Source organism: Mesorhizobium sp. CNPSo 4684, from assembly GCF_057784315.1.
In genome coordinates this window covers 1-54923 of the sequence record NZ_JBWLUX010000021.1, presented here as the reverse complement: position 1 = coordinate 54923, position 54923 = coordinate 1, and the positions used below count along the sequence as shown (strand labels likewise).

Below are 54923 nucleotides of genomic sequence, written 5' to 3'. Positions count from 1 at the left end.
AACGTGCCGGGGTCATGGTCACGTGATGCAAACCCTCGCTTGGAGAGTACGGTGAGCGGAGGAAGTTAATGCCGCGGGTGGTCATGGCTACTCTTTAGAATTCGGGCTTCGCGCATCACGGATGAGAGATCGTAGCCCAGCAACGATACAAGCGCTCGCACCTGTTCTTCAGAAATGCCGGTTTCACGCGCAACTTTACGCACGAACTCGACTTTCGGGTCCAAGGTTTTTTCTGTTTCTTCCTCAGCCATCAGGCACAATTCGGCGACAGCTTAAAGGTTTCAGGGAAGAACGTTTTCGCTGCCGATGGGCCGCTACAACATCATCGACCATAACACCACCAGTGCCATCACGACGCCGACGAAACAGAACGCGACCCAGACACTGGTCATCGATGCTTTCACTCAGATAAGCCGGCATCGTGGTGCACGATTGCGTCCGAGATAGCCTCGTGAACACTCCCGGTTTCTTCCTCAATTTCAACACTGGTGATGCCGATCGCTTTGGCGTCGGCGAATAGCTTTTCAGTGAGCTTGGCAACGGAGATGATGGCGCCGCGCAGGATCTCGGGGACGTTGGCCGAAATCCGCTTGTACAAAAAGTCGGTGCCGCGGGTGCTCATCAGAAGATAAGCTTAGCATCCCTTTGAAGAAGGCGCCGCCGGCAAGTGGCAAACTAGCCGCGCCCGCCTCCGGAACCATTCCCTGCCCGTTGCCGTTGGGTCAGTTGGAAGGGATTTCCAAATGGTTGAGGAAGCAGGCAAGCCGCCTGACCCTGCGAGGGGCATGGCGGTTCGGCGTCTGGTGAAAGAAACCGGAATCACGGAAGCCCGAGCCGCCGAACTTGTCAGTTTCCTTGGACCGCACAGTTGGGCCTCGCTCTTGCGCGAAGCGCGGATTCTCAAGAAGTCCTAGAGTCGCACAACCTTATCGAGATGCAGGCGAATGCGCTGGCCTTCAGCAAAGGCCAGTGCGTACCATTCTCGGTCAAATGAGCGGGTAAGTTCCTGGTCTTCCTCGACCACGTGGACGAACCATTCGCCGTAGGCCTCGACCACTTCAACGCAAGGTCGAACCTTGCCACTCCAGATCATGGTTACGCTGTCCATCGCAATTCTCCTCCAAGAGCAATGGGAAACGTCCATTTTTACAAGTCCGCCGAAATCGGGAATTCAATAAAAAATATGGTACGGAAACGGACGAACCAACGACGGCGAACTCAGTCTTCCCAAAAATCCAGCAGCTTCGCATGGCGCAGTTTCTCTTCGCCCCCTTCAGCGTCTTTACCCGACCAACAAGGCCGGGCTTCAGCCACTCGGCCTTGTCCTTCTTATGACCTTTCGGCACTGGCCCACCTACCTTGCCCTGCACGCGATCCCACAGCGCCTGCCGCTTGTCGGCCTTGAAGGCTACGAACGCGCCGCCTTTGTAATGGCCGCTCTCAGCCATGATCACTTGCGCCGCTTTGCCGCGCTCTCGTTGCACCCCAATGATGTCCATCTGCTTTTCCTCAAAGCATTTGATTTTGCGCCAGGCGGTCGTTTTGCCGCTTTGATAAGCACTGCCCTTGAGCTTCGAGACCATGCCTTCGAGCCCCGCCTTGTCGACCAGGTGATAGACAGCGTCACCAGTGCCGGGCATGGCTTCGCTGAATTGAATGCGTCCGCCGGTCGGAACCATTTTGTGAAGGATCTCGCGACGATCCTCTAACGCCATTCGGCGAAGATCGTGGCCGTTGAGAAACAGCAGGTCGAACGTGACTAGGTAGATGTTCGGTGGCGGCCGGCGCAGGCCGATGATGGCTTGCATTGCGTGGAAGTCGGAAAGGCCGGCCTCATTGATCATGATGGCTTCGCCTTCGAGGATGAAGCTGTCAGCGTCGATCGCCGCCGCCTCTTCCGCGAGATAACGATATCGGGTTGTCCAGTCGAAGCCGTTCTTGGTGTAGAAGCGGATGCCGTCTTCGTCCTTGATGACCTGCGTGCGATAGCCATCGAATTTGATCTCGTGGCTCCAACCGTCGCCTACCGGCGGTGCGTCGAACAGCTCAGGCTCCATCGGCTGGATGAACTTCAAACGCATGCGCACATACCACCACCGGCGATTCAATTAGTTTTAGCTAAAATAGTTCCAAATCGGAAATCGACGGCCGATTGCAACGAAACGGCAAGCGTGACGTTGCGGATATTGGGGAAAACGGAGGAGCATCATGCCGGAATGGCGTGGAAATGAGCTTGTCCCATCTTGAGCCACGACTGCCGACGATCCGTTGTCGGCGGTGGAAAAATCACTGGCCGACGAGTGTCACCCAGAGCACTTCAAGAGCACTGGTTTCGTGTGGTCAATGAGGAGGCGAGAAGCACGCAGGAATTCAGTCTTGCGAACGATGAAACCTAATGCGAGGCTCGGCTCTCACGAAGCCTGCGAGTCGATAATCCTATCGGCCGCCCTCGTCTGTACGAACGAGACGGGAGCGGCAAAGCCGTTGTTAAATCAAGACAAAATGCTTAATGGTTAGCGATGTCCGATTTGACGGCACCGCTAATCCGAAAGCTCGAGAGCCTAGGTCGTCTTTCATCAGATGATCGCGAGAGCGTCGAAGCGATGGCGCTTGTAAGTAAGCAGTTGAAGCCCGGTGAGCAGATTGCGCTAGAAGGGGACGAACCCAGCCGCTGTTGCTTGGTGGTTGAGGGGCTCCTGCGACGGTATAGCGTTTTGAGCAACGGCAACCTGCAAACGCTCTCAATCCATGTCCCCGGCGATATACCTGATCTCCAGGGGCTACATCTTAGAACCATGGATCACACACTCGCGTCGATCGGTAGAAGCAAGGTTGCCCTCATTGGACATCGCGACATCCTCGAGGTTCTCCGTAAATCACCTCGCCTGGCAAATCTATTTTGGCGGGAAAGTTTAGTGGACGCGGCGGTCGCGCGCGCCTGGGTCAAGGTATTGGGAGGGCAGGATGTGGTGGGTAGGTTAGCCCACCTCGCCTGTGAGCTTTACGTGCGCATGAAGGTCATGGGGCTGGTAAGAGAGAATTCCTATCCGTTACCGCTAACTCAAGTTCAGATCGGCGAGACTATCGGCGCGAGCGTAGTTCACGTAAATCGCATGTTGAAGAAACTGCGTTCGGACGGCCTTTTGGAGCACAAAGAAGGACGGCTGGTCATACTGAACTGGGACGCCTTAAGCGAGATGGCAGACTTCGACCCCGGGTACCTTAACCTGCGAGACCCGCTCTATTTGGATGTAACGCCAGCCGCGGGCGGTTAGCATCTCCGTTCGCTGCTCCCAGAAATCGTATAGCGAGGCAAGCGGCGGCCCGCGCCTCTCGTGAGGGGAGCGCGGGCTCGACTGTCTTAGGGGACCAGTTGGCAGCTGGAGGAGGAGTGCCGGCGCCCTCAACTAACTTCGCGGGCTTTTGTAGTTCCGTAGTAACAAAAAAAGCCCGCCGTCTCTGAACAAAACGGCGGGCTTCTCACCAGCACCAAAAAAGGGCGGCCGGTTTGCCCAGCGGGCAAGTGGGCTGAGGACGCACGGAGAGATCAGTGCAATAGTACAAGTTCGGATGTTTCGAGATGTTCCAGCAACTCACAAATTTGGATCGTACGTGCTTGGAAGGGGACGCTAGTTGAGCCTGGCGGAGCAACCTGATGTCTCCCGACCTCTACGGCGGCAACAAAAAGCCCGCCGACTTGGGCCAGCGGGCAATCGTCTGGAGTAGCCGGAATCAACCGGCGCGAGTTCAACGAACGTTGAAGATGTCGGTTGCAACCTCGCTCTCGTATGCCGCTGGGTGACGCCCTTCATAGGGGCGCCGCCTGGGTCGCCTTGTGGTTCGAATGCCGCCGCCTTCTTGCGCGAGCGCGTTGGCAGCGATTTCTTCCCATGGGAAACGGGCATCTTTTTTCCTTTCGACAGGGAAATATATTTAGGCCGCCGCGTTATGAGGGCGCGCGGACGGATGCGTGGGGGTTTAAGGTGAAGGTTTTCGACAGGCTCGAAGAGCTACTCGATGCGGGCGATCTGCAGTCCGCGTTAGCGGAGGCGCGCGCCCTCGCGGGTCAGATTGAACGGCGCTCAAACGTGGTTTCGGGTGCAATCGACGACTTTCTGATCGACCTGATGACCCTTACATTCGTCGCCGAAGCTTTTGGCAATCACCTCGCAGATGCAGCTCGCAACCTGGCTCGGCGAAGGCTCTCGAAAGTCCGGTTGCTTACCCTGAATTGACCACAACGCACGCAAAGTACGCGTCTGCGCCCGCCCAAAACCTACAGCCCGCCACCGGGAGGCAGCGCGGGCTGGTGGCAGCGGAGATCCGCATCTGCCCCTTTATTGTCCTTCCCCCGCCGAGCCGAGGACGTTTGGGCAACACACGCCCTTCCCTGCCCTACAATGTAGCGATTTCGCGCCTCAACCTCCCGAACACCGACTATCGGCAACCGACGCTCGCTGAAAGCGCCAGGAACGGCCCACTTGCCTGCGATCGGGATGACTGATGGGGCCGGTGCAGTCCTTAGTCGCCAGTGCTCGAGCGACCGCGATGGGCCGACTGCGGACTGTCCGGTGTTGGCCTTGAAGACCAGATGAGCTGCCATTCTGGTATCAACTCATCGATAGGCGGCGACGCCCTGAGCTAAACCAGTTCCACTTCGGTGATGTCCGCGATCATCGCATTGCCAACGCGACGTATTCAGACCGGCGGACCCGAATGCGAAGCCCGCGCTATTTTCCGCGCCAATTCAAGAAAGCCGAATAAATGCGGCGAGCGGTTGTCTCGTCGATAGTTGAGTGAAAGCTCGGTTCCCGGATTGTGGCCTTCATATTTCCGATAAACAATGCCGGGCCGTTGATTTTCGCTGACCGATGCTGGCACGATCGAGATGCCGACGCCAACTGAAACAAGGCTCATCGCCGTAAGATAGTCCTGGGCCATGACCTGCAAGGCAGGAACAAAGCCGTCAACCTTGCATACGTCGAGCACATAGTCCGCGTAACTTGGCCGTGGGCGCCGCGGAAAGAGGACGAAAGTAGCATTCTTGAAATCTGCGAGATGGAATGGTTGCTCACGATTGGCATAGCTGTCGGGAAGCGCCAGCACGAGCGGTTCCTTCATGAGCGTTTCGGATTTGACCTCCGCGTCTTCGATCGACGGGCGCGCCACCGCAATGTCGATTTCCCGCTGGATCAGGGCTCGTCGCAATTCCGCATTGTTCATGGCCGAAAGCGCCAGTTCGATATCCGGATGCGCGGCGCGGAAAGCCCTGATGATTTTGGGCAGAACACCGAAGGTTGCCGTTCCGACGAACGCGATCCGCAGGCGTCCCGCCACACCCTGCCCGATCCGCATCACCTCACGTTCAGTCTGGTCGACGCGTTCGAGGATTTCCCTTGCCCGCTCCAGCAGCAATTCGCCCGCCTGGGTGAGCCGTATCTGGCTGCGGCTGCGGTCGAACAGGGCCGCGCCGATCTCCCTTTCGAACTGGGCGATCTGTCGGCTTAATGGAGGCTGAGCAATCCCGAGGCGCGCCGAGGCGCGCCCGAAATGAAGTTCTTCGGCCACTGCCAGGAAATAGCTCAGCCGTTTGAAGTCCATCGCCGTCCGTCAGGCATCCATCAGCCGCGCAGGCACCCGCGTGACCCTTTCCAATGCCTCCTTGAAATAGACCCTGAAGGCAGTGGGGTTCTCGCTCATCGGAAAATGACCAAGATCCTTCATGATCGCAAGACTGGAACCCTTGATCGCAGCTGCCGTGCGTTGCGCGTCTTCAGGAGTGCAGGTCATGTCGTACTCGCCGCACATGATATGGACGGGCGTGCGCCGTGTGTCGATGGACCCGAGCCGGCCGACGAGGCTGTCATCGGACGTGTAAAAGCTGAGGTCTCCCCGAAAAACGCCTGGGCCGGACTGCATGAACATCCACAGTGTGGTCCAACGCTCTGCGTCAGGCGCGTGCGGCGCGATGTTGGCCGACACCAGGGCGGCGCCCATTTCGCCGCCATGCGCATCGGGCCGGTGAAACCAATCGATGTCATACCATGCCGGCTGGAAATCGGACGCCTCGATCGCGATGAAACCCGAAAAGGATTCAGGATGGAGGGCTGCCAGTTGCAGCGCAATCCTCCCACCCATCGAACATCCGGCCAGCAAAGGCTTTTCCAGCCCTGCCGCACGGCAGAATGCCAGCACCGTCTCCATGTAGGTCTCGGTCGAGAGCAGATACTCCTCGGTCTCGAACCCCTCCGGCGGCAGCGACTTTCCGTGCCAGGGCATGTCGAAGGCGATGAACCGGTGGGATCTGGTGAACGCCTCGTCGTTCAGGATGGACCGCCACTGCCGCGTGTCGGCGCCCGCCGTGTGAAGGCACACGACCGGACGGCCCTGGCCGGCTTCCTCGAAGTAGATGCGCTGCTGGGCATTTCCAACCGTCACATTGACATAGCGGCCCACGATCGGCTCGATCGAAGATTTCATGAGAAACCCTCCTTGCGTCCCAACGCCATGAATTCCTTGAAGTACCGCAAGTTCTTGACCAGCGTCAGGATATCGCCGTCGATGCTGCCGTTTCCGTATTTCACCAGGCCGAAAATGTCATGGAAACCCGGCTTAGGCAGAGGTTGCCAGAATTCGTGCAATGCATCGCCCTTCGCGCGCAGCGCGAACCGCCAAGGAAGCTTCTTGCTCGGGCCTTCCTTGATCTCGACAACCCTTCCCTTCTCGAAGGTCAAGTAGAATTCGTCCTGGTCGACCTCGATCAGGATGGTTTCGTTGAAGAGGCGGCCAAGCCGCAGCAAATGGGGTCTCCGCTCGAGGGCGGCCGCCATGTCGTCGAGTCGCTGGCGTAAGTTTCGAACGCGCGGCATGGTCGGTCTCATATCTTACGCGCCATCATGCGCACCTTGTCCTCGTCCAGCGTCACACCGAGCCCCGGCCCGGCCGGCACGCGTATTTCGAACTCCTCGAACACCAGCGGCGTAGCGACGAGATCCTCGACGAGTATTCGCGGGCCGAAATGTTCGCTTCCCCATTCGAGGCGAGGCAGTGTCGAGAAGACGGCCATGTGGGCCGCGGCGCCGATGCTGCTCTCCAGCAGGCAACCGCCGTAGAGCTCGATTCCGAACGCCTGGGCAATGCCGGCGGCCCGCTTGAGCTCCAGGAGGCCGCCGCTCTTGACCAGCTTCAGCGAATAGACGCTGCCGCAGGCCTGCGTAGCCACGCTGGCCAGCTCCGAATTGGTGAACGCAGCCTCATCGATAAGAAGCGGAATGTGCGTGCGAGCCGCGACGCGCGCCATCGCTTCGCGTTGGCTTGCTTGAATGGGCTGCTCGATCAACGCGACATTGAGTTCCTCAAGCGCAGGAAAAAGCCGGATGCAAAGCGCCTCGGTCCACGCCTGATTAACATCGACGATCAGCTTCACGTCGTCACCCAGGCCGGCACGAAGATGTTGCAAGCGCACGATGTCGGCCTCAGGCGAGTTGAAGCCGAGCTTAATCTTGAAATCCTTGTGGTGGCGCAGCCGGAGCTTTTCCCTCGCCTCCTCGAGTTCCTGCCCGGCATCGCCCGACGCAAGCGCCCAGATGACACCCATCCGATCCCTGACCTGTCCGCCAAGCAGGGCACTGACGGGCAGGCCGAGCGTATGGCCGACGGCGTCGAAGAGCGCCGACTCCACCGCTGCTTTTGCCGCGAAATTGCGCGTTGCGGCCTTGGACATGCGCACGGCATTGGCTTCGAAGAGCATGGCGTTCTGACCGACGAGCACAGGTTCGAGGTAGTTCGCTATGGCGGCCCAGATGGATTCCACGCTTTCTTCGGCCCAACGCGGTCCTCCGAGCGTGGAGGCCTCACCAATCCCGGTAACGCCGTTTTCAAGCTGGACGCGTACGAGGACGAACCCTTGGTGCGCTATCTCGGTATTCGAAAGCTTGTGGCGACGGACCGTCGGCGCCTCGATGATGGTCGCGGCAATCGATCTGATCCGCGTGTCGCGCCCAAGCTCGATGGGAGCTGCGCGGGATGCAATGTTTTCGGTGACGGTGATCGACATACCGATTGCCCTCGGGAGAACCCGCCTGGGCAAGCACCAGACGGGTCGATTGCTGACTGTTATTCGGCCGCGACGGCGATTTCGGCAGCCTTTGGCTTGAGCTTGAAGTCGAATTCCATGACCAGGTCCGTGTCCGATCCGGCAGGCGCTTTGTGCAACTTGCCGATCAGGCTTTCCTTGACGGCGAAGACCGCATCGTTGTCGAGGTACTTCGTGTCGGCGTCGTAGATCTGCGAGACCAGGCTTTGATAACCCTCCTTCTGGATCATGAAGTGGATATGCCCCGGCCGCCACGGATGGTGGCCCATATAGTTCAGCAACTCGCCGGCCGCCCCATCGTAGGGAATTGGATACGGCGCCGGGCGGATACCAACGAATTCGTACCGGCCCTCTTCATCGGTGAGGAAACGGCCCCGCAAATTATAGTCGGGCTGGTCCGGATCCTGCTGTTCGTAGAGACCGTTCGGCGCGTCTTCCCACACATCGATGATGACGCCCGGAATGGGCTGCCCCGACGTGTCGCTGATTGCGCCGCTGACGCGCACGCTCTGACAGCCTTCGAAGCTCTTCTGGACGATCGAGGCGCCTTTCGGCAGCACCGGCGGATTCTCCCGATAGAACGGCCCAAGCACGGTCGACTCGCTTTCGCCGTCCGTGACGGTGTGGTCGAGCATGTCGACGAGGACCTCTATTCCGAGGATGTCGGAAAGCAGGATGAATTCGTTGCGGGCGTCATCCGAGATGTGGCCGGCGCGAACCAGGAATTGGCAGGCCTGGATCAGTTCGGCATGCGTCACCTTGGTTTCGATGCAAAACGCATGGATGTGCCGGATCAGGCTCTCGAGAATCTGGCGATTGCGCGCCGGGATGTCCGAAGACAAGGCTGCGATCACAACGTCCGAGATGTTTTGCTGGGTCACATTGCGCATATTTTCCTCCTTGAATGGTAGCGTAGGATTGTTTTTGGGGTCACCACATGAGTTCAGTTTCGATCTGCGGCATGCTTGCAGGGGCCTTGCGGGTGTCTTCGAGCGCGCCGAACTTGCCTTTGAAGAACAGCAGCGGATCGGCATTGCTGTCCCAGTTGAGCGCCCGGACGTGGCCGACGAAGATCGTGTGATCGCCGGCAAGGATCTCGTCGCGAACTTCCGCGGAAAAGGTGGCGAGCGCGCCGCGGACCACCGGCAACCCGTCGAGTGAATCGAAGAGACCGTGAAGCTCGGGATTGGGCTTTCCTGCAAAATGCCAGGCGATCTTGTCCTTGCCAGACGCCAGAACACTGACCGCAAATCGGCCCGAGGCCTGTATCTTTCCAAGCATGCGCGCCTTCTCGGCGATCGAGATCGCAATCAGCGGCGGGTCGAGCGAGATCGACATGAATGCATTGGCGGTCATCCCGTGGTCATGTCCATCCCAATGGGTGGTGAGGACGTTGACCCCCGTGGCGAAAAGCGCGCATGCGTCGCGGAACATCCGTTGCTCAAGCTGTGACATATGATCCTCCGCTTGCATGAACAGCCCGCGCATATGACCGGCCGGACCAGCCTTCGAGTATCTCGGCCTCGATGGAGCGTCCCGCGGCCCTCAGGGCGCGGATACGCGAGCTCGACACGATCTCTCCGGCCTCGCAACGCACGGCCGGAAGGATGCGGGTGTCGAAGTGGCAAGCGAGGAGCAGCGGATCGCCGCTCTTGCAGGAACCGAACCGGAAGTCTGCTCCGATCCAGATGACCCGCGGCGTCAGCGCGCCGATCTCGCCGACGAAGTCACCTGCCGTGCGGGCCCGATACGCCGCGTCGAAGCGAGCGACGATGATGTGGTCCGGTCCCAGCAGGCTGATCCTCGCCACCTTGTCCTCGATCGACGTCAGCGGCCGGACGCCGCACAGCAGCGCCTTGGGAGGAGGGTCGAACGTGTAGACCACTGACGCGACACCGAGCTTGCGGGCCGTGACGACCGCTGTTCCGATCAGTTCCTGATGCCCGCGATGCACGCCGTCGAACGACCCGATCGTCAGGACGCTGGCGGAAAGCCTGAGCACGTTCTCACGATGGACGGACGTCTCGATTTGTCTGGGGTGAACCATGGTCTCCTCCCATGTTCGCGACCGGGGGCGCCATCCTCTCGGCGCCGTCGACGTACGAAATCTAACGCTAGGCGGAGGCGCCAGCGATACCCGATCCGGTATCGCATGATACCTATCATTAGCACTTCATCGGCGCGTAGCCTCCGGCCTCGAAAGGGAAGAGGAACCCTTTTCTAAGCCCGACGCCGGCTAGCGAATGCCTGGTCCGGCCCAATGGAGGAGTACAGGATATGCATAATCTGGCTACCAAGCCGGTGCTTGATACCCAAGCACCAGGAACCGATGCCTACACCGGTTCCGAATTCCTGGAGAGCATCCAGGACGGCCGTGAAATCTATATTTATGGCGAGCGCGTCAAGAATGTCACCCAACATCCGGCGTTCCGCAACTCGGCCCGGATGGTTGCGCGCTGGTACGACCGCTTCCACGAAAAGAAGAACGAGATCGGCGTGTTGACGGACACCGGCTCAGGGAAGCTGACGCACCCCTTTTTCCTCGGCTCCAAGACCACCGAGGATCTGGTCAGGTCGCGCGATGCGATCGCCGAATTGCAGAAGGTTTCCTACGGTTGGATGGGACGTTCGCCCGACTACAAGGCTTCTTTCCTTGGCACGCTCGGCGCCAATTCGGCCTTCTACGGAGACTATGCCGGGAACGCCCGCAACTGGTATGCCCGCACCCAGGAACGTCTCGACTACTGGAACCACGCTATCGTCAACCCTCCGATCGACCGGGACCGTCCGATCGAGGAAGTCCGCGACGTGTTCATGCATGTGGACAAGGAAACAGACAAGGGGGTGGTGGTGTCGGGCGCGAAAGTCGTCGCGACCGGCTCGGCGCTGACCCACTACAATTTCATCGCCCATTACGGTATCCCGATCAAGGACAAGTCCTTCGCGCTGATCTTCACCGCGCCAATGGACTCGCCCGGCATTAAGCTGATCGCCCGCTCGTCCTACGAGTTCAACGCGGCGGCAACCGGATCGCCCTTCGACTACCCGCTCTCCAGCCGTCTGGACGAGAACGACTCGATCCTGGTCTTCGACAAGGTTTTGGTTCCGTGGGAGAACATCTTCATCTATGGCGACGTCGACAAGATCAACCAGTTCTTCCCGGCATCCGGCTTCGTCCCGCGCTTCACCCTGCATGGCCTGACGCGCCTGTCGGTGAAACTGGACTTCATCGCCGGATTGTTTTCGATGGCTGTCGAGGCGACGGGATCAAAGGACTTCCGCGGCGTCCAGGCAGGCGTCGGCGAAGTCATCGCATGGCGCAACACCTTCCATGCGCTCGGCGACGCGATGGTCAAATCGCCGGTTCCGTGGGACGGTACCGACGGCTACAACCTCCCCAACCTCAATGCCGGCCTTGCCTACCGCGTTCTGGCACCGATGGCTTACCCCAGGATTAAGGAGCTCATCGAACGGCACGTCGCCAGCGGCCTGATCTACCTGCCGTCGAGTTCGGCCGATTTCGAGAGCGAGGCGATCCGGCCCTATCTCGACCGCTTCGTGCGCGGTTCGAACGGCTATGCAGCGCTCGATCGCGTCAAACTGCTGAAACTGCTTTGGGATGCCATCGGAACCGAATTCGGCGGACGCCACGAACTGTATGAACGAAACTATGCGGGCAACTACGAGAACCTGAGGATCGAAACCCTGAACGCCGCCACCGCCACCGGAGATCTGGCCTTGATGCAATCGATCGTGAAGGACTGCATGAGCGAATATGATCTTTCCGGCTGGACGAGTTCAGACCTCATCAATCCGGACGACATCAGCCTCGTCGGCAGAGGCACCGTTCAGGCCGCATAGAATGGTGGTACCGTTCCCTTGTGGAGGAGCGGTCCCAACCCCTCCTCTCCGAGGCCGTATAACAAGGCTGCGAGACCGGAGGAAAAATGCCTGCCCTGGACCTGCAGCGCCGGGGCGAGCTGGCCTAACGCAACTCCACTTCCACCACGCCCGGCACCTTGGCCAAGCTCAAGGCACACCTGCGCGCAAAGGCCATTAGAACCATCGCCTGATTGATCGGATGTCCGCTTTTCGGATGCGGCCGTAGTTGGCTCAATGACCGATATGAGGCGCAAAGCGGTCATCATCGCCTGAGCTCTTCCACGGCAGCACCGGGTCACGACGAGAAGTCTGCGGTGATGGCGCATTCTCCGCAGGTGCCGATCCGATGGGCCGGGGGGTGTGCAACAAGCTGTTGCACACTTCTGGTAACTATTGCGCCGTGTCTGACCGGAACTACCTCACTCCAGAAGAAGTCATCGCTCGCTACCGCCGCTCTGGCGCAAAGCTTTGTACATGCAGCGCGTAGTGGCCGTCGTCCAAATCGATACCCGCGGCAAAGGCGCATAGGTCAATGCGCTTCGCAAGATCAGCCGAAGTATGCTTAGAGCTGAAGCACGTTCCCCGTCCTTAGCGCGGCCTGCAACTCGTCATAGATCGCGGTGCGAGCGGGTTTGTTCTGATCAAGGGCTATGGGCGTATTTTGGAACTGTACGATGCGCCATCCAGCGTTGGTCGCTCTGGTCACCACAGTTTGCCTCGCGATGGTCTCTGATTTTATGTCCTTTTTACCAGGAGGAAGCATTCCAGCATCGGCGCGAAGAAGGCTGTTATCCCGGTACACATGTTCGGACCGAAGGATAGCGATGTAGGCTGCCGTTGGATGATCTTTAAAGATTGAAGCCAAATGTCCCTCAATCTCTGCCCTGCCTTCCACCGTACTGCCATCGAAGCCGATCATCACTGCGTCCTCGTCGAAGCACGCGGACATGGCCTTTGGGTCGCGATTGTTCCAGGCTGTGAGAAGCTTGACGTAGAGATCTGTCGTTGCGCTCATGTCGACCTCAGGCTCGCACCATGCACCATGCATTCGTCATCACGCGACGCATTTTTGCGCCCAGTCGAGGTGACGTTCACTAGCAATGCACCAGCACTTCCGATGTTCCAGTTACCGGCTGCGGGCAGGAACGCTCCCCAGCGAGAGACGACGAATTGCGGTTGGCTGTCACGAGGGCGGAGGCCGAAGGTGTCGATCTCCCCTTGACGGGATCCTTTGATGGGTGCTCACAAATTTGTGCCATCGTCGTAAGCGCTGGGAACGCGATCTTGCTGCAGGGATTTTGGGCGTTAACGGCCAGGCAGCTTTCAGGATGACTGGCAAGAAAGCCGACCGTGGCGTCCATCGTAGTGCGGACCGCTTTGCGCCAAAACGTTGTCCAGCGCGGGGAGGAGATTTAATCAACCCGCTTGACCGTGCGGCCTGCACCCCCCGATGACAGCCCTTGGGCCGCACCGGTCGGCTATTACCTTCTGTTGGGGTAGCGGTCGCTTCGTGGCGCAGAGTGATCTCGCCGCGCTTTTTGACCAGATCAAGCCGCGCCCTTTCTGCAGCGAGGAGTCACACCTTTGCGTCGCGACCTTCGTCGCTCAGCTCTACGAACCTAAGCGTCACCTTAGGAAGATTTTCGCGCAGCCAATCAGCCATCGCCTCTTCCTCGTTGAGGTTGAGCTGGAGGAGATCCAGTGCCTTGTTAAATTGCCCCGCTTCCCCGACTGTCAGGAGCGAGTTGTAGGCGGCTATTTCATAATTCTCGAACGCGAAGTTAGCTAGGCTGTTCTTGATGATTTCGTCGCCGGTAACGGCATGCCCTATGGCTACAACGCTGCCCATCAACGAAAGAGCGGTGTCCTTTATGGTCGAGCTGTCTTCGTCCATAGCGTCGAGGAGTTCGTCAAGGCGTGCAAGCTGCCCCTCGGTTTCCCGGATATGTTGTTCCAGGCGAGCCGCCACTTCGGGATAGTTCTCGATGCGGCTCAGTTGCGGTTTCATGATCGCAAGCGCCTGATTTTCCATTGCATGCGCATTGCGCAGGCCCGTTATGAATATGTCCCGTCTTACGTCTTGGCTCATAGATGTCCTCCTGTTCTAGAGTTGGATTTGCTTCACATTTTGATCGAAGCGCACGTCGAGGCCGCTTTGAACCGCGCGTTCGGCGATCATCTGCGACAACTCCGTGTCGGGGATCGGAAATCTGGTCACTTGGCGGATGGCTGCGATTGCCAGACTGATCGACACGAAATCATGTCTCCGATGCCTGACCTCGAGGTACTGCTCAACGAGCATGTCTATTCGTCTGGCTGCGATCCTATCCGCTTCAAACATTTTCTCCTCCCGAGATGCGAGCACCACTCTGCTCTGGTCCCGCAACTTCGATTGTAGGGTTTCGTTCCTGCGCTCGGACTGTCTATTTCACCTTGAGAAGGACGAGTGCCCAGGCCCAGTCTTCGACAAGGCGGTGCCGGCCGAGTGGCGCAAGGATTTGTTCGATCTCCGGGGCCACCCCTACTGGTATGGCTGGTGCTGACCAAGCGGCTGCAAAACATCATCGCCTTGTCGATCGCCGCCGGCGGGGCTCCGCCGAATGCCGCACTCGGCACCACCTGCGAGGATCGAAAGCGGTGGGACTTGACCGTTCCCGAACTCGCCGTGGCGAAATACGAGCTCCGCCCGCTTTTCACGGTCGAACACATCGGGCAGTTAGGCCGGGGCGACCTTAGCGTTGCAATTATCCGCCATCCTCTCGGAGATCCTGCACCGACGCATGGCGCAGCTTCGGCTCGCCGCGCAGATGGCGGACGCGGCCGGGTGATGCCGGGCTTAACTCACTCGACATTGCCGTCGGCGACCGCCGAGGGCACGCCGGCGGGCTGCTCGGCACGATCGCGCTCTCTATGCGCTGCCACAACCGTTCCTTGATGGCGCGCGTCGCGGCGATGACTACCTTGCCGACGTATTTTCCTTCCTTGGCGAACAGCCCCTCGCTCTGCTTACCGACCTCCCGCTTGACGCCGATCAGGTCGAGACGGTCCACATCCCAGCATTTGGTTTTCACCCAGGCATTGGATTCGCCGCTGCGATAAGGGCTGTTGCGTCGCTTCGATACCATGCCTTCGAGGTTCATCTTGTCGACAGCGGCGTAGAAGTCGGCGCCTCCGCCCTCGATTGCTGGCTGTACTGGATGATGCCGGTGGCGGGTTTGACCAGATCCCAAAGGATGGCCTTGCGCTCGATCGCCGGCAGCGGACGCAGGTCGCGGCCATCCTCATGCAGGATGTCGAAGGCAACGAAGGCGAGCAGTTCGGCGTTCCATGTCATGCGCGAATGCATCTGGTGGAAGTTCGGCCGGCCGTCGGCCTCGGGCGCGATCATCTCGCCGATGAGTTGGACGCGAAAGCCGTCAAATTTGATTTCGTGCAGCCAGTCGTCGCTAACAGGCGGCTCCAGCACCAGGCGCGGTTCCTGCGGCTTGATGAACTTCAGGCGTTCACCTTCGCTTCGCATGCAAGCACACTCCCACCCGCCGCCACTAAATAAGCTTAAGCTAAAATAGTTCCAAACGGAAAATCGGCTTTTTGGTGCAACAAACATGTCAACTGGACGTTGCGGGTGATCGCAGGAGGAATCGATATGGCTGACGACAAAAGCAAGCGGGATTCTCGCGATCGGGACCGTGTTTCAGCCGACGACGACTATGAGGTCCAGTATTTCGCCCAAAAGGCAGGGATCACGCCTCAACAAGTCAAGGATCTGATCGCCAAGCATGGGAACAGCCGCGCGACGCTGGAGCGGGAAGCCAAGGCGCTGCGGACATCATGACGAGGCTATTCGATCTCGGCAGACCATTAATCGGGCACCGACATGAAGGGCCACCTGCAAGCGAGCTCGAGCATTTCATCCCTTGCCCTTTTTGCGGTCAACAGATCGACATGCGCGATTTTCGCCAGGTCGCCTATCATGCCGACCCGGATCACCAGCCGCTTGAATTGGACGCTTAGGAACGCACAGTGCCGAAATACCAAGTCGAGGAAATGTCCGGTGATACCGTGACGGCCACCCACATCGTCAACGCCACAACGCCAATCAGAGCGGCGCGGGAAGCGACGGAACGCAACGTCACTCTGCGCACCGACGAACCCATTTGGATCAGGGTCACCGACGAAACACGCCGCCACATCTTCGAGTACAGCTTCAGCCTGTAGGTTGCGGCGGCTCGCCGACGGCTCAAGCTGAGTTTCTTGAGGTCTTTGCCGCGTTTCAATCTGCGTTTGCTAAGGGTCGGTATTTCAACAACTACGTCTGTAACCACTACGCATTCCGGCTCGCGCAAGAATGAGAGGAAGCCCGCCTTTTGATGGCGCAAGCGACGGGCTTCCCTTCAGAGATGCTCGGTGAGGGGAAACCAAGCACATCTAAACTTCGATCAATGATGCAAGTTCCAAAGCGGACGAAAAAGAATATGGCCACCCGATGAAACCCCTGTGGGACACTACGGGGTACGAAGTTGGGTTTAAGGGAAAAGCCCGCCGTCTGGATAAAACGGCGGGCTTCTCGCCAGCCCAAAAAGACCCGCCGGTGAGCCCCGGCGGGCAAGTGGGCAGGGGACGCACTGAGAAATCAGTGCGAGAATAAAATTTCGAAGGTTTCGAGATGTTCCAGGCTTTTGACGATTTCTATCGCGCTCGATCAACAACGTCCGGTGAGAGATAAATGATCAGCGATTGGAACGTCCAGCCTTTTGACATCGATCAGCGGCCCAGAGGTTGCCTTGAAAGCGCGACCAGCTCAGCTTCTTCAACGACGCCGGCCATGTAGTTGGCGATGATCCGCGAGGCCAGTCTGCTCTGAGAATCGGCTGATTGCTCAGGGGTTTTCATCTGCGCGAAAACTCGCCCCAGCAAGTCCAATTCGTCCGGATCAAAAATGCCGGCATCCACGGCTTTTCGTCTGATCGCTCCGAAATCTGCAGGGAAATGGGTTCGTCTCGGCGGCCCCTTTTTCATAGCCTAAAATCGGTTCCGGAACATTTTAGCTCCAATGCATGTTTCAATGGTTATGAAGATCGAAGCCGACGAATGCCGGGCAGCGCTGACGCTCATCCGGCGTGCTGCCGAGCGAGGAAGCGGTGAACGGTCTCTATGGGCCGGGGCTCATGAACGAGGCGGAAGCACTGGCGGCTGCCATCGTCGCAACGATCGACCAAATGCAATTGCGCGTGATGGTGAAACCGCCGTCCTCGAGTACCAAATAGAGGCCGACATAGGGAAGCGCGCCAGCGCGCGTTAGCCTTGTCCGCGGCCTTACGCCCGCGCGTCCTGGCGTCCGCCTGTGGCCATCACCTGTGAACTACAGTGCACATAATTGACCGTCTCAGCTTTTACCGCAATCGGTAGGCGCCAAAGCGACGGCTTGATTCCGAACTAGCCGCCTGGTGCTCGCTGCCGAAGCGGCTGAAAGGCTGCTGGCGAGGCTTCGTGCGTCGGGTGTCGGCGAGTGACATCGTCGACCTCGGCATTAGGCGCAAAACGTGCGCTGAATTCATTTTGAGGCCTGCGACGACACTGCGGATGCATCAGGGTCATCGACTCGGGCCGCCGGTGACAACCATCCGAATTCCTAACCCAATAATGAAGCAGCCAGCTGCGCATTTCTGCCAAAACATCAATGACGGGTGTCGCATTATCCATCCGCCAATGGCTCCCGAACTGATGGCGTAGGCCCCGAGGACAAAGGCGCCGGTCATCTTCTGGGTCACCCCCAGGAGCAGCATTTGCAAAGTCACAGAGCCCGCCGCGGGATCCACAAACTGCGGAAGAAAGGCCACCATAAATGTGATTGGCCAGGGATTGGCGAGATTGGCAATCATCCCTTCGCGTGCCGCAGCTAACGGATCGGCAGCGTCCTGCTTTGGAGGACTGGAATTCGACGGGGATGCGAAGACAAGTTTCAGCCCGAGCCAGATGAGATAGCCTGCTCCGCCCCACTGGAGCGTGAACGCGAATGGCGAGAATCGGAACAACGACGATATGCCGAAAGCGAGGAGTGGGAGCTGGATCAAACCCGCCCCAACGGTCATCCCGACCACCGTAAAAATAGCCACACGCCGCCCTTGGCCCATGCCCCTCGCCATCACCAGCATACTGTCCGGGCCTGGCGGCAACTGCATCGCCACGGCCGTTCCGACGAAAGCCATCCTCATCGTTGGGTTCAAGGAAGCAGCCTTCCAGTGTCCATGTCGTCCCTCGACAGGCCTTTATTGCAAAACACCCTCTTAGGCCTACGGATCGTAGGACAAGCCGCAATCCGAATTGGCTTGCCTGCTGCCACAACGCGTAAATTGCGATGTTCACGCCACAAGCGCAAAGTATGGTCTCCGATCCTTGCTGACCGGGGAGGCCCGGCGTGCAAATCCTGTGTCATCAAGATAAGCGGGTCGGCGTGCATAAGTTCCTGGCCTGGAACCATTGCCTGAGTTGCTGGAGGGATGATGGCATAGGCCTGGAAGGGTCGCGATGTTGGTCCTTACTTTTCAGCTTGAAAATGATGTTCGCTACAAACCCACCATCGTCCTGGTTCACGGCGCCTTCGCCGACTCTTCGAGTTGGAACGGTGTCGTTGAGATTCTTGAAAAGGACGGCTTTACCGTCGTGACTGCAGCCAATCCGCTGCGAGGCGTCAGAAGCGACGGAGACGATATCGCCGGCGTGCTTTCCTCGATAAAAGCCCGGTCGTTCTCGTCGGCCATTCCTATGGCGGGTCGGTGATCAGCGCGCTGCCGATGGTCATGCCAATGTGAAGGCGTTGGTCTATGTCCCCGCATTTGCGCCGGAGGCGGGTGAAACCACTGCGCAACTTGCAGGAAAGTTTCCAGGCAGCACGCTGGGTCCGACATCATGCTGCCGGCGGGTGATCGCCTTTCGCAACTCTCGACGCTGAGTTCGCCAGCTGCCTTGGCCAGGTCACGATACTTCGACGTCCAGTCCAGTCCGCGCCGGGTGAAGATCCGCCCGCCCTCGTCGTCGATGATTATCTGTGATCGGTAGCCGTCGAACTTGACCTCATGAATCCACCCGTTGCCCTCGGGAGGCTTCTATCGCTTTATGGAAACAAACCGAAACGCCTGGAGACCGCAAATACCCCCGCGGGGGGAAAGTCTCGACCTGGCTGGCATGTGCCGCGTACCGGCTCCCGGTCCAAAGCGCGCAAAAAACCAGATTAACATTCTGCGATGGCCAATGCGGTTTGTGCGGTCGCGAAATCGAACGGCTGCAGGCCTCGACTACCGCCCCGTCATAGCGAGGCAAGGAACGATTTCGCCCGCCATGAGTTGGAAACGTATGTTGAACACCGCAAAATCCCAGGGACTGACGTCGGAACTCGCCGCCATGGAGCGCATCCGTCAGACCGAGCTCGCCATTAAACGGACGGAAGAAATGGTTGCCGCGAACATTATGGCGCGCAGCAAGATACGAACCGCCGTCGAGGCCGCAGCGCGATTGGCGAATCGCAGGGGTTGAAGCAGACCGGAGTTTCATTCGCGAGATCCTGGCCGCAGTGGCTTCGGGCAACCAGCGACCGGCTAGGGTGTTGCGGTTAGATGGTCGACTATCTGAAATCGGTAATCAGGGAACTCATGCCGGCCTGGCTCATGCGGAAGTCGGTCGAGGTCGCCGTGCGCCAGGTTGAGCAGCCACCCCTTCGCGATCTGATCGGCGCGGCGCCGCCTAATCGATACCGTGGTCCCGTAAGGTCGGAATCCCAACGATAGGCTCACCGACCCGCAGATGCAGCGCTATCATTCGTCGCGGCCTTCCGGCCAGCGGCGCCAATATTCCCGCTCATAGGCGCTGGCCACCAAGTCGACCGTGTTCGATCGCACCTCACGGTGGATCGCAGAATGTTCGGCCATAAATTTGCGCTCTGGCATTCTCTCGATCGTTCCGATGCGCAGGCCAGCGCTGGTCGAGCCATGCCACAACTGGACGATAGGTGCGGTTCATGCAGCGCTACCTCCTATCGCCCAGGCGAAGTTGAGCGGGTAGACTTGAGCCCGCTTTGCATTGCGTCCGATCTGCTCATGAATCTCGGGAGACAACCGACCAATTGGAAGGCAGGTCAGAGCACCGGCATCCGACATCTCGCGCGCGATGCTCTCTTCCTGGCTCCAGGTTTGCCGCGAGCGTCTCTCTGGTCGGTATGCACAGCCAAATTCCTCGCGATATAGATCACAGAGTTCTCATGCCGCGCGGATGACGCTAGGGGAGTTTTTAAAGCCTGGGAAAACCGGCAGGCCCTGCCCAATCGTATTTGCTTAGAATCATGCGGCTCGAGTCCTGATCTCGTGCGATTGGCGAATGGCTTGGCACGACTCGATAGCGCTGAGGCCGAACGTCGCGCGTAGGGGGCTGGCACCAGTGGCCGCGGCCGCGCGTCGGGCTCGGCGATGGCAAGGAAGCGTGCCGCCTCATCGATCGCCGACGTGCTTGCGTGGCAAATGCCGGTAGAGCCTGCCGGCAAATCGTCATGGGTGGACATCGGCGACGAAACGCTAACGGTTTCAATGGCCCCATTTTTTTAGGTTGGACGAGCTAAGCGGTTGATTTTGGCCGAAACCGCCACGCCCCTTGGGTGTACCAGACATTTCAAGGACTTAGCGAAAATCGCCCCTCGCCTGTCCAATTTTTGGCCAATATCCGCCCGACGAATCCTACCTTGCAATCGCCGTTGACCCGGCGACTAATCGAAACGACCGGCGATCTGCGCGGGAAAATGGGGAAAGCAATGGACATGTTGGACAAGGCCGTGCTTGACCTGGAGCAGGCGGCCGATGCCTGTGAGGTCAATTGTGACTTGTTAGAAGAGCAGGACGAGAGGGTGTTTTCAGACCCTGGCGTGCTGAAGGCTGTTATCAACCAAATATTCCAGCGACAATTGGTAATCAGTCGCCACTTATCGCTCTTGGGCAGGATACTGCAGGCCGTGCGATCAGATCTGGAGATCCCGGATGTCCAACGCCCACCTGAATGAAAAAGCCCGCCACCGTTAAGGCAGCGGGCGCTAATTCGGGAGGTCGGGCAGCCCCTTTGCCCGCAAAAAGAACGGTACGCCTCGCTTAGGTGGATAATAAGCTCGTTCCGGTTGAAGCTCTGTATATTCAAGCTGCGTGACTTTTCTGCCACAAGATAAGGAAAGCCCGCCACCGGAGGGAGCCCGATTGTTTCGGCTGCAGAATGATCAGCGCCCGCCCTCATGACTGGCGAGAGCTTCATGGATTCCAGCAGTGCCTGAGCCAAATGGAGCCCGGCCCCTATGGTGTTTGCGAGCCCTAAGTATCCGCTGGATTGCCCAAGCGGCAGCTTCGCACAGTTGGATGATGGCCAATGCCTCGCAACTGCAGGCCATGATATCGGCCACCGTCATGTCGCGATGATCGGCGACGCCAGCACTTCCTGCGATTTCAGGTCATCGCACCACATAAGCGTTTCGCCGTCACATTGATCGGCTTCTGCGCCGTGGCCGTCCTCGTCGTCGCAGTTGTCGAGCTCCAGAAAGCGTGTTGCCTGGATTGCCCGATCGACCCCCCGAGCGTCGGCTCGTTGGAGGCGCAAATGCGTATGACCGCAACGCCATCCCCTTGCGGCGCGCGTGATACTTCTGGACTCGGGCGCTGCCGACCGGTTGGTCCAAAGTGGCGCTGTACTCGCTATTCGCGAAATTTCCAATCGTCCTGACAAGCAATGGTTGGGGCCGCAAGCAACCCCTGCTCCAGTGAGGTCAGCCTTGCGTAGCGGAGCCGACGCAACTCTGACGCGAGCATGCATGCTTCAGGCGCGCAAGCCTGTGTTTCAGTGCGGCATGAATCCTTTTCTCAGCCAAGCCAATATCTTGCTCCCATTGAGAACCCTGCGGACACGTCCGGCAGCCCAGCCAGCCTGCATGGTGGTGCCGACGTGGCAACTGCAGACGATCTCATGCAACTGCCAATCGGAGAGTTCGAAGAAGCGTGTGGCTTCCCCGTAGGTATCCGATTGCATGCCCGATGCACGCAGTAGCGGATCGTCGAAGGCGACACTGATCGCCGATCCGGCCGCGCGCGCTTCTCCGCGGACAGAGGGATGCAGATGCTCGGTGCCGGTGAGAGCGGCAAGGGAGCGCGTCGGATTTCGGTCGAGCAGCTCCGCCCACCGCTCTATCCGTTGCGTCCTTGTCACGAGTGGAGTTGGCGATAGCGGGCTGATGTCCGCCACTGACAGAAGTTGATCGAGTGTCTGGTGCTTCATGACTGCCTCCTGTTTGTCGTTCGAATACCAATCCTAGGCATCGCGGGACAGAATGACGCGCGAGCTTTCGTCCCACAGGACCCGGCCGATCAGGTGTTGCCCGCCATATTTAACGGTCATCACGCGGCGTCTGTGAAACACCAAACTGAACTCCTTGGCTAATGTTCCAGCGGCGCAAAAAAACTGTTTGGCGGAAACGGTATAATGGGGCCGGTTCATGGGAGGATCAAAGCCCAGGGATTTGATCTGGCTCTCCAGCCGGAATTTGGAGATGCCCGGGTGCAAAGCGGATGTTCGTCGACGCCAAAAGCACACGATGCGATATCCAGTGGGCGCGAGCGAGGGCAAGACGCCAGGGTTTGACGCAGCGGGGGCGCCGCAGGAAACCGACGCCGAAGCGGCTGGTACCAACAGCCGGGATCTCAGTCCAAGGGCACGCTGGTTTTGTCAATGAGCAAGCATCGCCAATGCAATGCAGCGGTCGGGCGACGAGGTTTCCCCCACGCCCCGGCAGGACCTGCCCGGTGCTGGCTTTCGTGATCACCCATCGGGCGACCTGGACGCCACCAAACTCTATAAGACCTTCCGCGACAAGGAGGATGGCTGCATCAAAGTGGTAATGCGCCCCGCACGGTCGATCATTCGTTCCACGGTCCGGAACCTTCTCGTCTGACCGATTCCTGACCGGCTGTTGGCAAGAGAGGCGATGCACAGCTCCTGGCGTACCACAAGGAGGGATTGTCGCCGTGACGTCCATGAGCCGCTGTTGAAATCGATCGAGAAGATCACCGGCAAGCGAGCCGAATTCATCCAGTGGAACGGGGCCCGCGCCGCCGCGTGAGCCGTCAACCTAACGCAGGCCAAGTAATCACCTTCGAGTTAGGATGCGCAGCGATGACCAATTTTAGCCCGAGGAACGCGATAAGTTTGCGGGCTTGGGCCTCCGTGATTGCCGGTTTCATCGATAGGCAACACTTAGCAACCTTCCGCTTTCAGGGATCGCACCATCCGAACAACAACCGGGTCATACGGGACTTTTTCCGATCTGCTATAATTTATGGTGAAGAGTGCGGCACGGTCGTTGCAGATCGCGATAGCGCGGACATATCGAATCTGGCCATTCTTAATGCCCGAGTAACTGGCCCACCTCGGGGTGACCCGCCGATAGGTCAGCTTCCAACCAACCTTTTCGTCCTCAATCATGCGGTGCTCGATCTCGGCGGGAAAACTGGCCTCCCCGAGTCTGGCACCCCACACAGCAAGGAAGGCATCGTTTTCGCCTTCAAAAGCCGCGCCTTGGTCCGAACGCTGTGCCAGGACAAAACCCGGCGGAACATCAAATGTGAAGCCGAACTGCCTGACGCCGAACTGCTGCCACGCCTGGGCCTGAAGAAGCGTGCTGCAAAATAGGACCGGAACGAGGCTCAGCAGAAAACGCACCATGACGGGAAAAAGGGTAGCCCCGCGATTCCGTTCCATAAGCAACAAATGATATTTCCAAGACACTAGGGCCGGATCGGGAATGCGCCTTTAGCGGCGCAGCGGCAGCCTTGAAAGCGTGACTGTCATAACAACCACCTGTCCAACCAACTGCGGCTGGCTTTAAGCCGGCGAACGACAGTTGCGAGCCCGGAACCACACCTCTCAGTCCTCGTTCATCCGATGATGCAAGAGAAGGACACAAGAGATGGCTACCAAAGAAAAGAAAGAGAAAGCGAGCCGTGTGGTGAAGGGGCAAGAACTGGAAGTGGAGCACCTAACGGAAATTGCCGACGTCTCCCCGAAACAGGCGCGCGATTTGTTGCGCAAGCATGGTGCCGACTGGACCAAGCTCAAAGACGAGGCCAAGGATTTGAAGGAAGACTAATATTCCCGGCGCGGCTTGTTGTCCCTTCTCTCCGCCCATTGCGGCTCGGCTGGTGGCGCGCCCTTCCGGCGAACGCCGAAATGCGCGCTGTCGACGCTACACCCCTTGTATGCGCTCGGTAGCGACCACACTGTCCAACCGCATCTCAATGGATCGTGGAATAGCTGGTTGGCTTTTCCGGCCAGGCGAGTGCATTGTTGTGCACTAACGCTTGCGCAAGAAAACCGGTACGACGTGGTGAAAAGCGATGCCTTCATCGCGGTGTTCACCCCCGGCAATCGCTGCAAACCATGCTGCCGCAGCGCCAAGCGCGGAGCCTGCAGCAGTCGCGAAGCTAAAGATCGCAGTTATGTGGGCTGAAAGGCGCACCGTGCTTTCGTCGAGTTGCGCGTCGGGGCCATTGAGCACGGCGGCGGCGCCGTGCTCACCAATCATTGCCAAGAAAAACGCTGCTCCAAGTGTCGCAAGGGCCCAGACTGCAATGCCGTGTATCCCATCGCGGAACTCGCTTTCACTTTGGTTGCTGTCTTCCCAGCGCGTGCGCATGCGTCCAGCTACATAACCGCCGGCTGCGGAACTTGCCACAGCAACGATAACTACCCACAGCCCGGCCACCAGTACATTCCATGAGGCGCCACCGTTGGGAAGATTTGGAGAACCCAGCGCCAAACCAGCGCTCGACCCGAATTGCAGAAGAACCACCGAAATCGCGCAAGCGATCACACCTCCGCCAAATATGCCTCCCCACTCTAGGTAGGACGATGTAGTCACTTTTGTGGTCTCTGCAGCGCTCTCGGTTGGGGCTATTTTGGCCATGATCTTACCGAAGTCCAAAAAATGACAGAATGAACAAAACGATCACGACTAGGCCAACAAGATAGATTATTCCGTTCACGGCATCCTCCTCCTGATTGCGGACCCAAGCACAACGTGTCTGTGATGTTTTGGTTGCAAAAGAGCCCGGTGCGGAAATCTGGACGTTGACGATAAGTGGAAATACCGCCTGAGATCGGCGCTGAAGCGGAGGCCTTGCTGCTGCGGTCAGCGCTGGACGCGGGTGCAGGGAATGGTGTCTTCCTGCCTTTGATGGCGGATCTGCTGGGTGCCGACGGACATATCGAGGCTCTGGATCTGGCGGAGGAAAATGTCGAAGCAATCGAAAGCTTGATTGCAGGTCAGTCGTAGGGTTGGATGACGCCAAGCACGTGGACATGATTGGAAGGCTGCCAACAACGCTGTCAATAAGCCATCGCGAGTTCTCTTGGAGCTCCGCGGTCAGTTGCGGTGATCGATGCGCCGGAAGCGAACCGGGAGTCAAGCCGGCGCGGGTCTTTCTCGAAATGCAGCGCTAGCGCTTCCTGGCGGCAGCCGAGGGACTCCACAACAGCATCATCGGTCCCCTCCTGGCGTACCACAGCGAGCACTACCAAGCGCTTCTTCAGGTCCACGGACCGCTGTTGAAGTCCATCGAGACCATCACCGGCAAGCGGGCTCCGTTCATCCAGCCGAACATGACAGCGCGGTGCAGTCTCAGGCAGGACAGGCCGTCAGCGAGGTGCGAGCGCGGCCAGGAACATCGACATCACCAGAGCAACGATGACAAGCGTTGCCAGAATGCCGGCAGCGATCCAGAACCTTTTTGACTTCGGCACGGTCAACCACCCTCGCCGCCGGCACGGTTCTGCATAGCCTCGAGGATGACCTCGAAAACGCTGCCGACCTCCTCGCTGATTTCATCGGCCGCGATGCCCGCTTTGTCGGCGGCTTGCGTTGCCTGGTCAGCGAGATCGGTGATGGCACCTGGATCATCGGTGATGGCATCTGGTAGGTGTTCAGCCATCCATCGGTCGAGGAAGTTAATGCCGCGAGTGCTCATGCTGTCACAAGCTCGGGAGGTCGGTTAGGTTCCGTGAACCTTCTGCCGGGCTGCATCGATCGCTTTGATAGAACTCGCCGCCCTGGGAGGCAATCGATCTCGAACATCGTTTGGATGTGGCCTCGATCACTTACCGACCCACGCAATTGTGGAGCGCGTCTCGCGTCTCGCATAATGTGGTTCGAAGGGTGAATGGCATCATAAAAAGCCCGCCTTAGTAGGCTCAACCTACCGCTGCATTGGCGGTTCCCTACAATTCAAAATAAGCATCCCTCCTCGCGCGCTAAGGCTGCCGAATGAAGGGTGGCGGGATAACACCAGCGGCGGCTAGGCGCGTCCCCCAGCACGGGGAATTGACTCGAAAATCGCGCATTAAAGCGTACTCTAATTACGTCGGCGCTCGTTGATGGGCATCGCCGCTTGGGAGACTAGACTGCACTCTCGCCCATTTTGAGGGGGTAGGAAGATGCTGCGTATCCCGCAAAGCCAATTCCTAAGTCCGGACGATCTAGCGATTTGTCAGCGGGTGTTCGACCAGATATGCGTCGATGCCAAGTTGGACCGCGCTTCGGTGGATGGCAAAGCTCTGGCGTCAACCGTGCTGGCCGCCTTTCAAAGCGGCATCGTTGAAGATGCTGAGTTGCTAGCAGCAGTACGCGCGCGCCGTGCGAACTTCACGAAGCACGCCGGCTGAGCCGTCGAACTAGATGCCTACTCGGTGGGTCTGGTGTCTGGCGTATAGATCAGGCCGACGTTTGCCCTCGCACTTCTTGCAACGAAGCTTCGGCCGAATGTCCCATTCCACGGCCGGCGCGTAAGGGCCGAAGCGATCGCGAAGTTTCGCAAGGTCTAGCTCTTGCTTGTGATGACACCTCCGGTCGTGGCAATACGCCGTCACCGTCATCTGGTCGCCGATCAGCGATTGGAACGTCCAGCCCTTTGCCATGCGGTCGATATAGCGCCGCTGCGGTCAGTCCGCCACGCCGTCATCGTGATGCACGATCGCGTGGAGGATAGCCTCATAGACGCTGCCAGTGTCTTCTTCGATCTCAACGCTGCTTATGCCGATCGCTTTTGGCGTCGGCGAACAACTTCTGCGTCAGTTCGGCAACGTCGGTGCCGACCGTTTAGGGGACTTTGGCCGAAATCCACGGGTGAAGGAAGTTGGCGCCATGTGTGCTCATCACTGTCGCGCCTTTAATATTCTAGCCTCCCGCAGCAATGATGCTCGATCCGTGCCAATCATTTTGATCATGTCACGAGCCTGCGCTTCGGAAATGCCCGTTTCCCTTGCAAGGAAACGGACGAGAAAGTCCTCTTGCTCTTCCCGATCCCCACGGTCGCGTCGTTTCTCATCAACGATTCTGAGCGATTTCGGCTGCTCGACCCAGCGGGGCGATGGATGCGGCTCAACAGCCTTCGTGTTCAGCCCGGCCTCCTTGGCAGCCATCAGAAAGGCACGCCGGGCATTCCCGACGTCCTCGGCTGTGGTCAGTGGGCCGGTGCAAGCCTGTAGTGCTGCCTGGTAACTCGGGCCGTGCGATTCGGGCCATCGCTCCATCATGAAGATGGCGGCTTCGGACACGCTGCTCAAAGTACGAAATTTACCCACCTCCTCGGCCTCAATGGAAATTGGAACTGCGAAAAACGGGTCGTGCATGGAATACCCCTGGGCAATGCCAGAACCGAACGGGGGGAACACTATTTTCGTTCCGGTCGACGCGAGAAAAGCAGATCAGACGGTGCGTCAATAGGCGTGTAGACGGTCTCCTTTGGGACCGATAGATACATGCTATGGACAGCAAGCGGCTAGATCACAAACTCGACTGCAAAACGTGTGGCACAATCCGGATGGACATCCCACACGACGCCGAAGAGCACACCGCGATCCATTGCAGCAGTTGTGGCGCCTATATGGGCGAATGGGGAGAGTTGCAGGACGATTTTCAAAAGCAGGCGGGACGCACGGAAGCCTTCGACTTGAACCATGGCACGATCACGAAAAAGTAGCCCGCTTTTCTAGTCTTTCACGACCCAATCCGGAATATCTCGACCTGTGCCCCGGGTCGAAGCGCCTACAAGATGCAGCAGCGTGCTCTCGCCATCGATCGTCTCCCTCCGCAGGAACCATTGTCTGCCCCGCTACGTTGGGTCAGCGGAAGGGAACCCCAAATGGTTGACGACTTAGGCAAGCCGCCGGAAACAGCGAGCGGGCTTGCGAGTCGACGTCTGGCGAAAGAAACCGGGCTCACTGAGGCCCAAGCCGCCGAACTGGTTAGCTTCCTTGGGCCGCATAATTGGGCATCGCTATTGCGCGAAGCTCGCATGCTCAAGAAGTCCTAAAGCCGCACGATCTTGTCGAGATGCAAGCGTATCCGCTGCCCTTCCGCAAAGGCTAACGCGTTAACTGCCACCGCGTTTATTAGCTACCGCTCATCTTGACGCTGGCGCCGGCCGAGCCAGAATCTTGGACATGGCTCGGGGTAGCAGCTTCAAGGTAGGCGACGAGGTCGCCGTCACTGCCATTGTGCGCGGCCGGGTGACACCCGATCGCATAAGCGTGACGATCCCCTCCTACGACTTCCCGCATTCTGTTGTCGATTCGACTTTGAAGGCTGTGATTGGCCAGCATATAGAATTAATCGGGCCGGTCACGCGTATCGACGGCGACAATGTGACCGTCAGCCTCCGGCCCTTGGTGACTGTTGACGCCGAGCACGTGCGCCTGATCGAAAGCCATGTGGCGCCGAAGCGGAAAACGCCGCTTGTCGATAAGGGTAGTCCTAAAATGGCCAAGCTCTCTGATGGGCCTGCCCGCGTTTCGGTCATTTTTTTCGGCGGTAAGTGGATCGTCCAAATCGTCGAGCAAGGACAACTCAAAAAGCGTGAATTCGAACTCGAACAAGATGCCAAGGATTTCGCAGAAAGTGAGCGACTGCGCCTGGTATCCTCGCTCTAGCGGCCCAGAGGTTGCCTTGAAAGAGTAATCAACTCCGCTTCGTCAATGACGCCGGCCATAAAATTGGCTATTATTCGAGCGGCCAGTCTGCTCTGAGAATCGACTGATTGGTCATGGGTTTTCATCTGCGCGAAAACTCGCTCCAGCAAAGCCAATTCGTCAGGATCAAAAATGCCGGCATCCACGGCTTTTCGTCTGATCGGCATCTAGTCCTCCTCCCCCGAAAATCCTGCAGCGAGGCGTGCCGCAAATCCTCCTCGCCGCGCAAGTGATTCATAGTGGCGATGAGCCCCGGCTTCCACATTACGTCGCCGATCGCTTCATGCCCTTCGGCGCTGGCCTGCATTGTCCTGGACGCGCTGCCAGAGCCGTTCGCGCAATTCCCGGTTCAAGGTGATGAACGCGCTGCCGACATAGCGCCCGGTGCCTCGCTCGGCCATCAGGGCGAAGGCTGGCTTACCGGCCTCGCGCTCGACGCCAAGTAGATCGAACTCGCCGATCGCATAGCATTTCGCCTTCAGCCAGTTGGTCGACGTTCCGCTGCGATCCCGGCTGTCCTGCCTTCGAGCCCGGCTTGGTCGACAAGGTGAAAGACTGCGGCGCCGGTGCCTACCAGAGCTTCGCTGAATTGGATGCGACTGCCTTTCGGGATCATCTCGGCCAGGATCTCGCGCCGGTCCTCCAGCGGCATGTCCCGCAGGTCGTGGCCGTTTTAGGTGGAGAAGATCGAACGCCACGAAATACAGGTGGTGCTGCCGGCAGGTGATCGCCTTTCGCAACTTGCCGAAGTCGGACAGGCCAGCCTCATTCAGGACGATGATCTCGCCGTCGATGATTGCGCTCTCGACGCCAAGATCACCACCGGCCTTGGCCAAGTCGAAATAGGTCGATGTCCAGTCGAGCCCGCGCCGGGTGCCCCCAGCGACGACTGCTGGGTTTTTGGTGGGCGGCCCGGCAGCTTAGCCGAGGAAGCCAAGTACGGGCCGGGCCTGGCCGGGACATGGACCTCAAAACCGGCGTGGCATCTATAACGCGCCCAAGCGGGATGGGCGAAACATACAAACGAAGGAGGTCATCTAGCCCGCGATAGCCATGCCGCGGCTTGCCGATAAGCTGCGGCTTATGCAAAAATCGAGCACCCTTCAGCCGTGAGGTGCGCCGTTGCAAGACCACGAGCTTATCGAGCGGACTGGCAAGGAATGGACCCCGGGGAAGGAAGCCCCAGCCAACCTGGAAATTGATAAGGTCTGGTGGGCGGCAAGGTGTTTGCACTTCGCCAAGCTCAACGTGTCTTGCTGGTTCGATGGCTCGGAGCTCGTCGCAATCGAACATTGGGGTTTTCGCCGGCCGCAATGGTGCATGAGGCTAATGCCACGGCCTGGCAGCCACATTGCCGGAGGTGTATCAAAAGGCCCGTGAGGAAGCCCAAGCGGCGGCTCTGGAGCACTTCCGCGCTGCGCAGAGCGGGGGGCCGTGGCCTGCGGGCTAAACAATTGACGGGTGGGAACCGATCCTTCGCGCCCTTGTTATCGGATCGAAGGGACACTGCTTTGTCATTAGGAGATGAAGGATGAAACGGCTTCTTATCGGTACTGTCATGATGGTTCTTTCCACCGGCCTTGCTCTCGCTGGGACGACGGGGACATCATCGAGTGGCTCCTCGACTACGGGTGGCTCCTCCACCACAACCACAACGGTGCCGACGACAGATAACAACACGGATTCGACCACAACGAAGTCGACCAGCTCCAACTCGGCGAAGGATTGTGCCCCGGGCCAGCAGAGTGGCAGTGCGAAGCAGGCGGCTCCTGGCCAGCAGGATACCAGCGCCAAGTCCGCAGCCCCAGGGCAGATGAAAACCACGACCGAAGGCTGTTAGCTTGGCAGGGCGAGGTCGTCGCTTTCTACATCAGCGTTCGAGGAAAACCACGCGGACTCCGGCCGGCGGGGTTTTCATTTTAATGCTTGGCGCCGACGGTCGCCTTTCACTTGTTGCAATCTGGGTTCTTTTTCAATGCATCGTTCGCTTCCGCCTCAGTCTTGTATATGGTTTTCGAAAGCTCTATGACGAGGGTCCCGTCCCGTCTGGCTCCTTCGTGACCACCTCGCACTGCTTCGAAACGGCATCCTTAGCCACCCAATATTGGGCGGTGTCTGCAAATGCCGAAGCTGAAAACTGAATGAGCAGCGCTATGGCGATTGCGATTTGGCGTACCATTTTAATACTCCTTTATCGCGTTAGAACGTGCGGCTTTGGGCTTCTGTTCCCCTGGAGGGATTTACCTGGTTCACGAAAGCCACAGGGACGCGCCAGGACGCACTGGACGCGTTGGTGGCGTAGGGCGGCGGCCAGCGGAAACGCGCGCCGGTGAAGCCTATTTCCCCCGACGGAACCGATCGCGTTCTCACGCCTTGATATGGCGGATCGACTCCTATGGATCCTTGATCCCCACAGACTTGCCCGTTGGCTCGTGCTGGCGGGCTTTTTCGTTCGGAGTGCCTCATCTGTTCGGCCGATGTGCCGGGTAAAGGAAGGCGCCAAATTGCACATGTGATCCTCCCGGGTCACCGCCGAACAGCCCTTTCAGCGAGTCCTAAATGGCTGTTCTAAGAGCCCCACCGGCTTATTCCGGTGGGGCATCTTACCTTGAGGCGGGTTTTTCGTTTCGGGAACGATTTCAGCGCAAGCTAATTAAATGGCCGGGCGTGAGTCTGTGCATGCGTTTGGAGTTTGTCGAGCCTTTGATGCCGACCGTTGTGGAGAAGTCTGCTGAGGGCGACGCCTGGATTCATTGAGGTCAAGTTCGACGGCTACCACTCACAGGGCATGAAGCGGCCGACGATGCAATGGATGAAGCCGGCCCTGATAGGCCGTGTGAAGCATCTACGCGGCGAGGAAGACAGAATAATGGATGATAACGCCCGCATCTTCCACGGCTGCGTCTGGCGGGCTGGCCTTCAACCCTGTTTGACGTAGCCGGCGGTAACCTCCTCTTTGTGAGCGGCGAAGGCTGCGAGGACCTCGGCCTTCTCGGGCTTCGAAACCTTGAAGTGGTCCAGGGTGCGCCCAAGCTCCGCTGCCACCTCATCGAATTCTGCCGGAGAGATCCGCAGGTCACGGTGGGCCTCCTCAAGGCCGAGCGGTGTCGTGCCAGGCTTGGTCGCCACGAACTTCAAAGGCCCACCAGAAACGTCGCAGACCCACAGCGTGCGCATGAACTTGAGACCGGGCAGCCTTCCGAGGTTCTTGGTGTGCCATTTCCGCAGCTGCGGGTTCTTGGACTTCTGCCCGACGATCGGGTTCTTCACGATGGCGTCGCTGAAGTGATCCACTACCGCAGCGATGGCGAAGACCCCACCCAGACGCTCGTAGAGACTTTTCTCCGGTGCCGTTTGCGTGGCCTGCGCCTTGTTCGCCAAAGCCGATGTCAATGCGCCAGTTACCGCAAGTCCTGCGACAACGCTTCGTCTTGTGAAGGAGGTCGAAACAGTCGTTTTCATGTCTGGACTCCTCTTGATGGGGCCAGACCGGGCCGCAGCCTGTCTGGCGGCTATCCCCTTTGCCTTACTCTCCCTCGCCTAAAGAAGACAACGACTCGCGGCCCCGAATTATTCCGCTAAGCGTATTCGTCATCGGCGTGACGGACTTGTGCACCAACGGAGCGAAACGGGAAGCGGCGGAGGCCGCTTCACATAGATCTGCCTCTTCGGTGATGCCATTGTGAAAGAGAAAAAGCACGACCCCTGCTAAGCGCTCCGCTTTGGCGGACGGCGTCCGAAATGCTGCTAGGCGCTAAGGCGATCGAAGGGCCCGCTCGCACGTCTCCAGATCCGAAGGGCAAAGGCAGCGAAATACATTCGGCGCAACATCAGGCGCGCCCCTCGTGGAGCAGACCGAATGATGACCTTGGCGGCTCTCGACGAAAGGCCGTATTTTTGCGCGAAAAACTCCATCAAATATGGTCGGCCTTCTGATTTCGCTCCCAGTATCCTTTGCCCTTTTGACATGCTCCTTTTCTCAACCATGTCCAAAATGGCCGACGCGATATTGCCCGGTGAGACAACAGTGAAACCCGCGCCGGGCCACGGCGGTATACGGGACCCGCCAGGGTTGCAAATGAACGGCAACGCTTGGTAACGTACAGTCGAATCCCTTTGAACTCTTTCACCGTCGTGTGCTCATGAACACCCAGGCGTTCGGCAACGTCCTTGCTTTGCAAGCCCTGCGCGCACAAAAGGATCATCCGACATCGATCCGATAAGGAGCGTGGCGCTCTATGCCGGCGCACCTGAGATTCCAGAAAACTTCTATCCGCGTCGCTCAGAACGACGACGTCCGCCTGCCTGCCAACCATCGATCAAACTCCTGCTCTTGTGACAGAAGCCGAACAAAATGAACCTTACTTTGGTTCCAGGTGACTAGGGTCCGGCCTTGCATTCCCGGCCTGGAAAAGGCAAATCCTCAGACTAGACGACCGTCGCTTGGTAACAGTCGTTCACGAGCATTCGCCGCTTGCCGATGACGCCCGCGCTCTCAAGGCTTTCGCTCCTGCTTGGCTCTGGCAAAGCCGCGATCCGTCGCGATGAAGCGTTCCAACATCGGCACAATCAGCCGCACGGGATCGGCTGATGGCTGACCTGAGTCTCGCCCTAGGATCTCGGCATATCTGGACAGGTCGCGGTGCAACCGCGCCGGCACCTCCACTGTGACTTTGACTGGCTTATTGTCTGCGATCGGACCGAGTTTCAACTTGGCCATTTCAGCCTCCATAGGGTTCGAGCACGAGATCGCGCGTAACGACGACACGCACATTAAAGCCCGGTCGTATCGTCAGCGTCGGAGCGATGTTGAGCTGGCGCTGAACGATCTGCTGGCCGACCTGGCTGATGCTGTCGGAGGCGCCGCCGCGTAGCGCGCGCACGATATCATTTTCCTGGCCCGACGAGCCGGCCTCCGCGCCGACGCTGAGGATGGTGGTGAGCGCAGCCGCCTTGAACAACTCGGCCCAGTGGTAGTCCACGCCGTCCTCAAGGCCGGCATAGCCTTGGGCGTCAGTGCCAGGCTGGCGTTCAAGGACAATGGAACGGCCGTTGGGAAAGACCAGCCTGCTCCAGACGAGCAGCATGCGCCGCTGGCCGAACCCGACCCCGTTGTCGTATTGGCCAATGACGCGCGTGCCTTGCGGGATCAGCAGCGAACGACCAGACGGGCTGTCATAGACATTTTCGGTCACCTGCGCGGTGATCTGACCGGGCAGATCGGAACGGATACCGGTGGTGAGGGCCGCCGGGATGACAGCCCCTGCCTGAAGCACATAGGGCGATACTGGCGGCGTGACGCGATCCGGCGCCACGGTGCGCCGATCGGCGGCCGCATTCAGAAAGTCGAGTTGACGGTCCTGTGTGGTGGACTGGCCGATCTGACCGGCAAGGTCGGGGCCGCCAAGGTTCGGCGGGGAGGTTCCTCCGAGCTCGGTTTCGGCCATAACCCCAGTTGACTGCCCTGTCTGGAAGAAGACACGCGAGATTCGGGCCGCCTCCTCTTCAGCCCGCCGGCGTTGTTCGGCCTCATCGACCATGGGTGTCGCGATTGTCGGCGGCACGACGGGCTGCCCCTTGTGCGGTGCGTCAAGCATCGGTCGGCCAAGATCGCCAGGCAGCGGCGGCCCAAGAACGGGACCGGTGTAGTCGCCTGGCAGGCTGGCCAGTCCGTCGGCGGGCTGCCTGTTGGACGTCGAGTACAGCTCGTCGCCATGCCGGCCGGTTTCACTCGTTTGAAGCGCGTAGATTAGCGCACCGCCGACGCCAAGCGATGCACCTAAGCCAAGGCCGGCGAGCACCTTGCGGGACAGGCGCGTGACGCGCGGCGGATCGGCGCGAAGCTGCATAGGGGCAGCCGGGATTTCGTTCTCGTTCATGATTGCTCCCCTCCCCTTTGACGATATGCGTTCCTTGCATTCGGCGCCGCGTTTCTGCCTGACATCCACGGACCTCTCCTCGTGGCATCGGCGCGAACGATCCTGACGGTCTGTTGCCGCTTACCACTGCCAAGCCGCAATTCCGCCGCGCCAAAGAGACGGTCGACGATCAGGGTGTTCTGGTAGACGCGGCTGTTGGCAATCTCGGCCTCGCCGTCCGGGCCGATGACGAAGATGGGCGGCATCTCGCCTTGCACGATCCCGCTTGGAAACTCGACATAGACCCGCCTGCCGTCGTCATAAACGCTGACGGGCCTCCAGGGGGGCGCGTCGCCGGTGAGACGATAGCGGTGGTTGCGTGCGGTGATGGCGGGAATCACCGGTGTCGCGGGGATCGCACGCGCTTGTCCGGCCGACGGCGCGGGATAGGCCCATGCCACGGCGGGCATGTACGGCTTCTCGCCCGATTGCAGCTCGATCATGTAGCTGCGCCGGTCGGTGGTGATGACGAGATTGGTGTTGATGTCCGAGCGCGAAGGTTTTACCAGCACATGGACACGCCGGGTGAGGCCAGATCCGCTTTCGGTGTTGCCGATGATCCAGCGCGCGGTATCGCCCGCCGCGATCGGACCTTCGCCGGTCAGGCTTTCGCCAGGCTCAAGCGCGATGTCCGTTATCTGTCCTGGAGCGGCATAGACCTGATAAAGGGCTCCTTCACTCCAAGGATAAATCTGAATGGCGTTGTAATAGCCCTCACGACGCGGCTGGACTCGCGCCGCCGCGTTGGCGTTCTCGACGCGCGCCTCCGGCGTGCTGCCGGCGACACCGCCGCGGGCCGGGACCCACCCTGGTGGAACGTGTAGCGGCTTTGGCCTTTCATCGAGCGCGGCTACCGGAGCGGCGGGCAAAGGCGGCACGTAGGCATCATAGGACATCTGAGGTGGTTTCTGCGGTGTGGCGCAACCGGCAAGTATGGAGCCCGATAGCAACACCAAGGCAACCGCCGACCTTGTCAAAGCGGGAGCGGCGATGACACACAATGGCAGGTTCATTGGCTCATCTCCCGGGACCAGTTGATGGCGTTGACGTAGATGCCGAGCGGATTGGCGCGAAGACGTTCGGCGTCGTTTGGCATCTGTGTCACGATCGTCAGGATCGCGGTCCAGCGCTCGGTGCCGGAAAGCTGGCCGTTTTCGTAGTGGTGCTCGATCCAGGCGACACGAAAGGAGCCGGGTGAAGCCCTGATGACCGAAGAAATATCCACCGCGACCTGCTGCTGGCCGACCCTGGAGAAAGGGTCGTTGGCGCGGGCGTAGTCGTTGAGCGCCGCAGCGCCCTGGTCGGTGGTCCATTCATAGGCGCGCAGCCAGTCCTGGCGCAGGATGATCGGATCGGCGGGGATGGAGCGCACCTGTTCGACAAAGCGGGCGAGATGCCACGCTATCTGAGGATCAGTCGGCTTATAATCTGCGATCGCGGGCGCGGTCGCTTGAACCTGGCCCATCCTATCGACCTGCACGACCCAGGGCACGACAGTACCGCGGCCCAATTGCCAGACCAGTGAAGTGGAAAGGCCTGCCGACAAGATGAGCGACCCGAATGCCATGGCGCGCCAGTTGCGGGCCTGCACGCGAGCAGAGCCGATGCGTTCATCCCAGATCTGCTCCGCCTTTTGATAGGGGGTTTCCGGTCGAGGGGGCTTGCCGTAGTGGACCACGGGTCGCCTAAAGATATTCATGGATCATTTGCCTTCAGAAAGAGAAATCGAAGCTCCGCCGCCATGGCTGTCGCCGGCGCGTACCGCGTGGGCGGCGGCCTGGGCGCCGTGAGAGAGGCGTTGAGAGCGCTGCAAGCGTCTGGCCCATTCCGGCTGTGCGTGAGTGCCGGATGGCTTGCCCGCGCCTGACGCAGGAGCCGCGGCTGACAACGCGGCGCCGCCGATCGTTCCCATGGTCGACGAACCGCCGGTGATTTCAGCCGCCGAACTGGCGCCGGAGGCGAAGCTGGACTTAAGCGCCTGACCGGTGTTTGCGGCGGCGCGCTTGAGGGGGGAGGCTGCTGCCGCAGCGCCGGCGCGCGCAATGCCGCCCAAGCCGGAGGCGATGCCTGCCGCGCCAGCTTGGCCCGCGGCGCCAAGCGTATAAGCGGCCGAGGCGCCGCCAGCGAGTGACGTGCCGCCACGCGCGGCTGACACCGCTCCCGAGAATGCGGCTGTCCCACCTCGCGCCGCCAGGCCGGCCGCGCCATAGCCCGCAACCGCCATGCCGCCCGCGGCAAGGCCAGTGCCGACGGCCGCACCGGCGCCAAGCTGCGGTCCACCCGCGACGAGGCCGTTGGCGATGCCAGGACCGAAGATGCCGAGGCCAAGCAGCGACAGCGCCGCCAGCACGATCGCCATGGCCTGGTCGATGGTGGGGCTCTCGCCGCCGAAGCCTTGGGTGAATTCGCCGAAGAGCGTCGATCCGATGCCGATAACGACGGCAAGCACCAGAACCTTGATGCCGGACGAGATGACGTTGCCGAGCACGCGCTCGGCCATGAAGGCAGTCTTGCCGAAGAGACCGAAGGGAATCAGCACGAAGCCCGCCAGCGTCGCCAGCTTGAACTCGATCAGCGTCACAAAGAGCTGGACCGCCAAGATGAAGAAGGCGAGCAGGACGAGCGCCCAGGCAAAGAGCAGGCAAGCAATCTGGATGAAGTTTTCAAAAAAGGAGACGTAGCCCATCAAACCGGAGATCGCGTCAAGCAATGGTCGTCCCGCATCGAGACCGGTTTGCGCCACCTTGCCGGGGTGCAGCAGGTCCTGTGCCGAGAAGCCGGTTCCACTCGCCTTGAGACCAAGACCGGAGAAACTCTCGAACACGATTTGGGCGAGTCCGTTCCAGTTGGATATCAGATAGGCGAAGACACCGACGAAGAGCGTCTTCTTGACAAGCCGCGCAAGGATGTCGTCATCAGCGCCCCAGCTCCAGAAGAGCGCGGCGAGCGTCACGTCGATGACGATCAGCGTGGTGGCGACAAAGGCGACCTCGCCGCCCAGCAGGCCGAAACCGCTGTCGATGTAGCGGGTGAAAGTGGCCAGGAATTGGTCGATGACACCGGTATTGCCCATATTTATCGGGCCTTGTGCAGGGCCGCATCTGGCGCTTCCGGCTCGCCTATCGAACGCCCCGATGGTTCTTTGAGACCGAGGAAGCGATCGCGCTGTTCGGCCCATAGCCGGGCGCATCCATCGTCACGCAGGGCAGCCTCGCCGAGGACCTGGCAGCGGCGCAGACCATCGCGAAGCGGGTTCGGCATCGAGCCTGCGGTTGTGTGCGCGCCCTCGCCCGCCGGCTTGTTCTCGTTCCGCCTCATACCGAGCGCGGCTGCCGTGACGGCGGCCGCGACTAAGATGACAGCCACCGTGCGAGCGAGCGGTTTTCCGTCCATGGCCTTCGATCTCAGCGGTTGAACATCTGGACCGAGCCGGCCTCGTAGCCGGAGCCTGGCGCCAGGAAGCGGCGGCGTTGCTCGCGGCCCTGATCGACCGCGGCGGCACGCTCGGCCTCACTCAGAGCCTGGGCGCGGCCGTTGGCGGCGACCATAGCGGTCAGGTCCGCGAGCTGCTGGCCCTGGAGCGCAAGAAGCTGATTGCCAGCTTGCGTCGCCTGCAGCGCTCCCGTCGCCGATTGGCTGGCGTCGACCAGCGCCGACATCTGTGCGCGGCTGGACTCGATGTTTCCAACGACGCCCGCCTGGACGCGCATGGCGTCCTGAAGGCCACCCACCGTGTTTTGCCAGCGCGAGCGCGCGTCCGTGACGAGCTCCTGGTCGGATGCAGAGAGCGACACGCTGCCGTATTGCTGCTGAAAGGCCTTGTCGACCTGCTGGACGTCGAAGGCGATGTTTTGTGCTTGCCCGAGAAGCTGTTGCGTGCGTTGCACCGACTGTTGCAGTTGCTGCAGCGAAGACAAAGGCAGGCTCGCCAGGTTACGCGCCTGGTTGATCAGCATCTGAGCCTGGTTCTGAAGCGAGGTGATCTGGTTTGTGATCTGCTGCAGCGAACGCGCGGCCGTCAGAACATTCTGGGAATAGTTCGATGGATCAAACACGATGAAGGCATAGGCTGGCGCAGTCATCATCGGCGAGATGGCGACCGGGGCGGCGAGCATCGCCGCGACCACAAGAAGGGCGCGTGGTCGGCTTTGACGAACAGTCATGGTTGGGAATCCTTTTCAGGTTCGGGAAGGGTGAGGTTGGGAATGAGGTCGGCGGCCCAGCCGACGTCACGGGCACGCAGCCAGGCCGCCAGGAAGCCGTGGCGGCCATGCTCGGCGATGATGCTGCCGATCAGGGCCTGATCGCTCTTCGAGGATGCGGCGCAAAGTGCCAGCCCGACCTCGGACAGGCCGAGCTCGAAGAGACGGTTGCCGCGACGGGACTGGCAGTAGTAATCGCGCTTGGGTGTCGCTCTCGCCAGGATTTCGATCTGGCGGTCGTTCAGGCCGAAGCGCCGATAGATGGCGGTAATCTGCGGCTCAACCGCGCGCTCATTGGGCAACAGCAGCCGGGTTGGACAGCTTTCGATGATCGCCGGCGCAATAGTCGAATTGTCGATATCGGCAAGCGACTGGGTGGCGAAGACGACGCTGGCGTTCTTCTTGCGCAGCGTCTTCAGCCACTCGCGCAACTGCCCGGCAAACCCCTCGTCGTCGAGGGCGAGCCAGCCTTCGTCGATGATGAGCAGCGTCGGACGCCCGTCGAGCCGGTCGCCGATGCGATGGAACAGATAGGACAGGACAGCCGGCGCGGCTTGCGTGCCCACCAGTCCTTCGATCTCGAACGCCTGCACCAAAGCCTGGCCGAGGTGTTCGGCCTCGGCGTCGAGCAATCGGCCGTGAGCGCCTCCGACACAGTACGGGCGCAAAGCCTGTTTCAGATCATTGGCTTGCAAGAGCACACTGAGCCCGGTGATGGTGCGCTCCTCGACGGGAGCCGAGGCAAGCGACGTCAGCGCCGCCCAGATATGCTCCTTTGCGGCCGGGGTGATCTGGATGCCCTCGCGCATCAGGATAGCGACGATCCAGTCAGCTGCCCAGGCGCGCTCGTACGTGTCATGAACCCGGGCGAGCGGCTGCAACGAAACGGAGGCGTCCACGCCTTCGGTGAGGTGCCCCCCGAGATCGTGCCAGTCGCCACCCATGGCGAGCGCAGCGGCGCGGATAGAGCCGCCGAAGTCGAAGGCGAATATCTGAGCCTTGCGGTAGCGGCAGAACTGCAGCGCCATCAGCGCGAGCAGCACCGACTTGCCGGCGCCAGTGGGACCGACGACCAGCGTATGACCGACATCGCCGACATGAAGGACCAACCGGAACGGGGTCGAGCCTTCGGTCTTGCCGTAAAGCAAGGGAGGGCTGACCAGATGCTCGTCCCGTTCCGGCCCCGCCCACACGGCGGAAAGGGGCATCATGTGGGCGAGATTGAGCGTTGAGATGGGCGGCTGACGGACATTGGCGTAGGCGTGCCCGGGCAAGGAACCAAGCCAGGCGTCGACGGCGTTGACGGTCTCGGCAATTGCCGTGAAGTCGCGGCCCTGGATGACCTTCTCGACAAGCCGCAATTTCTCGTCGGCAACGCGCGGGTCGCAATCCCATATGGCGACGGTGGCGGTGACATAGGCCATGCCCGCCATGTCGGCGCCGAGCTCCTGCAACGCCGTGTCGGCGTCGGCCGCCTTGTTGGCGGCGTCGGTGTCGAGGAGGGCTGACGCTTCGTTGGTCATCACCTCCTTGAGGATCGAGGCGATGCTCTTGCGCTTCGCGAACCATTGCCGCCGTATTCTGGTCAACAGTCGGACAGCGTCGACCTTGTCGAGCAGGATCGCTCGGGTCGACCAGCGGTAGGGGAAGGCCAGCCGATTGAGGTCATCAAGCAGGCCGGGTGTCGTGGCGGTCGGGAAGCCGACAATCGAGAGCACGCGAAGATGCTTGTCGCCAAGTCGCGGCTCGAGCCCGCCGGCGAGCGGTTCATCGGCCAGCAGCGCATCGAGATAGATCGGCGTCTCGGGGACGCGCACCTTATGGCGTTTGGTCGAGATGGTCGAATGCAGGTAGGTGAGCGTTTCGCCGTCATCGAGCCAATGGCATTCCGGCATGAACCCGTGGAGCAGGGACAGCACGCGCTCTGTCCGGTCGACAAAGGCGCGCACGATCTCGCCTGGATCCGCGCCCGACTGGTCGCGACCTTCATAAAGCCACCCCTCGGCGCGCGTGGCGTCTTCGGGCGGTGGCAAAAACAGGAATGTGAGAAAGTAGCTCGATACGAAATGGACCCCCTCCTCGTCGAAATCGGCTTTGCGCTCGGCATCGAGCAGGCTGGAGGCCGCATTGGGAAACTGGCTCTCGGGATAGGAGGCGGCTTCGTGCCGCTGCGCTTCGACAAAGACGCTCCAGCCCGAGCCGAGGCGACGAAAGGCATTGTTGATGCGCGACGCCACCGCAACAAGCTCTGCCGCGACGGCGGAGTCGAGATCGGGGCCGCGAAACCTCGCGGTGCGCTGAAAACTGCCATCCTTGTTGAGCACGACGCCAGGCGCGACGAGAGCTGCCCAAGGCAGATAGTCGGCAAGGCGAGCAGCGGTCCGGCGGTATTCGGCAAGGCTCATCATAGCGGCGCACTCAAACCAAAAGATGTCCGGGGAGCCGCAGGTGTCGGCGCCCAACTTCGAAAAACAGAGGATCGCGCCTGGCGGCCCATACCGCCGTGAGATGTCCGATTGCCCAGATGAGGAGACCGACCAGCCACAGCCGCAGCCCAAGACCAACAGCGCCCGCAAGCGTGCCATTCAGGATCGCGATTGCGCGCGGCGCGCCGCCGAGCAGGATCTGCTCCGTCAGCGCCCGGTGAACCGGCACCGTCCATCCCGGCACCGCGTCGAGTTGTTCAAGGGCGGTTGTCATCAGATCAACGCTCCGCCGCCGAACGAGAAGAACGACAGGAAGAAACTCGACGCCGCAAAGGCGATCGAAAGGCCAAAAACGATCTGGATGAGCCGCCTGAAGCCGCCCGAACTGTCGCCGAAGGCCAGCGTCAGGCCGGTGACGATGATGATGATGACGGCGATGATCTTGGAGACCGGTCCCTCGACGGACTGCAGGATCTTTTCGAGGGGCTGTTCCCACGGCATCGAGGAGCCTGACGCGTGGGCGCTCGAGGCGACCAGGAGATTGACGGCAAGGGCGGTGGCCCCCGTGGCCAGGCGGCGGTGGCAGCGTACAAGGAGGCGGATCATGAGGTTTCCCCTGGGTTGATCGATGTGGCTTTAGCAATGCGATAATCGCCGTCAGGGCCGAGACCCTCGACCCGGACGAGTTCGCTAAGCCGTCGCGCGGTGCCACGTCCGGACAGGACGGCGACGAGGCCGATCGTGTCGGCGATCAAGGCACGCGGGACAGTGACGACGGCTTCCTGGATAAGCTGCTCAAGGCGGCGCAGGGCGCCGATGCCGGAGCCCGCATGAAGGGTGCCGATGCCGCCGGGGTGGCCGGTTCCCCATGCCTTCAGCAGCTCGAGGGCCTCGGAGCCACGCACCTCGCCGACGGGAATGCGATCGGGCCGCAGGCGCAGCGAAGAGCGAACCAGGTCGGCCAGCGTGGCGACGCCATCCTTGGTGCGCATTGCGACAAGGTTGGGCGCCGCGCACTGCAGTTCGCGGGTGTCCTCGATGATGACGACCCGATCCATCCCTTTCGCCACTTCGGCGAGCAGCGCGTTGGTGAGGGTGGTCTTGCCAGTCGATGTGCCGCCGGCGACAAGGATGTTCGCGCGACCGGCAACCGCGTCGCGCAATATCGCGGCCTGACCGGCGGACATTGTTCCTGCCGCGACGTAGTCATCGAGCGTGAACACGGCCACCGCAGGCTTGCGGATCGCGAAGGCGGGTGCTGGGACGACAGGCGGCAACAGGCCCTCGAAACGCTCGCCGGTCTGCGGCAACTCGGCCGAGACGCGCGGGGAACGGGAATGGACCTCGGCGCCGACATGATGGGCGACCAGGCGCACAATCCGCTCGCCAGCGGCAGGCGCCAGCATTTCCCCTGAATCGGCCAAACCTTCCGAAAGCCGATCCACCCAGATACGACCATCCGGGTTCAGCATTATTTCAACGATCGCGGGATCGTCGAGAAACCGGGCGATGGCGGGTCCGAGCGCGGTGCGCAGCATGCGCGAGCTGCGCGCGCGTCCCTCGGTATCGTTGTGCGATGTAGCCATCCTGTCCCCGTTTGAGCCGGGAACGCGTCAAGCAACGCCCGGTCGGGGACGATCAAAAGAGCCCTGAAGCGGTCCGATTCAACGAGTTTCAGCCGTCATCGTAGCGTAGCGCGCAATTACCGGCCAACGGCGGTGCCGACGGCACTCGCACTATAATGTAAACTTTCGCAATAGTAAGTATATGTTTATTGACATTCGATTCCCACCGGGTTTATGAGAGAACCACCGATGGCCTGCTCCTACAGGCGATCGTTCTTTCCACGGCGCGGAGGGTGTCATGAGGTCCGGTCCGGAGAGCGCGATTTCTCGGCGCAAAACCGCCCTCCTCGGGCACGCCGAAACGATACTGACATCGTCGCCGCCCGCCCCGACGAACAGTTGAGGCACCCCGTGAACATGATCGAGATCTGGCTGGGCATTCTGCAGGGGCTGGGCGTCACCGCGGAGGTGACCGCCTATGGCCTGGTCTTTGCGGTCCCCTTCGCGCTCGTCTTCGGCGTCGCGCAGTTTCTGACCACGGGCATGACGCGCTTTCTGGTTACCGCCGTGATCGAATTCTGGCGTAGCTCAGCGGTCGTCGTCCTGCTCTTCTTCTTTTACTACGTGCTGCCGGTGATGGGGGTCACTCTGTCGGCGCTCACCGTCAGTGCATTGGTGCTCGGTCTCAACACTGGCGGCTATGCCAGCCAGGCGGTTCGCGCCGGGTTGCAGTCTCTGCCCGCCGGCCAACGCGAGGCGGGCATGGCGCTCGGCCTCTCGCGCCCGGCGATCCTGCTCCTGATCGAGCTGCCGCAGGCGCTGGTCGCGATGAGCCCGACCTTTGTCAACAACCTTATCCAGCTCGTCAAGGCGACTTCCCTCGTCTCGCTGGTCACGCTGACGGACATGACCTTCCGCGCCAAGGAAATCGCGCAGACCGACTACGACCCCGTGGCGATCTATTCGGCGCTGCTGCTGGCCTTCTTCGTCGTCTGTTATCCGATCGCGCTTGCAGGCCGCTGGCTCGAGGCGCGGGTCAATCCCGAAAGAGGAACGCCGCGTGGGATTTAACTTCGATTTCGCACTATCGACCGTCCCGACGATCATCGCGGCGATCGGAACGACTCTGCTCGCGACGGTGTTGAGTTGTCTCGGCGCTTCGGCGCTTGGCTTCACTTTCGAACTGACCCGCCGCGGGGGCGGTGTGACTGGTCTCGCCGTCCGCTTCCTGATCGACTTCATCCGCTCGACGCCGGTTCTGGCCTGGCTCTATTTCCTCTATTTCGTCCTGCCCTTCTACGGGATCCGGCTTGGCGCCATGACAGTCGGCATACTGGGGCTGAGCCTGTACTACAGCGGCTATCTGGCGGAGGTGTTCAAAGCGGGCATCGACGCGATCCCAAAAGGCCAGCAGGAAGCGGCCAGAGCCTTGTCGCTCACCCGCCGCGACACGGTCGTTTTCGTCATCGCGCCGCAGATGTTGCGCAACGTCGCGGCACCGTTGGGCAACTATCTTGTTTCGATCCTCAAGGCGACGCCCTATCTTGCAATCCTGGCCGTGCCCGAAATGCTCGGACGCGCCTTCGATATCGCTTCTGAAACCTATCGATACGCAGAGCCGCTGACCGTTGCCGGCATCCTGTTTCTCGCGCTAGCGCTGATACTTGCTTATGGCGTGAAGCGCATCGAGCAGCGCCTTGCAGTTGGACGCCGCTGATGCTCGCTCAAGCCCCACCTCCAGTCCCGGCCCTTCAATCCACCGCTCATGTCCGGATCGACGGCCTCAACAAATGGTTCGGTGCCCTGCACGTTTTGAAAAACATCGATCTTTCCGTACGAGCAGGCGCACGCATCGTCGTTTGCGGACCGTCCGGCTCCGGCAAGTCGACCTTGATCCGCTGCATCAACGGTCTCGAGCCCTTCCAAAAGGGAACGATTCAGTTCGAAGCGGCAACTCTGGACAAAGATGGCCGCGATACCACGAAGGCGCGCCGGCAGACAGGCATGGTGTTTCAGAGCTTCAACCTGTTTCCGCACCTCACCGTGCTCGCCAACTGCACGCTGGCGCTGCGCCGCGTTCTCCTGAAACCGGCACGGGAGGCCGAAGAGATCGCCATGCAGCATCTGACAGCGGTGCACATCCCCGAAAAGGCGCAGGCCTATCCGGCCCAGTTGTCGGGCGGCCAACAACAACGCGTGGCGATCGCGCGCGCGCTTTGCCTCAATCCCCGCATCATGCTGTTCGACGAACCCACCTCGGCGCTCGACCCGGAAATGATCAAGGAAGTCCTGGACGTCATGATCGCGCTGGCGGCAAGCGGTGTGACCATGGTCTGCGTGACCCATGAAATGGGTTTCGCACGCGAAGTCGCGGATGAGATCGTTTTCATGGACGAAGGCCGCATTGTCGAACATGCCTCGTCCAAAGACTTTTTCTCAACAGCCGCTCACCCACGCGCCCGGCTGTTCCTGGATACCATCCTGAGCCATTGAGAGCAGATGCGTGTGGACCGGCGTGCCGGCAATGGGCGCGCACGAGCGCCAACTGCCGGAATCGCCGAGCAGGTCACCAGTCCGGCGCAAACGCGTAGCCAGCCGAGCGGACCGTCCGGATCACATCGCTTCCCACGGACGCCCGAAGCCTTTTGCGCAGCCTGGCTATATGGACGTCGACGCCCCGCACATCGGTCGCGGCGGCATGTTCAGGCCAGGCGGTCGCGACCAGTTCCTCGCGGCTGAAGACCTTGCCAGGCTGCCCCAAAAGGCTGCGCAAAAGCTTGAACTCGATCGGTGGCATCAGGATCTCGTTTTGCTTGAAGAATGTCCGGTGAGTCTGCCGCTCGAGCCGGAAATCGCCCTGAACCAACTCACCCGAGTCCGTTTCGCGCGATAGCTTCGCAAGGCCCGCTTTGCCGTGCAGCCAGGCCAGAAGCTGTTCGGGGGCGAACGGCCGCGAAAATATCTCGTCGACGCCAGCCTTGATCAAATCGAGATGCAGCTTGCCCGAACGCGGGGCAACCAGACTCACGACCGGCGTCCCTTTGGTTGCGGCGCTAGACTTCAGCCAGGCGCACTGCTTGACGATTGCACGGTCCCCTGGATTGCAGTCCATGATCATGGCAAGCGGGGTTGTGGCCGCGATGGCGCGTGCGATTTCCCGGTCTCCCGTGATCAGCTGTGTTTCGAAGCCGGCTACGGAAAGTATGTGCCCGAAGACCAGGAAAAAATCCGGGTCCTTCGAGGCGATCAGGACCAGCGGCTTCATGAGTCCATCAACCGGGTTCGACGCGTCATAGCGCTGACTAGCGCGCAAATGGGCGCGATGACAATATCCCTTGGTTTCTTTGAATCTATTCGACCTTTCTGAGTCGCGCCTCAGCCCGAGTCTCGGGTGCTTATGGATAAAGCGGGAATGCATCGAGACGGCGGCTTTGCGCCCAATGTCGGCCGTTAAAGTTAGTTGTGCCACCACCTGACAGCGGACATTACCGGCGACCGCGCTTGAGGGCGTAGTTGCGCCTGGAACGGACCTGCCTTCAACCAACTCATTTTCTGGGCATCATATTCAGAGTCATTGCTTCACTCTCCTCGTGGCCTGCTGATATTCAAGCCCCAGTCGCGGCTATTTGGGCCCCCATCCGATTGACAAGCGCGACATAACGGGGATGAGCGCGGAGCGAGTCGAGGTCGCTATCCTGACGCATCCAAGGCATGCGCAAAATGAGGTAGGCATGTGATGCAGTTAGCTGACGTTCCAGGCAATCGATAGCCTGCTCCGTCTTGCCCAGCTTCGCATAAAAACAGCCTATGTTGTATTGAACCGCAATGTTGTCGCCGGCGAACATTTCAGCACGGGAGGCCCACGATAGCGCGCGTTCAATCTCGCCAATTTCCGCCAGCATTGTGGCGCCGTAACATAGCGCGGTGGCATTGTCGGGATGCGCTTTGACTTCCTTCTCCACACCCAGAACACCTTGCCTTGCTGCTTCCTTGGCGTCGTCGCTGCGGCCAAGTGAAACATAGACCATCACTAGATTGGTCCAGACCCGATAGTCATCGGGTGACAACGATGCGGCACGCTGGTACAGAGCGGCAGCTTTCTCGTATTGACCTTGAATGAAACAATTCCGGCCGTAAGCGAAATAGGTATCGGAAGAACTGGCGTCTAACTCTAAAGCTCGCTCGAACTCCACCTCCGCCTCGGCATACCGGCCATGTACGAACAAGGCCCCGCCACGTGATGCGTGGGCGTCGGCGAGACCTGGCTCAAGTTCCAGCGCCCGTGCGCTGTTGGAAAGGACTGCCTCGAAGCTGGCGTCGGGATCGTTGCAAGTCAACAGAAGCCACTCACAATCAGCCAAAGCGGCATAAGCGCGCGCATAATTTGGGTCAATTTCAACAGCTCTGGCAAACAGTCGCTGCGCTGTTTTGATAAACTTGGTCTCGACTCCCCTATTGAGGAACGACCTGCCCATCAACAGCGTCTCGTAAGCCTCTGGGTTGTCGGTCGAGCGGTTTGTAATAGTCTCCAGTTCTTCGGGCAACAGCTTCACTTTGAGGACATCGACTATGGTCTTGGAAATCTCGTCCTGCAGTTTGAAGATATCGTCCAGCGTCCGGTCATATCTCTCGGCCCAGATATGGTCGCCGCCACGACCATTGATTAGCTGAGCCGTGATGCGCACCCGTCCTCCAGCCTTGCGTACACTTCCTTCCAGGACGTAGGCGACATTCAGCTTCTTCGCCACTTCCTCGATTAATACCGCCTTGCCCTTGAAGGTGAAGACCGTATTGCGCGCGACCACGGAGAGTCCGGACACCTTCGAAAGGTCGGTGATAATGTCCTCGGTGATGCCGTCGGAAAAGTACTCCTGCTCGGGATCGCCGCTCATGTTGACGAAGGGCAGAACCGCGATCGAGGGTTTATCCGGGAGTTGAGGCACCGGTTGCACCGCGCGTTTGCGGGTCCCCCCTATTCCGGCGCGGTAAACCTGCACCGGCTTTGCGATATTCTTGAGCGCGTGCTCGCCGAGATCGTCGAACGCCAGTGTCAGCTTGCCGGTGACATGATCGTGCACGGTGGCGGAGACGTAGATGCTGCCGGGCTCAGCCAGACCCTCCAGCCGGGCTGCCACGTTGACACCGTCGCCATAGAGCTCGCTGCCCTCGACGATGACGTCGCCCAGATTGATGCCGATACGCAGGACGATGCGGTAGGCCTTCGCCACGCTCTCGTTGGCCCCGGTAAAACCCTTTTGTAATTCGACGGCGCATTGGACGGCATCAACCGCACTGCCAAATTCCACCAGCACACCGTCGCCCATCACCTTGACCACGCGGCCGTGGTGCTGGGCAACCAATGGAACCAGAACATCGCGCCGCCGCGCTTTGAGAGCGGCCAGTGTGCCAGCCTCGTCGTGCTCCATGAGGCGCGAAAAGCCAACGACATCAGCAGCCAGAATCGCGGCAAGGCGGCGTTGGGTTCGAATCTCGGCCATGTGGGTTGAATACTTTCAGAAACCCGGCACCTGGGATTGTATTGGTGATCTGCCCTGGAGTCTATCCGGCCCGACTTCCGAGATGGGTCAGATCGCGTCGATGCACGGGGGCGCCTGAACGTCCGCTTCTCACATTCCAAGCCTCCAAGCCGCAAGTCCGCTTCCGGCCAAAAAGCTGTCGGTCAGCAATACGCCTCATATCGGCCGTTGCGGGCAGATCTGTTGAAAGCGGACATCACGGCGACCACGCGGGCGTCGCTCGCGACTTAGAGCGATCAAAACCGCCTTGGCCGAAATGAGAGTAGCCACCGTAGGCCGGATTTGGATTGTGCGTCAGGGCATTGGCAGGATGTTCTGGTTGAGGCGGAACAGATTGTCCGGATCGTATCTGTGCTTGATCTTGGCGAGCTTCGCATAGGCATCGGCTCCCAAGGCGTCGCACACGAGATCCGCTCCTTCGCCATGGCCGGGGAAGTTTAGATAGAGGCGGCCGGTCGAGTAGCGCTGCATGTCCTGCCAGAAGCTGCGAACCCAGCCGATGTTCGCATCGTCCTCGTCAGCGCCTGGCCAAATGGCGTCGAGGCTGAGCATGAAGGGCATGGAGCGGTCGCCGAAGGCAGTCTCATCGGCTGCAACGCGCTGAACGAAACCGCCGAACTTCCAGATTGAGGTGAAGGTCATTTCGGAGGGCCGTTTCGCCATCCGCACGGTGATCTCCTCGATGACCTCGTCGTCGAGGCGCGAGAGGTAGGTGGATTTCCAGTAGCAGCGGTCGCGGCCTTTCGGGAACAGCCCGTCATAGAGCGACTGGATGGTTCGATACGACATGCGGCCGCTGAAATCGACGAGCGGTTCCCCAAAGCTGCGCAACGGCGCCACGACGCGCTCGCCCTCGTCGGCCGGTCCGTCATAGACATGCGCGAGCGCCAGGACGCGCCGGCCCCTTGCATGCTCGGGGATCGAGGGATCGTCCGGCAGCGTGGAGAATTCCGCCAGGCCGCTTAGGCGATCGGGTGCGGTCTGCATGAAGTCGCGCCAGAGCGGAATGATCTCGTTGGCACGCTCCTCGGGATAGGTCGGACCGCACAACATCAGCTCCGGCTCGATCGGGTGCAGCTTGAACTCGAAGCTCGTCACCACGCCGAAATTGCCGCCGCCGCCGCGCAGCGCCCAGAAGAGATCCGGGTTCTGCGTCGCGTCGGAATGGATGAGGTTGCCATCGGCGGTGACCAGATCGGCGGCCAGCAGATTGTCGACGCTGAGACCGTGGCTGCCGCGCAGCCAGCCGATGCCGCCAGAAAGCGTCAGGCCGGCAACGCCCGTCGCCGAGATGAGACCGCCCGGCGTAGCGCGGCCAAGCGGGGTGGTGGCCGCATCGACATCGGCCCAGGTGGCACCGCCCTCGACGAAGGCACGGTCGAGGTCGGGCGCGACCTGTATGCCCTTCATAAGCGACATGTCGATCATCAGCCCGCCGTCGCAGACGGCGTAGCCTGCAACATTATGACCGCCCGAGCGGATCGCGATCACCAGCCCGTTTTCGCGCGCAAAATTCACCGACGCCACGACATCGGCGGCATTCCGGCAACGCGCGATGAGGGTAGGACGGCGGTCAATCATGCCGTTCCAGACGGTTCGCGTCGTGTCGTAGGATGAGTTTGACGGCTCCAGCACCTCACCTTGCAAGATGGAACGGAAGCTTTCGATGCTCGATGATGCAAGGGTAGCGGTGGCGGCCATGGGGCGGTCTCCTCGTTTCACGCACGCACGCACACACGCTAGCGCGGCACGGGCACGGCCGCTAAAGTCGAAAATGCTGGAAGGCGGTCATTTCTGCCATGATTGAACAGACCAGACCATTGAATGTAGCGATCCTTGCCGCTCCGGAGGCTACCGCCTCCACGATCTACGGCATGTTCGACTTGTTTTCCTCGCCCGGCAGGGATTTCCTGTTCATCACCAGCGGAGCCGCAGGCACGCCGCGCATGCGGCCCTATGTGGTTGCCGGGGACGGCAGCCCGTTTCGCGCGGCAAACGGCATCTGGGTGCGCCCAGACCACGGCCTTGCCGATTGCCCGCACCCCGACATCGTCTGTATTCCAGATTTCTTCGTCAATCCGGGCGAAAGCGTTGCCGGACAGTATGATGCCGAAGCCGCCTGGCTGAAGCGAGCGCATGACGACGGCGCCATGCTGGCCAGCGCATGTTCTGGCGCGGTGCTGCTCGGCGAGGCCGGGCTGCTCGACAATCGCGAGGCCACCATTCACTGGGGCTATGTCGAGACGCTCACGAACAACTATCCCGGCGTTAAGGTGAGGCCGGGCCAGTCGCTCGTGCTGAGCGGCGAGGCCCAGCGCATCGTCATGGCCGGGGGCGGCTCGAGTTGGCAGGATCTTGCCCTCTATCTGATCGCGCGCTTCGTCAGCCTCAGGGAGGCGATGGAGGTCGCCAAGGTCTACATGCTGCAGTGGCACGATATGGGCCAGCAGCCCTTCGCCGCGCTGATGCGGTTTCGCCAGACCGACGACGGGGTGATCAACCGCTGCCAGAAATGGGCCGAACGCAACTACCGGACGCCCGCGCCCGTCGCCGCAATGACCAAGCTGTCAGGCCTGTCCGAGCGCTCCTTCGTGCGCCGCTTCGCCAAGGCCACGGAAATGAAGGCAATCGACTACATCCACGCGCTCCGGCTCGAGCAGGCCAAGCAGTTGCTGGAGACGGGCGATCTCCCTGTCGAAGCAGTGGCCAATGAAGTCGGTTACGAGGATGCGAGTTTTTTCGGGCGTCTCTTCCGCCGCAAGGTCGGGCTGACGCCGGCGCAATATCGCATTCGTTTCAGTGCTCTCCGGCGAGCTCTGAGCCGCGATTGAATCTCGCTGCGACGCGATGCCGATATTTCGCTCTGCGCCTCAAGTCGGCCATAAAGATGAACTCGTCTCCGCCCAGAAGCAGACGTCATGGATGGCCATGCTGTAGGTCGTAGTCGCGCCACCAGCGGACATTCGCCGCTTGTGGCAACGATATAGGACCTAGGCCCGAGCGAGCTACCACGCGTCCAGTGTTGACCAGGAATGAAGCTACGCCAAACCCGCGCGACGGGCGCCTTCTCTGATCGCAGCAATGGCGACAGGATTGGTAACCGGATAGGTGCTGATAAACACTTCGGGTGTGAAGTCCGGGAACTCGTGCTTCAGTCGCGAATTGATCCTGGCGACCTGAGGCGTTTCATTGAGCATCGCATGAGCTATTGCCAGAAACAGAAGTGTGGCGGGTGAATCTGGCGCAGATTGACGTAGCGCGACCAGCGCTTCCCGATAAAGGCCTAGAACGTAGCTGCATCGCGCAAGCATTCCGTAATACCAGGGAACATGAGGATTTAGCCGGACCGCTCGCTTGGCCAGTTCGTATCCCCGCATCGGGTCGCTGCCAACAAGAGCAAGGCTACCCGCAAGGAAGGCAAGTGAGTCAGCGTCATTTGGAGCAGCCGCCAACACTCGGTCATGTTCTTCGACAGCAGCCTCGACGTCGCCTTGCAATGCTCGAAGATCAGCAAGCATTATGCGGGCGTAAAAATCGGCCGGATCGAGCGCCAGCGCTTGCTTGACACATTTGCTCCAGCTCTCGATCGAGCCGGAAACGTTGTCGGTAAACCCGTTGATAGCGTCCACAGCGTGCGCAAGTGCCAGCGCGGTCCAGGCTCTTGCTAGACCCGGGTCGAGTTCGATCGCACGCGCCAGAAGCCGTATCGCCTCCTTGTTCGACTCTCGGGTGAAAAGGTGCTTCTGCTCAAGCCCAAGCAGATAGCAGTCATAGGCCTGCAAACTTGCTGGAGGCTTCCGACGAGCCGCATCACGGCGCAGATTGGCGAGCTGACCGTGGCAAGTTGCGAGGACATTGATGACGTTCTCGGTCACGCTGTCCAGCATCGCAAACAGGTTCTTCGCGGAACGATCGTAACGCACCGTCCAAACATCGACCCCTGTGTGTGCGTCGACGAGTTGGACGCGGATGCGCACCCGCTGCCCGTCCGCTTGAAAACTTCCCTCGATCACGTAGTCGGCATTCAACTCTCGTCCGAGGGCTCGCACGTCAACACGCCGTCCCTTGTAAGAAAGCATTGTCTGACGGGCGATCACCGCAAGGTCCCGGTAGCGGGCGAGATCAACTATGAGGTCCGCCGACAAACCATCCGCGATACGAGTCCAGCGTTCTTCTCCGCCTAGATTGTCGAACGGGAGAACTGCGAGGACCGGCGGACCCGACTCGTCGGTCGAAACGCTTCCCGGTGGTGCCTGGCTGCGGTCCTGCTGGAGGTGATCTGCAAGGAACGCAGCAAGCGCAACTTTGCTGCGAACATCGAGCTTCCGATAAATGGCCGAAAGATGGGTTCGAACGGTGGTAGGCGCTATGAAGAGTGTTTCGCCGATTTCGCGATAAGTCATTCCCTCCGCGAACTTTGCCGCGACCAGCAACTCCCGATCCGACAAGCCGGCGAGAGGATTGCCTACGGCGCGAAACATCGTTCCGGTTTCCCTTCCGCTGCCGACCTGTGGCCAGAACCCGATGACCTTACATCAGCGTGAAAATACTACAGATGCGACATCGAAAACACTGCATTTGCACGATTCCATCCGACGGGTCAGCATCCTAGCCTCCGCAGGTCGGCAGGGTCTGGTCGCTTGGCAGGCCCAGGTCGATTCAGAACACGGAGGGCCTCCATGACAAAGTTGTCTGTCTTGACCGCAATACTGGTGCTGTCGGTGTCGGCGGGGCCATGCTTGTCCGAAGGCACCCAAACTAACGGCAAACTGATTTCCGAAGCAGCGGTGAAAGCTGCCAGCGCTGAACTATATTCCGACATCCTCGTGCGAGCATGCAGGAACGGATGGCGGTATCCTCGCAGCTACATCGAAAACGGATTCAGGCGCCACTTGGCAGAGCTGAAACTGCAGCTTGTCGACCAGGGTTACACTGTCGTACCCGATATGACCGCGAATGATCCGCAGGTCCAAGGAACGATATTGGGCGCCAAACGCCGTCTGGTTGGCTCGCGCCAATTCAGCTGTTCCCACCCATACTGGCGCGATGAATGACCTTCCTAGTCGACGATATGCAATCCGAAAGGCTGATTCGAGTCCGTAGAACGTCATGAAACGAAGGTCCGGATCGGGTCAGATCCTGACAATGCCCACGCCACCCATTTATGTCCGCTCACGAAGACTCGCAGCCTGAAGCTGCCAGTCCGCTTCCGGCCCCAAGGCTGCCCGTATGAAAGGTGCCATAATCGGACATTGTAGTATCGACGCGTATCCGCAGGCTCCTTCACAGCGACTAGGGTAATATCCGAGGATCCACCACCGGAATTGTGCGCTAGATCGGCAAACCTGCTTTGGCGGCACCTTCAATAATTCGCTCCGGATCGGACGGACTGGCGAACCAGAAGTTCGAAAGGCGTTCCCGAAGTGAATAGGCCGGGTTGATGGCAGTTAGATCGTTCCAGACTCGGCGGGCCTCCTCACCCAAATGACCAAGCGCCGAGCACAAGTATCCGCGACATATCGGTTTTTGGGACCAGCAGGATGCGCGCCCGGAGCAGCGATGCTGCCGTTTCGTAGCGTGCTCCGAAGAGGTACGCCCTTGCAAGGTGGTGCAGGTTCTGGTGAGTCAGCGCCGGGTCGAGCCGGATGGCCTCCTCAAAGTAGGGGATAGCTTCCAGTGGCCGGCCCCCGTGCGTGAACGCATTGCCGCGTCCCACTTGAACGAGGGTATGGTTAGGGTTGATTTCGAAGGCCTTGAGGGAGTCGGTCTCGACGCGGGCGCCGTCCTTTTCCATCAAGGCCACAATCGACGAGATGCCATAGCCTAGTGCAATGTCCGGATCGATTTCGACGGCGGCATCGGCGCATCGGCGTGCTTCAGCGACCCCGGCGGTGACGTCCGGTAGCCAACGGTTCACGGCCATGGTCAAGAACGCTATTGAAAGGGCGACGTCCCGGGCAGGGTGGGATCGACGGCAAGCGCACGGCGCATGAGTTCGATGCCGGCGCGCGCCCGGTCCGGAGATGGACTCTCTGCAAACAGTATCGCTCTGCCCCTAAGGGATAGGTCCAACGCTTCGAGGTTCGCCGACTTCCCTTCGAGCTCGACTAGATGTGGAGCCTCAACAGGTTGTCCTGGTTCGAGCCGAGGCGGCTGATTGGTGTTTTGGATTTTAGGCTGCCGTGCGGACGATGCCAATTATATCTGTGGAGCCAGACTGGAAGCTCGGCTGCACGGCTGTCTGAGGTCGGATAGGCGACA

General features: G+C 60.1%; 62 protein-coding genes and 2 pseudogenes. 19 read left to right on the top strand and 45 right to left on the bottom strand.

Features of this window, described 5'->3' with window-relative positions:
• Positions 1-65: 65 nt before the first annotated feature.
• From AC04SG_RS20340 to AC04SG_RS20325, 4 genes are all read right to left on the bottom strand, one after another.
• Positions 66-251 carry a hypothetical protein gene (locus AC04SG_RS20340; RefSeq protein ID WP_488552507.1) on the bottom strand — a complete coding sequence of 62 codons (186 nt, stop codon included), beginning with the start codon at positions 249-251 and terminating at the stop codon, positions 66-68.
• Positions 252-400: 149 nt separating this feature from the next.
• Positions 401-622 carry a DUF768 domain-containing protein gene (locus tag AC04SG_RS20335; RefSeq protein ID WP_488552506.1) on the bottom strand — a complete coding sequence of 74 codons (222 nt, stop codon included), beginning with the start codon at positions 620-622 and terminating at the stop codon, positions 401-403.
• Positions 623-910: 288 nt separating this feature from the next.
• Complete coding sequence (locus tag AC04SG_RS20330) at positions 911-1108, bottom strand: hypothetical protein (RefSeq protein WP_488552505.1); 198 nt, start codon at positions 1106-1108, stop codon at positions 911-913.
• Entirely contained in the window at positions 1059-2081 is a 1023-nt protein-coding gene (locus AC04SG_RS20325; protein ID WP_488552504.1) for an ATP-dependent DNA ligase, read from the bottom strand. The genes AC04SG_RS20330 and AC04SG_RS20325 overlap by 50 nt, the downstream gene beginning before the upstream one ends.
• 438 nt (positions 2082-2519) lie before the next feature.
• On the opposite strand from AC04SG_RS20325, the gene AC04SG_RS20320 reads away from it, so the two are divergent.
• Together AC04SG_RS20320 and AC04SG_RS20315 are read left to right on the top strand one after the other, a co-directional pair.
• Positions 2520-3275: a Crp/Fnr family transcriptional regulator gene (locus AC04SG_RS20320; protein WP_488552503.1), complete on the top strand. Its 756-nt coding sequence runs from the start codon at positions 2520-2522 to the stop codon at positions 3273-3275.
• 708 nt (positions 3276-3983) lie between these two features.
• A complete protein-coding gene (locus tag AC04SG_RS20315; RefSeq protein ID WP_488552502.1) occupies positions 3984-4235 on the top strand; it encodes a hypothetical protein in 252 nt (83 codons plus the stop codon).
• 463 nt (positions 4236-4698) lie between these two features.
• On the opposite strand, the gene AC04SG_RS20310 is transcribed toward AC04SG_RS20315, so the two are convergent.
• From AC04SG_RS20310 to AC04SG_RS20280, 7 genes are read right to left on the bottom strand one after another with little or no spacing between them, the layout of a single operon-like run.
• The gene (locus AC04SG_RS20310) at positions 4699-5601 is read right to left on the bottom strand and encodes a LysR family transcriptional regulator (RefSeq protein WP_112561485.1); all 903 of its coding nucleotides are present in this window, start codon (positions 5599-5601) and stop codon (positions 4699-4701) included.
• A 9-nt stretch (positions 5602-5610) separates the two neighbouring features.
• A complete protein-coding gene (locus AC04SG_RS20305; protein WP_488552501.1) occupies positions 5611-6480 on the bottom strand; it encodes an alpha/beta fold hydrolase in 870 nt (289 codons plus the stop codon).
• On the bottom strand, positions 6477-6869 hold the full coding sequence (locus tag AC04SG_RS20300) for a hypothetical protein (RefSeq protein WP_488552500.1): 393 nt from the start codon (positions 6867-6869) through the stop codon (positions 6477-6479). Before AC04SG_RS20300 ends, AC04SG_RS20305 begins: the two co-directional genes overlap by 4 nt.
• Before the next feature lie 8 nt (positions 6870-6877).
• Entirely contained in the window at positions 6878-8056 is a 1179-nt protein-coding gene (locus AC04SG_RS20295; RefSeq protein WP_488552499.1) for a muconate/chloromuconate family cycloisomerase, read from the bottom strand.
• Between the two features lie 59 nt (positions 8057-8115).
• Positions 8116-8985, bottom strand: coding sequence for a dioxygenase family protein (locus tag AC04SG_RS20290; RefSeq protein WP_488552498.1), 870 nt, complete (start codon positions 8983-8985; stop codon positions 8116-8118).
• A gap of 40 nt (positions 8986-9025) precedes the next feature.
• Complete coding sequence (locus AC04SG_RS20285; RefSeq protein ID WP_488552497.1) at positions 9026-9583, bottom strand: flavin reductase family protein; 558 nt, start codon at positions 9581-9583, stop codon at positions 9026-9028.
• Positions 9537-10142 carry an FAD synthetase gene (locus tag AC04SG_RS20280; protein WP_488552496.1) on the bottom strand — a complete coding sequence of 202 codons (606 nt, stop codon included), beginning with the start codon at positions 10140-10142 and terminating at the stop codon, positions 9537-9539. Before AC04SG_RS20280 ends, AC04SG_RS20285 begins: the two co-directional genes overlap by 47 nt.
• A gap of 230 nt (positions 10143-10372) precedes the next feature.
• Here AC04SG_RS20280 and AC04SG_RS20275 point away from each other — a divergent pair, with 230 nt between their 5' ends.
• Positions 10373-11956, top strand: coding sequence for a 4-hydroxyphenylacetate 3-hydroxylase N-terminal domain-containing protein (locus AC04SG_RS20275; protein WP_488552495.1), 1584 nt, complete (start codon positions 10373-10375; stop codon positions 11954-11956).
• Between the two features lie 583 nt (positions 11957-12539).
• Here the strand turns inward: AC04SG_RS20275 and AC04SG_RS20270 are convergent.
• From AC04SG_RS20270 to AC04SG_RS20250, 5 genes are all read right to left on the bottom strand, one after another.
• Entirely contained in the window at positions 12540-12992 is a 453-nt protein-coding gene (locus AC04SG_RS20270; protein WP_488552494.1) for an SgcJ/EcaC family oxidoreductase, read from the bottom strand.
• A 561-nt stretch (positions 12993-13553) separates the two neighbouring features.
• Complete coding sequence (locus AC04SG_RS20265) at positions 13554-14066, bottom strand: ferritin-like domain-containing protein (protein ID WP_488552493.1); 513 nt, start codon at positions 14064-14066, stop codon at positions 13554-13556.
• Positions 14067-14081: 15 nt separating this feature from the next.
• A complete protein-coding gene (locus AC04SG_RS20260) occupies positions 14082-14318 on the bottom strand; it encodes a hypothetical protein (RefSeq protein WP_488552492.1) in 237 nt (78 codons plus the stop codon).
• Positions 14319-14721: 403 nt separating this feature from the next.
• Positions 14722-15117 (bottom strand): hypothetical protein, encoded by a 396-nt coding sequence (locus AC04SG_RS20255; RefSeq protein ID WP_488552491.1) that lies wholly within the window; start codon positions 15115-15117, stop codon positions 14722-14724.
• Complete coding sequence (locus AC04SG_RS20250) at positions 15114-15497, bottom strand: DNA ligase-like domain-containing protein (RefSeq protein WP_488552490.1); 384 nt, start codon at positions 15495-15497, stop codon at positions 15114-15116. The genes AC04SG_RS20255 and AC04SG_RS20250 overlap by 4 nt, the downstream gene beginning before the upstream one ends.
• 126 nt (positions 15498-15623) lie before the next feature.
• Between AC04SG_RS20250 and AC04SG_RS20245 the strand changes: the two genes are divergently transcribed.
• Positions 15624-15812: a DUF3606 domain-containing protein gene (locus AC04SG_RS20245; protein WP_488552489.1), complete on the top strand. Its 189-nt coding sequence runs from the start codon at positions 15624-15626 to the stop codon at positions 15810-15812.
• 188 nt (positions 15813-16000) lie between these two features.
• A complete protein-coding gene (locus AC04SG_RS20240; RefSeq protein ID WP_488552488.1) occupies positions 16001-16195 on the top strand; it encodes a hypothetical protein in 195 nt (64 codons plus the stop codon).
• 546 nt (positions 16196-16741) lie between these two features.
• On the opposite strand, the gene AC04SG_RS20235 is transcribed toward AC04SG_RS20240, so the two are convergent.
• Together AC04SG_RS20235 and AC04SG_RS20230 are read right to left on the bottom strand one after the other, a co-directional pair.
• The gene (locus tag AC04SG_RS20235; protein WP_488552487.1) at positions 16742-16930 is read right to left on the bottom strand and encodes a hypothetical protein; all 189 of its coding nucleotides are present in this window, start codon (positions 16928-16930) and stop codon (positions 16742-16744) included.
• Positions 16931-17571: 641 nt separating this feature from the next.
• The gene (locus tag AC04SG_RS20230; RefSeq protein ID WP_488552486.1) at positions 17572-18186 is read right to left on the bottom strand and encodes a LysE family translocator; all 615 of its coding nucleotides are present in this window, start codon (positions 18184-18186) and stop codon (positions 17572-17574) included.
• A 361-nt stretch (positions 18187-18547) separates the two neighbouring features.
• On the opposite strand from AC04SG_RS20230, the pseudogene AC04SG_RS20225 reads away from it, so the two are divergent.
• The 3 genes and pseudogenes from AC04SG_RS20225 to AC04SG_RS20215 all read left to right on the top strand — a co-directional run.
• A pseudogene (locus AC04SG_RS20225) lies at positions 18548-18875 on the top strand (alpha/beta fold hydrolase); the annotation flags it as partial.
• 458 nt (positions 18876-19333) lie between these two features.
• Positions 19334-19510, top strand: coding sequence for a hypothetical protein (locus AC04SG_RS20220; protein WP_488552485.1), 177 nt, complete (start codon positions 19334-19336; stop codon positions 19508-19510).
• 1264 nt (positions 19511-20774) lie between these two features.
• The gene (locus AC04SG_RS20215) at positions 20775-21020 is read left to right on the top strand and encodes a hypothetical protein (protein WP_488552484.1); all 246 of its coding nucleotides are present in this window, start codon (positions 20775-20777) and stop codon (positions 21018-21020) included.
• Positions 21021-21838: 818 nt separating this feature from the next.
• On the opposite strand, the gene AC04SG_RS20210 is transcribed toward AC04SG_RS20215, so the two are convergent.
• Positions 21839-22273: a hypothetical protein gene (locus AC04SG_RS20210; protein ID WP_488552483.1), complete on the bottom strand. Its 435-nt coding sequence runs from the start codon at positions 22271-22273 to the stop codon at positions 21839-21841.
• Positions 22274-22306: 33 nt separating this feature from the next.
• On the bottom strand, positions 22307-22558 hold the full coding sequence (locus AC04SG_RS20205) for a hypothetical protein (protein ID WP_488552482.1): 252 nt from the start codon (positions 22556-22558) through the stop codon (positions 22307-22309).
• A 421-nt stretch (positions 22559-22979) separates the two neighbouring features.
• On the opposite strand from AC04SG_RS20205, the gene AC04SG_RS20200 reads away from it, so the two are divergent.
• On the top strand, positions 22980-23114 hold the full coding sequence (locus AC04SG_RS20200; RefSeq protein ID WP_488552481.1) for a hypothetical protein: 135 nt from the start codon (positions 22980-22982) through the stop codon (positions 23112-23114).
• 134 nt (positions 23115-23248) lie between these two features.
• Here the strand turns inward: AC04SG_RS20200 and AC04SG_RS20195 are convergent, their stop codons facing one another.
• Positions 23249-23752 carry a hypothetical protein gene (locus AC04SG_RS20195; RefSeq protein ID WP_488552557.1) on the bottom strand — a complete coding sequence of 168 codons (504 nt, stop codon included), beginning with the start codon at positions 23750-23752 and terminating at the stop codon, positions 23249-23251.
• Positions 23753-23960: 208 nt separating this feature from the next.
• On the opposite strand from AC04SG_RS20195, the gene AC04SG_RS20190 reads away from it, so the two are divergent.
• Positions 23961-24140 (top strand): hypothetical protein, encoded by a 180-nt coding sequence (locus tag AC04SG_RS20190; RefSeq protein ID WP_488552480.1) that lies wholly within the window; start codon positions 23961-23963, stop codon positions 24138-24140.
• 204 nt (positions 24141-24344) lie between these two features.
• Here AC04SG_RS20190 and AC04SG_RS20185 read toward each other — a convergent pair whose 3' ends face one another.
• Positions 24345-24956: a hypothetical protein gene (locus AC04SG_RS20185; RefSeq protein ID WP_488552479.1), complete on the bottom strand. Its 612-nt coding sequence runs from the start codon at positions 24954-24956 to the stop codon at positions 24345-24347.
• Between the two features lie 174 nt (positions 24957-25130).
• Here AC04SG_RS20185 and AC04SG_RS20180 point away from each other — a divergent pair, with 174 nt between their 5' ends.
• A complete protein-coding gene (locus AC04SG_RS20180) occupies positions 25131-25325 on the top strand; it encodes a hypothetical protein (protein WP_488552478.1) in 195 nt (64 codons plus the stop codon).
• A 469-nt stretch (positions 25326-25794) separates the two neighbouring features.
• On the opposite strand, the gene AC04SG_RS20175 is transcribed toward AC04SG_RS20180, so the two are convergent.
• Entirely contained in the window at positions 25795-26016 is a 222-nt protein-coding gene (locus tag AC04SG_RS20175; protein ID WP_488552477.1) for a hypothetical protein, read from the bottom strand.
• 466 nt (positions 26017-26482) lie between these two features.
• Here AC04SG_RS20175 and AC04SG_RS20170 point away from each other — a divergent pair, with 466 nt between their 5' ends.
• The gene (locus tag AC04SG_RS20170) at positions 26483-26710 is read left to right on the top strand and encodes a hypothetical protein (protein WP_488552476.1); all 228 of its coding nucleotides are present in this window, start codon (positions 26483-26485) and stop codon (positions 26708-26710) included.
• A gap of 489 nt (positions 26711-27199) precedes the next feature.
• Here AC04SG_RS20170 and AC04SG_RS20165 read toward each other — a convergent pair whose 3' ends face one another.
• On the bottom strand, positions 27200-27676 hold the full coding sequence (locus AC04SG_RS20165; RefSeq protein WP_488552475.1) for a DUF982 domain-containing protein: 477 nt from the start codon (positions 27674-27676) through the stop codon (positions 27200-27202).
• 134 nt (positions 27677-27810) lie between these two features.
• Between AC04SG_RS20165 and AC04SG_RS20160 the strand changes: the two genes are divergently transcribed.
• On the top strand, positions 27811-28026 hold the full coding sequence (locus AC04SG_RS20160) for a hypothetical protein (protein ID WP_488552474.1): 216 nt from the start codon (positions 27811-27813) through the stop codon (positions 28024-28026).
• Between the two features lie 463 nt (positions 28027-28489).
• Positions 28490-28975: a hypothetical protein gene (locus AC04SG_RS20155; protein WP_488552473.1), complete on the top strand. Its 486-nt coding sequence runs from the start codon at positions 28490-28492 to the stop codon at positions 28973-28975.
• Here the strand turns inward: AC04SG_RS20155 and AC04SG_RS20150 are convergent.
• The 15 genes and pseudogenes from AC04SG_RS20150 to trbB all read right to left on the bottom strand — a co-directional run bounded on the left by AC04SG_RS20150 (position 28972) and on the right by trbB (position 43146).
• On the bottom strand, positions 28972-29181 hold the full coding sequence (locus AC04SG_RS20150; protein WP_488552472.1) for a hypothetical protein: 210 nt from the start codon (positions 29179-29181) through the stop codon (positions 28972-28974). The genes AC04SG_RS20155 and AC04SG_RS20150 overlap by 4 nt on opposite strands.
• Positions 29182-29295: 114 nt before the next feature.
• Positions 29296-29850: a hypothetical protein gene (locus tag AC04SG_RS20145; protein WP_488552471.1), complete on the bottom strand. Its 555-nt coding sequence runs from the start codon at positions 29848-29850 to the stop codon at positions 29296-29298.
• A gap of 2083 nt (positions 29851-31933) precedes the next feature.
• Positions 31934-32476 (bottom strand): group I truncated hemoglobin, encoded by a 543-nt coding sequence (locus AC04SG_RS20140; RefSeq protein ID WP_488552470.1) that lies wholly within the window; start codon positions 32474-32476, stop codon positions 31934-31936.
• A 668-nt stretch (positions 32477-33144) separates the two neighbouring features.
• Positions 33145-33330 (bottom strand): annotated as a pseudogene (locus tag AC04SG_RS20135) (helix-turn-helix domain-containing protein); the annotation flags it as partial.
• A 179-nt stretch (positions 33331-33509) separates the two neighbouring features.
• Positions 33510-33734 carry a DUF2274 domain-containing protein gene (locus AC04SG_RS20130; protein ID WP_488552469.1) on the bottom strand — a complete coding sequence of 75 codons (225 nt, stop codon included), beginning with the start codon at positions 33732-33734 and terminating at the stop codon, positions 33510-33512.
• 1 nt (position 33735) lies between these two features.
• Positions 33736-34893, bottom strand: a complete 1158-nt coding sequence (locus tag AC04SG_RS20125; protein ID WP_488552468.1) for a TraB/TrbI/VirB10 family type IV secretion system protein — start codon at positions 34891-34893, stop codon at positions 33736-33738.
• Positions 34890-35945 carry a P-type conjugative transfer protein TrbG gene (trbG, locus tag AC04SG_RS20120; RefSeq protein ID WP_488552467.1) on the bottom strand — a complete coding sequence of 352 codons (1056 nt, stop codon included), beginning with the start codon at positions 35943-35945 and terminating at the stop codon, positions 34890-34892. Before trbG ends, AC04SG_RS20125 begins: the two co-directional genes overlap by 4 nt.
• On the bottom strand, positions 35942-36631 hold the full coding sequence (trbF, locus tag AC04SG_RS20115; protein WP_488552466.1) for a conjugal transfer protein TrbF: 690 nt from the start codon (positions 36629-36631) through the stop codon (positions 35942-35944). Before trbF ends, trbG begins: the two co-directional genes overlap by 4 nt.
• A 3-nt stretch (positions 36632-36634) precedes the next feature.
• A complete protein-coding gene (gene trbL, locus AC04SG_RS20110) occupies positions 36635-38005 on the bottom strand; it encodes a P-type conjugative transfer protein TrbL (protein ID WP_488552465.1) in 1371 nt (456 codons plus the stop codon).
• Positions 38006-38007: 2 nt separating this feature from the next.
• Complete coding sequence (gene trbK-alt, locus AC04SG_RS20105) at positions 38008-38325, bottom strand: putative entry exclusion protein TrbK-alt (RefSeq protein WP_488552464.1); 318 nt, start codon at positions 38323-38325, stop codon at positions 38008-38010.
• An 11-nt stretch (positions 38326-38336) separates the two neighbouring features.
• The gene (gene trbJ / locus AC04SG_RS20100) at positions 38337-39095 is read right to left on the bottom strand and encodes a P-type conjugative transfer protein TrbJ (RefSeq protein WP_488552463.1); all 759 of its coding nucleotides are present in this window, start codon (positions 39093-39095) and stop codon (positions 38337-38339) included.
• Complete coding sequence (trbE, locus tag AC04SG_RS20095) at positions 39092-41542, bottom strand: conjugal transfer protein TrbE (RefSeq protein WP_488552462.1); 2451 nt, start codon at positions 41540-41542, stop codon at positions 39092-39094. The genes trbJ and trbE overlap by 4 nt, the downstream gene beginning before the upstream one ends.
• 10 nt (positions 41543-41552) lie before the next feature.
• Complete coding sequence (locus tag AC04SG_RS20090; protein ID WP_135880879.1) at positions 41553-41834, bottom strand: VirB3 family type IV secretion system protein; 282 nt, start codon at positions 41832-41834, stop codon at positions 41553-41555.
• Complete coding sequence (locus tag AC04SG_RS20085; protein WP_488552461.1) at positions 41834-42166, bottom strand: TrbC/VirB2 family type IV secretion system protein; 333 nt, start codon at positions 42164-42166, stop codon at positions 41834-41836. The genes AC04SG_RS20090 and AC04SG_RS20085 overlap by 1 nt, the downstream gene beginning before the upstream one ends.
• Complete coding sequence (gene trbB, locus AC04SG_RS20080) at positions 42163-43146, bottom strand: P-type conjugative transfer ATPase TrbB (protein WP_488552460.1); 984 nt, start codon at positions 43144-43146, stop codon at positions 42163-42165. The genes AC04SG_RS20085 and trbB overlap by 4 nt, the downstream gene beginning before the upstream one ends.
• Positions 43147-43536: 390 nt before the next feature.
• Here trbB and AC04SG_RS20075 point away from each other — a divergent pair, with 390 nt between their 5' ends.
• From AC04SG_RS20075 to AC04SG_RS20065, 3 genes are read left to right on the top strand one after another with little or no spacing between them, the layout of a single operon-like run.
• A complete protein-coding gene (locus AC04SG_RS20075) occupies positions 43537-44196 on the top strand; it encodes an amino acid ABC transporter permease (RefSeq protein ID WP_488552459.1) in 660 nt (219 codons plus the stop codon).
• The gene (ehuD, locus tag AC04SG_RS20070; protein WP_488552458.1) at positions 44186-44842 is read left to right on the top strand and encodes an ectoine/hydroxyectoine ABC transporter permease subunit EhuD; all 657 of its coding nucleotides are present in this window, start codon (positions 44186-44188) and stop codon (positions 44840-44842) included. The genes AC04SG_RS20075 and ehuD overlap by 11 nt, the downstream gene beginning before the upstream one ends.
• Positions 44842-45618, top strand: coding sequence for an amino acid ABC transporter ATP-binding protein (locus AC04SG_RS20065; protein ID WP_488552457.1), 777 nt, complete (start codon positions 44842-44844; stop codon positions 45616-45618). Before ehuD ends, AC04SG_RS20065 begins: the two co-directional genes overlap by 1 nt.
• A 73-nt stretch (positions 45619-45691) precedes the next feature.
• Here AC04SG_RS20065 and AC04SG_RS20060 read toward each other — a convergent pair whose 3' ends face one another.
• The 3 genes from AC04SG_RS20060 to AC04SG_RS20050 form a co-directional block, all read right to left on the bottom strand.
• Entirely contained in the window at positions 45692-46390 is a 699-nt protein-coding gene (locus tag AC04SG_RS20060) for a winged helix-turn-helix transcriptional regulator (RefSeq protein ID WP_488552456.1), read from the bottom strand.
• Positions 46391-46730: 340 nt separating this feature from the next.
• Entirely contained in the window at positions 46731-48623 is a 1893-nt protein-coding gene (locus AC04SG_RS20055; RefSeq protein ID WP_488552455.1) for a tetratricopeptide repeat protein, read from the bottom strand.
• Positions 48624-48956: 333 nt separating this feature from the next.
• On the bottom strand, positions 48957-50363 hold the full coding sequence (locus AC04SG_RS20050; protein WP_488552454.1) for an FAD-binding oxidoreductase: 1407 nt from the start codon (positions 50361-50363) through the stop codon (positions 48957-48959).
• A gap of 98 nt (positions 50364-50461) precedes the next feature.
• Between AC04SG_RS20050 and AC04SG_RS20045 the strand changes: the two genes are divergently transcribed.
• Positions 50462-51493 carry a GlxA family transcriptional regulator gene (locus AC04SG_RS20045; protein WP_477345601.1) on the top strand — a complete coding sequence of 344 codons (1032 nt, stop codon included), beginning with the start codon at positions 50462-50464 and terminating at the stop codon, positions 51491-51493.
• A gap of 207 nt (positions 51494-51700) precedes the next feature.
• Here the strand turns inward: AC04SG_RS20045 and AC04SG_RS20040 are convergent, their stop codons facing one another.
• Positions 51701-53143 carry a LuxR C-terminal-related transcriptional regulator gene (locus AC04SG_RS20040; protein WP_488552453.1) on the bottom strand — a complete coding sequence of 481 codons (1443 nt, stop codon included), beginning with the start codon at positions 53141-53143 and terminating at the stop codon, positions 51701-51703.
• A gap of 198 nt (positions 53144-53341) precedes the next feature.
• On the opposite strand from AC04SG_RS20040, the gene AC04SG_RS20035 reads away from it, so the two are divergent.
• Positions 53342-53716, top strand: a complete 375-nt coding sequence (locus tag AC04SG_RS20035; protein ID WP_477345599.1) for a hypothetical protein — start codon at positions 53342-53344, stop codon at positions 53714-53716.
• 422 nt (positions 53717-54138) lie between these two features.
• On the opposite strand, the gene AC04SG_RS20030 is transcribed toward AC04SG_RS20035, so the two are convergent.
• Positions 54139-54591 carry a tetratricopeptide repeat protein gene (locus AC04SG_RS20030; RefSeq protein WP_488552452.1) on the bottom strand — a complete coding sequence of 151 codons (453 nt, stop codon included), beginning with the start codon at positions 54589-54591 and terminating at the stop codon, positions 54139-54141.
• Positions 54592-54769: 178 nt separating this feature from the next.
• The coding region (locus tag AC04SG_RS20025; RefSeq protein WP_488552556.1) for an integrase core domain-containing protein at positions 54770-54923 on the bottom strand (154 nt) is incomplete at its 5' end.

Bases quoted from the DNA above. Each gene is read 5' to 3' on its own strand.
- AC04SG_RS20340 (WP_488552507.1), bottom strand. From the start codon at position 251: ATGGCTGAGGAAGAAACAGAAAAAACCTTGGACCCGAAAGTCGAGTTC.
- AC04SG_RS20335 (WP_488552506.1), bottom strand. From the start codon at position 622: ATGAGCACCCGCGGCACCGACTTTTTGTACAAGCGGATTTCGGCCAAC.
- AC04SG_RS20330 (WP_488552505.1), bottom strand. From the start codon at position 1,108: ATGGACAGCGTAACCATGATCTGGAGTGGCAAGGTTCGACCTTGCGTT.
- AC04SG_RS20325 (WP_488552504.1), bottom strand. From the start codon at position 2,081: ATGCGTTTGAAGTTCATCCAGCCGATGGAGCCTGAGCTGTTCGACGCA.
- AC04SG_RS20320 (WP_488552503.1), top strand. From the start codon at position 2,520: ATGTCCGATTTGACGGCACCGCTAATCCGAAAGCTCGAGAGCCTAGGT.
- AC04SG_RS20310 (WP_112561485.1), bottom strand. From the start codon at position 5,601: ATGGACTTCAAACGGCTGAGCTATTTCCTGGCAGTGGCCGAAGAACTT.
- AC04SG_RS20305 (WP_488552501.1), bottom strand. From the start codon at position 6,480: ATGAAATCTTCGATCGAGCCGATCGTGGGCCGCTATGTCAATGTGACG.
- AC04SG_RS20300 (WP_488552500.1), bottom strand. From the start codon at position 6,869: ATGCCGCGCGTTCGAAACTTACGCCAGCGACTCGACGACATGGCGGCC.
- AC04SG_RS20295 (WP_488552499.1), bottom strand. From the start codon at position 8,056: ATGTCGATCACCGTCACCGAAAACATTGCATCCCGCGCAGCTCCCATC.
- AC04SG_RS20290 (WP_488552498.1), bottom strand. From the start codon at position 8,985: ATGCGCAATGTGACCCAGCAAAACATCTCGGACGTTGTGATCGCAGCC.
- AC04SG_RS20285 (WP_488552497.1), bottom strand. From the start codon at position 9,583: ATGCGCGGGCTGTTCATGCAAGCGGAGGATCATATGTCACAGCTTGAG.
- AC04SG_RS20280 (WP_488552496.1), bottom strand. From the start codon at position 10,142: ATGGTTCACCCCAGACAAATCGAGACGTCCGTCCATCGTGAGAACGTG.
- AC04SG_RS20275 (WP_488552495.1), top strand. From the start codon at position 10,373: ATGCATAATCTGGCTACCAAGCCGGTGCTTGATACCCAAGCACCAGGA.
- AC04SG_RS20270 (WP_488552494.1), bottom strand. From the start codon at position 12,992: ATGAGCGCAACGACAGATCTCTACGTCAAGCTTCTCACAGCCTGGAAC.
- AC04SG_RS20265 (WP_488552493.1), bottom strand. From the start codon at position 14,066: ATGAGCCAAGACGTAAGACGGGACATATTCATAACGGGCCTGCGCAAT.
- AC04SG_RS20260 (WP_488552492.1), bottom strand. From the start codon at position 14,318: ATGTTTGAAGCGGATAGGATCGCAGCCAGACGAATAGACATGCTCGTT.
- AC04SG_RS20255 (WP_488552491.1), bottom strand. From the start codon at position 15,117: ATGAACCTCGAAGGCATGGTATCGAAGCGACGCAACAGCCCTTATCGC.
- AC04SG_RS20250 (WP_488552490.1), bottom strand. From the start codon at position 15,497: ATGCGAAGCGAAGGTGAACGCCTGAAGTTCATCAAGCCGCAGGAACCG.
- AC04SG_RS20245 (WP_488552489.1), top strand. From the start codon at position 15,624: ATGGCTGACGACAAAAGCAAGCGGGATTCTCGCGATCGGGACCGTGTT.
- AC04SG_RS20230 (WP_488552486.1), bottom strand. From the start codon at position 18,186: ATGGCTTTCGTCGGAACGGCCGTGGCGATGCAGTTGCCGCCAGGCCCG.
- AC04SG_RS20215 (WP_488552484.1), top strand. From the start codon at position 20,775: ATGGACATGTTGGACAAGGCCGTGCTTGACCTGGAGCAGGCGGCCGAT.
- AC04SG_RS20210 (WP_488552483.1), bottom strand. From the start codon at position 22,273: ATGAAGCACCAGACACTCGATCAACTTCTGTCAGTGGCGGACATCAGC.
- AC04SG_RS20200 (WP_488552481.1), top strand. From the start codon at position 22,980: ATGCACAGCTCCTGGCGTACCACAAGGAGGGATTGTCGCCGTGACGTC.
- AC04SG_RS20195 (WP_488552557.1), bottom strand. From the start codon at position 23,752: ATGGAACGGAATCGCGGGGCTACCCTTTTTCCCGTCATGGTGCGTTTT.
- AC04SG_RS20190 (WP_488552480.1), top strand. From the start codon at position 23,961: ATGGCTACCAAAGAAAAGAAAGAGAAAGCGAGCCGTGTGGTGAAGGGG.
- AC04SG_RS20185 (WP_488552479.1), bottom strand. From the start codon at position 24,956: ATGGCCAAAATAGCCCCAACCGAGAGCGCTGCAGAGACCACAAAAGTG.
- AC04SG_RS20175 (WP_488552477.1), bottom strand. From the start codon at position 26,016: ATGAGCACTCGCGGCATTAACTTCCTCGACCGATGGATGGCTGAACAC.
- AC04SG_RS20170 (WP_488552476.1), top strand. From the start codon at position 26,483: ATGCTGCGTATCCCGCAAAGCCAATTCCTAAGTCCGGACGATCTAGCG.
- AC04SG_RS20165 (WP_488552475.1), bottom strand. From the start codon at position 27,676: ATGCACGACCCGTTTTTCGCAGTTCCAATTTCCATTGAGGCCGAGGAG.
- AC04SG_RS20160 (WP_488552474.1), top strand. From the start codon at position 27,811: ATGGACAGCAAGCGGCTAGATCACAAACTCGACTGCAAAACGTGTGGC.
- AC04SG_RS20155 (WP_488552473.1), top strand. From the start codon at position 28,490: ATGGCTCGGGGTAGCAGCTTCAAGGTAGGCGACGAGGTCGCCGTCACT.
- AC04SG_RS20150 (WP_488552472.1), bottom strand. From the start codon at position 29,181: ATGCCGATCAGACGAAAAGCCGTGGATGCCGGCATTTTTGATCCTGAC.
- AC04SG_RS20140 (WP_488552470.1), bottom strand. From the start codon at position 32,476: ATGAAAACGACTGTTTCGACCTCCTTCACAAGACGAAGCGTTGTCGCA.
- AC04SG_RS20130 (WP_488552469.1), bottom strand. From the start codon at position 33,734: ATGGCCAAGTTGAAACTCGGTCCGATCGCAGACAATAAGCCAGTCAAA.
- AC04SG_RS20125 (WP_488552468.1), bottom strand. From the start codon at position 34,893: ATGAACGAGAACGAAATCCCGGCTGCCCCTATGCAGCTTCGCGCCGAT.
- trbG (WP_488552467.1), bottom strand. From the start codon at position 35,945: ATGAACCTGCCATTGTGTGTCATCGCCGCTCCCGCTTTGACAAGGTCG.
- trbF (WP_488552466.1), bottom strand. From the start codon at position 36,631: ATGAATATCTTTAGGCGACCCGTGGTCCACTACGGCAAGCCCCCTCGA.
- trbL (WP_488552465.1), bottom strand. From the start codon at position 38,005: ATGGGCAATACCGGTGTCATCGACCAATTCCTGGCCACTTTCACCCGC.
- trbK-alt (WP_488552464.1), bottom strand. From the start codon at position 38,325: ATGGACGGAAAACCGCTCGCTCGCACGGTGGCTGTCATCTTAGTCGCG.
- trbJ (WP_488552463.1), bottom strand. From the start codon at position 39,095: ATGACTGTTCGTCAAAGCCGACCACGCGCCCTTCTTGTGGTCGCGGCG.
- trbE (WP_488552462.1), bottom strand. From the start codon at position 41,542: ATGATGAGCCTTGCCGAATACCGCCGGACCGCTGCTCGCCTTGCCGAC.
- AC04SG_RS20090 (WP_135880879.1), bottom strand. From the start codon at position 41,834: ATGACAACCGCCCTTGAACAACTCGACGCGGTGCCGGGATGGACGGTG.
- AC04SG_RS20085 (WP_488552461.1), bottom strand. From the start codon at position 42,166: ATGATCCGCCTCCTTGTACGCTGCCACCGCCGCCTGGCCACGGGGGCC.
- trbB (WP_488552460.1), bottom strand. From the start codon at position 43,146: ATGGCTACATCGCACAACGATACCGAGGGACGCGCGCGCAGCTCGCGC.
- AC04SG_RS20065 (WP_488552457.1), top strand. From the start codon at position 44,842: ATGCTCGCTCAAGCCCCACCTCCAGTCCCGGCCCTTCAATCCACCGCT.
- AC04SG_RS20060 (WP_488552456.1), bottom strand. From the start codon at position 46,390: ATGAAGCCGCTGGTCCTGATCGCCTCGAAGGACCCGGATTTTTTCCTG.
- AC04SG_RS20055 (WP_488552455.1), bottom strand. From the start codon at position 48,623: ATGGCCGAGATTCGAACCCAACGCCGCCTTGCCGCGATTCTGGCTGCT.
- AC04SG_RS20050 (WP_488552454.1), bottom strand. From the start codon at position 50,363: ATGGCCGCCACCGCTACCCTTGCATCATCGAGCATCGAAAGCTTCCGT.
- AC04SG_RS20045 (WP_477345601.1), top strand. From the start codon at position 50,462: ATGATTGAACAGACCAGACCATTGAATGTAGCGATCCTTGCCGCTCCG.
- AC04SG_RS20040 (WP_488552453.1), bottom strand. From the start codon at position 53,143: ATGTTTCGCGCCGTAGGCAATCCTCTCGCCGGCTTGTCGGATCGGGAG.
- AC04SG_RS20035 (WP_477345599.1), top strand. From the start codon at position 53,342: ATGACAAAGTTGTCTGTCTTGACCGCAATACTGGTGCTGTCGGTGTCG.